Annotated in this window: 41 protein-coding genes and 3 pseudogenes (1 of these 44 running past the window's edge); 29 read left to right on the top strand and 15 right to left on the bottom strand. The window is 60.5% G+C overall.

Annotated elements, in window-relative coordinates; genetic code table 11:
* The 5 genes from HV796_RS27345 to HV796_RS27325 all read left to right on the top strand — a co-directional run.
* Window positions 1–2,564, top strand: partial view of an efflux RND transporter permease subunit gene (locus HV796_RS27345; protein ID WP_175229621.1) — the 3' portion only. 514 nt of this gene lie to the left of the window's left edge; only the last 2,564 of its 3,078 coding nucleotides appear in the window; the start codon falls outside the window, past its left edge; it ends in the stop codon at window positions 2,562–2,564.
* A 101-nt stretch (window positions 2,565–2,665) separates the two neighbouring features.
* Window positions 2,666–4,132, top strand: a complete 1,467-nt coding sequence (locus tag HV796_RS27340) for an efflux transporter outer membrane subunit (RefSeq protein ID WP_175229620.1) — start codon at window positions 2,666–2,668, stop codon at window positions 4,130–4,132.
* Between the two features lie 238 nt (window positions 4,133–4,370).
* Window positions 4,371–5,309, top strand: coding sequence for an aldo/keto reductase (locus HV796_RS27335; RefSeq protein ID WP_175229619.1), 939 nt, complete (start codon window positions 4,371–4,373; stop codon window positions 5,307–5,309).
* A 33-nt stretch (window positions 5,310–5,342) separates the two neighbouring features.
* Complete coding sequence (locus HV796_RS27330) at window positions 5,343–5,738, top strand: nuclear transport factor 2 family protein (RefSeq protein WP_175229618.1); 396 nt, start codon at window positions 5,343–5,345, stop codon at window positions 5,736–5,738.
* Window positions 5,739–6,039: 301 nt separating this feature from the next.
* Window positions 6,040–7,563, top strand: a complete 1,524-nt coding sequence (locus HV796_RS27325) for a CoA-acylating methylmalonate-semialdehyde dehydrogenase (protein ID WP_175229617.1) — start codon at window positions 6,040–6,042, stop codon at window positions 7,561–7,563.
* A gap of 211 nt (window positions 7,564–7,774) precedes the next feature.
* Here HV796_RS27325 and HV796_RS27320 read toward each other — a convergent pair whose 3' ends face one another.
* The 5 genes and pseudogenes from HV796_RS27320 to HV796_RS27300 all read right to left on the bottom strand — a co-directional run bounded on the left by HV796_RS27320 (window position 7,775) and on the right by HV796_RS27300 (window position 10,935).
* Window positions 7,775–8,632, bottom strand: coding sequence for an RHS repeat protein (locus tag HV796_RS27320; protein ID WP_175229616.1), 858 nt, complete (start codon window positions 8,630–8,632; stop codon window positions 7,775–7,777).
* A gap of 156 nt (window positions 8,633–8,788) precedes the next feature.
* The gene (locus HV796_RS27315) at window positions 8,789–9,388 is read right to left on the bottom strand and encodes an RHS repeat domain-containing protein (RefSeq protein WP_246356066.1); all 600 of its coding nucleotides are present in this window, start codon (window positions 9,386–9,388) and stop codon (window positions 8,789–8,791) included.
* The gene (locus HV796_RS27310) at window positions 9,318–9,812 is read right to left on the bottom strand and encodes a hypothetical protein (RefSeq protein ID WP_175229615.1); all 495 of its coding nucleotides are present in this window, start codon (window positions 9,810–9,812) and stop codon (window positions 9,318–9,320) included. Before HV796_RS27310 ends, HV796_RS27315 begins: the two co-directional genes overlap by 71 nt.
* 88 nt (window positions 9,813–9,900) lie before the next feature.
* Window positions 9,901–10,439: pseudogene (locus HV796_RS27305) on the bottom strand (transposase); the annotation flags it as partial.
* A 133-nt stretch (window positions 10,440–10,572) separates the two neighbouring features.
* Window positions 10,573–10,935, bottom strand: a complete 363-nt coding sequence (locus HV796_RS27300) for an RcnB family protein (RefSeq protein WP_246356065.1) — start codon at window positions 10,933–10,935, stop codon at window positions 10,573–10,575.
* 369 nt (window positions 10,936–11,304) lie between these two features.
* On the opposite strand from HV796_RS27300, the gene HV796_RS27295 reads away from it, so the two are divergent.
* The 11 genes from HV796_RS27295 to HV796_RS27245 all read left to right on the top strand — a co-directional run bounded on the left by HV796_RS27295 (window position 11,305) and on the right by HV796_RS27245 (window position 24,548).
* Window positions 11,305–12,465, top strand: coding sequence for an efflux RND transporter periplasmic adaptor subunit (locus HV796_RS27295; protein ID WP_246356064.1), 1,161 nt, complete (start codon window positions 11,305–11,307; stop codon window positions 12,463–12,465).
* An 11-nt stretch (window positions 12,466–12,476) separates the two neighbouring features.
* Complete coding sequence (locus tag HV796_RS27290) at window positions 12,477–15,665, top strand: multidrug efflux RND transporter permease subunit (protein WP_175229614.1); 3,189 nt, start codon at window positions 12,477–12,479, stop codon at window positions 15,663–15,665.
* Complete coding sequence (locus HV796_RS27285) at window positions 15,658–17,079, top strand: efflux transporter outer membrane subunit (protein WP_175229613.1); 1,422 nt, start codon at window positions 15,658–15,660, stop codon at window positions 17,077–17,079. Before HV796_RS27290 ends, HV796_RS27285 begins: the two co-directional genes overlap by 8 nt.
* Window positions 17,080–17,286: 207 nt before the next feature.
* Window positions 17,287–18,756 (top strand): Na+/H+ antiporter NhaC, encoded by a 1,470-nt coding sequence (nhaC, locus tag HV796_RS27280; protein WP_175229612.1) that lies wholly within the window; start codon window positions 17,287–17,289, stop codon window positions 18,754–18,756.
* Window positions 18,757–19,026: 270 nt separating this feature from the next.
* Window positions 19,027–19,554, top strand: a complete 528-nt coding sequence (locus HV796_RS27275; RefSeq protein WP_175229611.1) for a Na+/H+ antiporter subunit E — start codon at window positions 19,027–19,029, stop codon at window positions 19,552–19,554.
* Window positions 19,547–19,831 carry an MrpF/PhaF family protein gene (locus tag HV796_RS27270; protein WP_175229610.1) on the top strand — a complete coding sequence of 95 codons (285 nt, stop codon included), beginning with the start codon at window positions 19,547–19,549 and terminating at the stop codon, window positions 19,829–19,831. Before HV796_RS27275 ends, HV796_RS27270 begins: the two co-directional genes overlap by 8 nt.
* Window positions 19,828–20,121, top strand: a complete 294-nt coding sequence (mnhG, locus tag HV796_RS27265; protein ID WP_175229609.1) for a monovalent cation/H(+) antiporter subunit G — start codon at window positions 19,828–19,830, stop codon at window positions 20,119–20,121. The genes HV796_RS27270 and mnhG overlap by 4 nt, the downstream gene beginning before the upstream one ends.
* Entirely contained in the window at window positions 20,118–21,062 is a 945-nt protein-coding gene (locus HV796_RS27260) for a hydrogenase subunit MbhD domain-containing protein (RefSeq protein ID WP_175229608.1), read from the top strand. Before mnhG ends, HV796_RS27260 begins: the two co-directional genes overlap by 4 nt.
* Window positions 21,059–21,409 carry an NADH-quinone oxidoreductase subunit K gene (locus tag HV796_RS27255; protein ID WP_175229607.1) on the top strand — a complete coding sequence of 117 codons (351 nt, stop codon included), beginning with the start codon at window positions 21,059–21,061 and terminating at the stop codon, window positions 21,407–21,409. Before HV796_RS27260 ends, HV796_RS27255 begins: the two co-directional genes overlap by 4 nt.
* Window positions 21,406–22,917 (top strand): complex I subunit 5 family protein, encoded by a 1,512-nt coding sequence (locus HV796_RS27250; protein WP_217478013.1) that lies wholly within the window; start codon window positions 21,406–21,408, stop codon window positions 22,915–22,917. Before HV796_RS27255 ends, HV796_RS27250 begins: the two co-directional genes overlap by 4 nt.
* Window positions 22,914–24,548: a proton-conducting transporter transmembrane domain-containing protein gene (locus tag HV796_RS27245; RefSeq protein ID WP_175229606.1), complete on the top strand. Its 1,635-nt coding sequence runs from the start codon at window positions 22,914–22,916 to the stop codon at window positions 24,546–24,548. Before HV796_RS27250 ends, HV796_RS27245 begins: the two co-directional genes overlap by 4 nt.
* Before the next feature lie 2 nt (window positions 24,549–24,550).
* Here HV796_RS27245 and HV796_RS27240 read toward each other — a convergent pair whose 3' ends face one another.
* The 3 genes and pseudogenes from HV796_RS27240 to HV796_RS45675 all read right to left on the bottom strand — a co-directional run.
* A complete protein-coding gene (locus HV796_RS27240; protein ID WP_175229605.1) occupies window positions 24,551–25,177 on the bottom strand; it encodes a dihydrofolate reductase family protein in 627 nt (208 codons plus the stop codon).
* Between the two features lie 107 nt (window positions 25,178–25,284).
* Window positions 25,285–25,911, bottom strand: coding sequence for a cysteine hydrolase family protein (locus HV796_RS27235; protein WP_175229641.1), 627 nt, complete (start codon window positions 25,909–25,911; stop codon window positions 25,285–25,287).
* Window positions 25,912–25,965: 54 nt separating this feature from the next.
* Window positions 25,966–26,142: pseudogene (locus HV796_RS45675) on the bottom strand (GNAT family N-acetyltransferase); the annotation flags it as partial.
* 274 nt (window positions 26,143–26,416) lie between these two features.
* Here HV796_RS45675 and HV796_RS27230 point away from each other — a divergent pair.
* The 4 genes from HV796_RS27230 (at window position 26,417) to HV796_RS27215 (ending at window position 33,972) form a co-directional block, all read left to right on the top strand.
* A complete protein-coding gene (locus tag HV796_RS27230) occupies window positions 26,417–26,977 on the top strand; it encodes a GNAT family N-acetyltransferase (protein ID WP_175229604.1) in 561 nt (186 codons plus the stop codon).
* A gap of 547 nt (window positions 26,978–27,524) precedes the next feature.
* Window positions 27,525–28,136 (top strand): ATP phosphoribosyltransferase regulatory subunit, encoded by a 612-nt coding sequence (locus tag HV796_RS27225; protein ID WP_175229603.1) that lies wholly within the window; start codon window positions 27,525–27,527, stop codon window positions 28,134–28,136.
* Between the two features lie 481 nt (window positions 28,137–28,617).
* Window positions 28,618–31,563: a bifunctional YncE family protein/alkaline phosphatase family protein gene (locus HV796_RS27220; protein ID WP_175229602.1), complete on the top strand. Its 2,946-nt coding sequence runs from the start codon at window positions 28,618–28,620 to the stop codon at window positions 31,561–31,563.
* A 357-nt stretch (window positions 31,564–31,920) separates the two neighbouring features.
* On the top strand, window positions 31,921–33,972 hold the full coding sequence (locus HV796_RS27215; protein ID WP_175229601.1) for a TonB-dependent receptor: 2,052 nt from the start codon (window positions 31,921–31,923) through the stop codon (window positions 33,970–33,972).
* 224 nt (window positions 33,973–34,196) lie between these two features.
* Here the strand turns inward: HV796_RS27215 and HV796_RS27210 are convergent, their stop codons facing one another.
* From HV796_RS27210 to HV796_RS27195, 4 genes are all read right to left on the bottom strand, one after another.
* Window positions 34,197–34,655 carry a hypothetical protein gene (locus HV796_RS27210; RefSeq protein ID WP_175229600.1) on the bottom strand — a complete coding sequence of 153 codons (459 nt, stop codon included), beginning with the start codon at window positions 34,653–34,655 and terminating at the stop codon, window positions 34,197–34,199.
* Between the two features lie 678 nt (window positions 34,656–35,333).
* A complete protein-coding gene (locus HV796_RS27205; protein WP_175229599.1) occupies window positions 35,334–36,023 on the bottom strand; it encodes a metal ABC transporter permease in 690 nt (229 codons plus the stop codon).
* A gap of 64 nt (window positions 36,024–36,087) precedes the next feature.
* Window positions 36,088–37,671 (bottom strand): DHA2 family efflux MFS transporter permease subunit, encoded by a 1,584-nt coding sequence (locus tag HV796_RS27200; protein ID WP_175229598.1) that lies wholly within the window; start codon window positions 37,669–37,671, stop codon window positions 36,088–36,090.
* Between the two features lie 66 nt (window positions 37,672–37,737).
* Window positions 37,738–38,724, bottom strand: coding sequence for an aldo/keto reductase (locus HV796_RS27195; RefSeq protein ID WP_175229597.1), 987 nt, complete (start codon window positions 38,722–38,724; stop codon window positions 37,738–37,740).
* Between the two features lie 164 nt (window positions 38,725–38,888).
* On the opposite strand from HV796_RS27195, the gene HV796_RS27190 reads away from it, so the two are divergent.
* Window positions 38,889–39,479: a TetR/AcrR family transcriptional regulator gene (locus HV796_RS27190; RefSeq protein ID WP_217478012.1), complete on the top strand. Its 591-nt coding sequence runs from the start codon at window positions 38,889–38,891 to the stop codon at window positions 39,477–39,479.
* A 92-nt stretch (window positions 39,480–39,571) separates the two neighbouring features.
* Here the strand turns inward: HV796_RS27190 and HV796_RS27185 are convergent, their stop codons facing one another.
* Window positions 39,572–39,994: a winged helix-turn-helix transcriptional regulator gene (locus HV796_RS27185; RefSeq protein ID WP_175229596.1), complete on the bottom strand. Its 423-nt coding sequence runs from the start codon at window positions 39,992–39,994 to the stop codon at window positions 39,572–39,574.
* Window positions 39,995–40,212: 218 nt separating this feature from the next.
* Between HV796_RS27185 and HV796_RS27180 the strand changes: the two genes are divergently transcribed.
* Window positions 40,213–41,085, top strand: a complete 873-nt coding sequence (locus tag HV796_RS27180; RefSeq protein ID WP_175229595.1) for an NmrA family NAD(P)-binding protein — start codon at window positions 40,213–40,215, stop codon at window positions 41,083–41,085.
* Between the two features lie 40 nt (window positions 41,086–41,125).
* Window positions 41,126–41,539 carry a DoxX family protein gene (locus tag HV796_RS27175; RefSeq protein WP_175229594.1) on the top strand — a complete coding sequence of 138 codons (414 nt, stop codon included), beginning with the start codon at window positions 41,126–41,128 and terminating at the stop codon, window positions 41,537–41,539.
* Window positions 41,540–41,650: 111 nt separating this feature from the next.
* Here the strand turns inward: HV796_RS27175 and HV796_RS27170 are convergent, their stop codons facing one another.
* Entirely contained in the window at window positions 41,651–42,220 is a 570-nt protein-coding gene (locus HV796_RS27170) for an NADPH-dependent FMN reductase (RefSeq protein ID WP_246356063.1), read from the bottom strand.
* A gap of 311 nt (window positions 42,221–42,531) precedes the next feature.
* Between HV796_RS27170 and HV796_RS27165 the strand changes: the two are divergent.
* The 4 genes and pseudogenes from HV796_RS27165 to HV796_RS27150 form a co-directional block, all read left to right on the top strand.
* A pseudogene (locus tag HV796_RS27165) lies at window positions 42,532–42,735 on the top strand (transposase domain-containing protein); the annotation flags it as partial.
* Window positions 42,736–43,012: 277 nt separating this feature from the next.
* Window positions 43,013–43,453 (top strand): hypothetical protein, encoded by a 441-nt coding sequence (locus HV796_RS27160; RefSeq protein ID WP_175229592.1) that lies wholly within the window; start codon window positions 43,013–43,015, stop codon window positions 43,451–43,453.
* 826 nt (window positions 43,454–44,279) lie between these two features.
* Window positions 44,280–47,432 carry an amino acid adenylation domain-containing protein gene (locus HV796_RS27155; protein WP_175229591.1) on the top strand — a complete coding sequence of 1,051 codons (3,153 nt, stop codon included), beginning with the start codon at window positions 44,280–44,282 and terminating at the stop codon, window positions 47,430–47,432.
* Window positions 47,433–48,139: 707 nt separating this feature from the next.
* Window positions 48,140–51,010 carry an autotransporter family protein gene (locus HV796_RS27150; protein WP_175229590.1) on the top strand — a complete coding sequence of 957 codons (2,871 nt, stop codon included), beginning with the start codon at window positions 48,140–48,142 and terminating at the stop codon, window positions 51,008–51,010.
* Window positions 51,011–51,222: 212 nt separating this feature from the next.
* Here the strand turns inward: HV796_RS27150 and HV796_RS27145 are convergent, their stop codons facing one another.
* Entirely contained in the window at window positions 51,223–54,450 is a 3,228-nt protein-coding gene (locus HV796_RS27145; protein WP_175229589.1) for an autotransporter family protein, read from the bottom strand.
* 760 nt (window positions 54,451–55,210) lie between these two features.
* Here HV796_RS27145 and HV796_RS27140 point away from each other — a divergent pair.
* Complete coding sequence (locus tag HV796_RS27140; protein ID WP_175229588.1) at window positions 55,211–56,164, top strand: helix-turn-helix domain-containing protein; 954 nt, start codon at window positions 55,211–55,213, stop codon at window positions 56,162–56,164.
* A gap of 364 nt (window positions 56,165–56,528) precedes the next feature.
* Window positions 56,529–57,476 carry an AEC family transporter gene (locus HV796_RS27135; RefSeq protein WP_175229587.1) on the top strand — a complete coding sequence of 316 codons (948 nt, stop codon included), beginning with the start codon at window positions 56,529–56,531 and terminating at the stop codon, window positions 57,474–57,476.
* The last annotated feature ends 195 nt before the right edge of the window (window positions 57,477–57,671 follow it).

Below are 57,671 nucleotides of genomic sequence, written 5' to 3'. Positions count from 1 at the left end.
TGCCGGACGTCTCGAAGATCGACGTGCTGGGCGCGCAGGACGAACAGATCTACATCGAGTTCTCGACCAGCCGTCTGGCCGGCCTGCGTCTGGACTACCCGACCATCGTCGGTGCATTGCGGGCGCAAAACGTGATCATGCCGACCGGTGTTTTGCAAACCGGACAGGAGCGGGTGTTCTTCAGGGTGACCGGCGCCTTCGATTCCGAACGCGACATCGAGGATGTCAATCTGGTGTTGGGCGGGCGCATTATTCGCCTCGGCAATATCGCGACCGTGAGACGCGGTTTCGCCGACCCGCCGCAACCGATGTTCCGCGTCAATGGCAAGCCGGCGATCGGTCTGGCGATCGCGATGCGCGCTTCAGGCGATATCCTGGCGCTCGGCCGTAACCTGAAGGCCGAGATGGCCGATATCACCGCGAACCTGCCTGCCGGCATCGAGCCGATTCTGGTCGCCAATCAGGCGGATACAGTCGACGTCGCGATTAACGATTTCATGGCGTCCCTCTGGCAGGCCATCATTATCATCCTGGTGTGCAGCTTCGTGAGTCTGGGCATCCGGCCGGGGACGGTGGTCGCGCTATCGATTCCGGTGACGCTGGCGATCGTGTTTGCGATCATGGACCTTGTGCACATCGACCTGCACCGGGTGTCGCTGGGTGCGTTGATCATCGCGTTGACGCTGCTGGTTGACGACGCGATGACCACGGTCGACGCGATGATCAACCGCCTCGCCGCCGGTGACAGCAAGGACCAGGCGGCGACCTATGCTTACCGGACCCTGGCTGCGCCGATGCTGATCGGCACGCTGGTGTCGATTTCCAGTTTCGTGCCGATTGGTTTCGCAAAGAGTTCGGCCGGCGAGTACACGTTTTCGATCTTCGCCGTGGTCGCGATCGCCCTGCTTGTCTCGTGGTTCGGCGCGGTGATTTTCTCGCCGCTTGTCGGACGGGCGATCCTGAAGGCCCCCAAGGCAAGCAAGGAGCCGAAGAAGCCCGGCAAGATGCTGATGGGCTATGACCGCTTCCTGCGCGGCGCGCTGCGCTTGAGGTGGCTCACGATTGCGGTGACGCTGCTGGCATTCGTGGTGTCGATCTTGCTGGTCAGATTTGTGCCACGGCAGTTCTTCCCCGCGTCCGATCGGCCTGAATTGACGGTGGATCTGACGTTGCGCCAGAACGCTTCGATCCATGCCACCGAGTCTCAGGTCAAGCAGATCGAAGCCATTCTGAAAAGCGATGCCGATGTCGACCACATCAGCAGCTATGTGGGCCGAGGCGCGGTACGCTTTATTCTTACCTTGAATGTCCAGCTACCGAATCCATTTTTTGCCCAGATCATCGTGGTTGCCAAAAGTCTTGAGGCACGCGACCGATTGCAGTTGAAACTGGAGAAAATCCTGGCCGACCAGTTTCCGGGCATCGTTGCACGCGTGTCTCCACTGGAACTGGGGCCGCCGGTCGGTTGGCCGCTGCAATATCGCGTTTCGGGCTTTGATCCGGCACAAGTGCGCAGGATCGCACTCGATCTGGCCGGTATCGTGGGGGCGGACGAGCGGACCCGCCATGTGAACTTCGACTGGATGGAGCCCGCCCGGCAGATCCGGATTCATATCGACCAGGATGAAGCGCGCCAGCTCGGTGTCAGTTCCGCCGCGCTGGCGGGCATCATGAACACCATCATTACCGGCACGCCCATCACGCAGATCCGCGACGACATCTACCTGATCAACGTTATCGCGCGGGCCGCGGATGAGAAGGCGATGACAGTCCAGACGCTGAGTACGTTGCAGGTGCCTACACCGAGCGGTCGGATGGTTGCACTCAGTCAGTTCGCGACGTTTACGGAGGAACAGGAATCGCCATTGATCTGGCGACGCAACCGCATACCGACGCTCACGGTGCGCGCTGACGTGATGCATGGCGCGCTGCCTGACGAAGTCGTCGCAACCCTGGCGCCGAAGATCACCGCGTTCAACGCGAAGCTGCCCAAGGGCTATCACATCGCGACCGGCGGCATCTTCGAGGAAAGCGCGATTTCGCAGCAGTCGGTGTTTGCCGTCGTTCCCCTGATGATCGTGCTGATGCTGACGAGCATGATGGTGCTGCTGGTGAGTTTCAAACGGCTGGCGATGGTGGTGTCGGTGATGCCGTTGGGCCTGATAGGCGTTGTGCTGGCCTTGCTGGTGTTCAACCGGCCGCTTGGCTTCGTCGCCATTCTGGGCATTCTCGCGCTGATCGGCATGATCGCGAAGAACGGGCTGATCCTGATCGTGCAGATCGAGACCTTTCGCGACGAGGGCATGGGTGTGCTGGAGGCGGTGGTCGCGTCGGGGACCTCGCGCATACGGCCGATGATGTTGACGTCGATTTCGACCGTGCTCGGGCTGATCCCGATCGCGCCAACGGTGTTCTGGGGTGCGATGGCCTTCGCGATCATGGGAGGGCTGCTGGTGGCGACGCTGTTGACGCTGGTGTTTCTGCCCGCCCTCTACATGGTGGTGTTCGGCAAGGAAGAGCGGCGTGCGTTGCAGCCTTCGGGAACCGGCGGTGGCCCGCAGTAAGCCGCGGCCCGATTCCATCCGGCAGACGCTCACCGTGTTCGCGATCGCCGGGCTTTCGCTAGAGGAGGCGTGCACGGCCGTCGGAGAATCTGGAGTACGTGATGAGAACGCTGACGCTTGCTGCGATACTGGTCGCCACGACCGCTTGCGTGGCGGGCTGCATTGCCGTGGGACCCGATTACAGCCGCCCCGAGGTGCAGGTGCCCGCAACGTGGCGGATCGATTTGCCCCAGGCTGAAGAGGTCGCGAACACGACATGGTGGGAGCAGTTTGACGATCCCGTGTTAAACGACCTGATTCAAACCGGACTGCGCGACAATCTGGACGTGCGCGTCGCGGCCGCGCGCGTCGACCAGTTCATCGGCTTGCTGCGTTCCGCGCGCTCACAGGGCCTCCCGCAGATCAACTATGGCGCCAATGTGAGCCGCAACCGGACCAGCGAGGTCGGGATGCCACCGCTATCGCCCGCGCTCGATCCCGTATTCAATCTCTATCAGGGCGCGTTGTCCGCTTCGTGGCAGATCGATCTGTTCGGTCGGGTCAGGCGCCTGACTGAAGCGGCGCAGGCGCAGGTGTACGCCAGCGAGCAGGCCCAGCGAGGCGTCGTACTTTCCCTCGTGACGGGTGTCGCGACCAGCTATATCACGTTGCGCGGACTCGATCGGCAACTCGAAGTGTCTCAAGCCACCGCGCACAACTTCGGCGAAACACTGCGTATCTTCGAATTGCGCTACCGGAAAGGCCTCGTCTCCGAAACGGAGCTTTCGCAGGTGCGCTCGCAATACAAGCTCGCGCAATCGACCATTCCTGCCGTCGAGCAGCAGATTGCAGTTGTGGAAAACGGCATTTCCATCCTGCTTGGGCATAATCCCGGGCCGATTCCACGAGGAAAGTCGATCAGCGAACTGGTGGTTCCCGTGGTACCGGCCGATCTGCCTTCGACGTTACTGGAGCGGCGCCCCGATATCCTGCAGGCCGAACAGAATCTGATCGCGGCCAATGCGAATGTGGGCGCCACGCGCGCGCTTTACTATCCGACCATCTCGTTGACCGGCGCATTGGGCTCGGTCAGCACCGCCTTCGGCGATTTCCTCTCCGGACCGGCTGCGCTTTGGTCGATTGGGGCGGGTCTGAGCGGGCCGATCTTCACTTCAGGCGCCATTGGTGGCCAGGTCCAGTCGGCCGAGGCCCAAAAGCGCCAGGCACAACTGATTTATCAGCAAACCATCCTGGGCGCGTTCAACGATACCAACGACGCGCTGGTGGGCTCGCTTAAGACCACCGAGCAGACTGCCCGTCAGCAGGAGCGCGTCGATGCGTTGCGTGAATATGCGAGGCTCTCCAGCCTCAAATTCGAAGACGGCTTGATTGGCTATATCGACGTACTGGTATCCGAGAACGACCTGTTCTCCGTTGAACTTTCCCTCGCCAGTTTTCAGGCCGCACGCTTTAACCAGGTGATCAGCGTGTATCAGGCGATGGGCGGCGGTTGGGTGGATATTGCCGATTCGCTGACCCCGGTGTCTCTGAGTGAAGAGCACAAAGGAAATTCCGTGCAGGGCAAATGAAATCAGCAAGCAGCGCAGAGCGCGGCGCCTTCATGCTGGTACGCGCTTGAGTCGCTGGCGGAAGCAAAACGTAAGCTCGGGGCCTGGCGCGCGAGCTACGAAGCGGCGTGGTTCGACGTTGATAGCAGCGACCTAGCGGTAAATCAACACGAAGCAGTTTGACGAATACGACTTCCACACATACAACTCCAATGTTCGTCCTTCTTCGCAGGGCATGAACTCATGTGGAGGTGTCGTCATGACGGAGTCTGCCGATTTCCGGAGCAAAAAGTTAGTGCTCAATCACGGAGGCGGCCACATGCCCGCACTCGGATTTGGCACGCTGATTCCCGACGCAGAGACGACGAGCCGTGCGACCCGAGACGCACTGGCAGCCGGCTATCGTCATATCGATTGTGCTGAGCGTTACCGGAATGAACGTGAGGTGGGCGAGGCCATGCGGGCAGGGCTCGCGGCTGAAGGAATCGCGCGCGAAGACCTCTTTGTGACCACCAAAATGTGGAACAACAATCATCGGCCCGAGCGTGTCGAACGTGCTTTCGAGGCGAGTCGCGACAGGCTTGGGCTCGACTATCTGGACCTTTACCTTATCCACACGCCGTTTGCATTTGAGCCCGGGGATGAACAGGATCCGCACGATGAAGCGGGCAATGTCATCTACGATGAAGGCGTGACGCTACTCGACACATGGCGCGCGATGGAAGATCTCGTCGACCATGGCAGATGCCGTGCGATCGGACTCTCTGACATTCTCCTTGACGAGTTGCAGCCGCTCTACGAATCGGCACGAATCAAGCCCGCAGTGGTGCAGGTCGAAGCCCATCCGTATCTTCCAGAAGCGGAACTGCTGGAATTCTGCAAGAAGAATGAGATTGTATTTCTGGCCTACGCGCCGCTGGGTCACGGAATCAGGCCGGGGCCGCTTGAGGACCCCGTTATCTCGCGGATTGCCGTGCGAATTGGAAAAACGCCAGCCCAGGTACTGCTCGCGTGGGCGGTGCAACGCGGCGGCGCTTTGCTGACGACCCCAAAGAGCGCGGCCCGTGCGCGGGAGAACTTCGACATCGCTGCACTTCCCGTCGATGCGTTTGACGAGATTAACCGGATCGAGACGAGGCACAGGTTCAACCAGGTCGTCAACACCGGAAGCGGCGGCTTTCTCACGCAACGTGAGTGACATTCAAACGTGGGTCTTATCCGGAGGTAACCGATGCAAGACGAAACAATCCGTGAAGCCCTGAGCGCACACTGGCATGCATCGGCAACCGGCGATCTCGACGCGGAGCACGACATCTACGATGACGATGCCATCTGTGATTACCCTCAATCAGGTGAACGAATCCTCGGACGAAGCAACTTGCAGGCATTGCGGGGTCATCATCCGGATAAGCCATCCGGTTTTGATGTCAGGCGAATTCAAGGAGAAGGCAATCTGTGGGTGACGGAATACACGATTGCCTATCAAGGACGACCGACACGCGTGGTGAGCATCATGGAGTTTCGCAACGGCAAGGTCGTTCACGAGACGCAGTACTTTTCAGATTCGTTTGATGCACCCGATTGGCGGAAGCAATGGGTTCAGCCGATCACTGACGTCGGGCGATGAAAGCGGCCTGGTGGCCAGAAATATGCACGAGATGTCCCCGAACCGCCGCAGCTAGAGGCTCAGTGCAGAACCATAAAACCTAAACTGGTTCTCGTAAGCGGTGACAGGATTCACGATCCGCAGGGCAGTTTTCCTTAATCTGGCGCGGGTCCTCATGGACTACCTGAAGAGGACCGACGCGTGGCCAGTCACGTCGCGCTCGCCATCAAGTGGGCGTTGCGCACGCTCGCTTGACGATGCGTCGCGCGGTCGGCGACGGACGGCACTGCGGCAGCGCCCGCCTTTCCTCGAGGAGGAATGTATGAACGAAGCAAATCACGGCGCCGCGCGCGTGCGCGAGCTGAGTCATTTCATCGACGGTCAACATGCCGCGGGCACGAGCGGCCGGTTCAACGACGTATTCGACCCTGCGCAAGGCCAGGTCACGGCCCGTGTGCCGGTCGCGAACACAAGCGAAGTCGGCGTTGCTGTTGCCGCCGCAAAAACCGCGTTTGCGACGTGGAGCGAGACCCCGCCGCTCAAGCGAGCGCGTTTGATGTTCAAGTTCAAGGAACTGCTCGAGGCGCATTCGGACGAACTCGCGGAACTGATTACCCGTGATCACGGAAAACTGTTTTCGGACGCGAAGGGCGAGGTGGTGCGCGGCATCGAGATCGTCGAATTCGCATGCGGTATTCCGAACCTGCTCAAGACCGATTTCACCGATCAGACGAGCGGTGGCATGGACAGCTGGAATCTGCGTCAGCCGCTCGGCGTTGCCGCGGGCGTGACGCCTTTCAACTTCCCGATGGTGGTGCCGTGCTGGATGTTCGTGATGGCGGCCGCAACCGGCAACACGTTCATACTCAAGCCCTCGGAGCGCACGCCGTCGGCTTCGATCCGGCTTGCCGAACTGTTCATCGAAGCAGGTTTTCCCAAAGGAGTTTTCAATGTCGTGCACGGCGACAAGAGCACCGTCGATGCATTGATCGATCACCCCGATGTGGCCGCGATATCGGTGGTCGGTTCGACGCCGGTCGCGGAATACATCTATAGAGAAAGCGCGAAACGCGGCAAGCGCGTGCAGGCATTGGGCAGTGCGAAGAACCATCTGGTGGTCATGCCCGACGCGAATCTCAATCAGGCTGTCGATGCGCTGATCAACTCGGCGTACGGCTCGGCCGGCGAGCGCTGCATGGCGACCTCGGTCGCGGTGGCGGTGGGGCGCATCGCTGATGATTTGATAGAACGGCTAATGCCGCGCGTGCGTTCGCTCAGGATCGGTGGCGGAATGGAGCCCGATCTGGACATGGGACCGCTCATCAGCGCCGCGCATCGAGCCAAGGTGACCGGTTATATCGAAGCCGGGGTCGCGGCGGGCGCGAGGCTCGTCGTCGATGGTCGCGGCCATGCGGTGCGCGGCCATGAAGAGGGCTTCTTCCTCGGCGGCTCGCTCTTTGACGACGTGAAGCCCGATATGAGCATCTACCGTGAAGAGATTTTCGGGCCGGTGCTGTCGGTGGTTCGCGTACCGGATCTGGCAAGCGCGATCGCACTCGTCAACGCGCACGAACTGGGCAACTGTGTGTCGCTTTTCACTGCGGACGGCGGCACGGCGCGCACGTTTACGCGGCAGATTCAGGCGGGCATGGTGGGCATCAATGTGCCGAGTCCCGTGCCGGCGGCGTGGCATTCGTTTGGAGGATGGAAGCGATCTCTGTTCGGCGATCACCACGCGCACGGAGAGGAAGCGGTGCGGTTTTACACGCACTACAAGAGCGTGATGCAGCGTTGGCCGGACAGCGAAGACAAAGGGGCTGAGTTTGCGATGCCTCACGCGAGCTAACAGACTCGCCGGCCTCGTATTGTTTTTTCCTGCATTAAGGCCAGGCCCATCCGTGTTGCCTCGTCATCACGATCAAGGCGCGGAACGGGCGGTCCTGGCAACCGATTCTGGCAACCGCTTAGTCTGAGTGCCTGGCGGGATGAAGTCCCCGCCAGCGCAGTCAACAAGATGCATCAAGGCGATTTACGCCGACTCAGGCGGTCGCTTGTCGTTACCCTCCAGTATTCTCTTTCTCGTCGCTGCTGATTGACGACGGAGCTCCGCCATTCTTCGTGACAGTGCCGGTACGGGTCGCAACTTCGCCGTCGGGCGAATATCCATAGTTCACGGTCAGCGCACGGGCCAGGCCGCCAGTCGAAGGGCTAGCCTGTTCGTCATAAGTGAACTGCGCAAGGCGCCCCCTCGCGTCGTACACCATGCGCGTGCTGCGATAGTTGCCTGACTGCCACGTAACACGATGGGATGCATCCCGGTCCTGATTGCCGAACATCCATCGCGAGACATTGTTCTGTGCGGTATTAAGATTCCCGATGTGGTCGTAGAAGTAAAACCAGTCTTCGGTCAACGCTCCGTTGACATAGACCCTCGCCCGGGATACCCGGTTGAGCGAGTCATATGCAACGCCAGTGGTCCGTTGCTGCTGGCCGTCCCACAATGCGTCGAAGCCATGCTCTCCGGTCGGATCGGTCGTGTTGCGTTCGCTGTAGCCACTCAGATTGCCGTTCGCGTCGTACACGAACGCGCGCAACTTGCCCGGCGACGCGATCATCGCTGGACGCACACCGTCCGCATCGACGTAGCGCATCGAGATGACACGTGTCGCGGAAGGCCCCTTTATGACGACTCGGACAGGACGCCCCGTTCCGTCATAGCTGTACTCGCGCGTGCCGTCGCTCGCGGTGGTGTCCTTGAGCAGATTCCCTGAAGCGTCCCAGACCGACGCCGTGGTAGCGGTCGACGAACTGCTTCCGGTCGGTCGCAGCATGCCGCCAATCGACGAAAAGCTGAGCCGTGTGGTCTGGCGACTGTCAATGACATCCGTTGTGCCATTGCCATAGGCGAACTGCACATTGCGGGTCGTGTCCGGATGACTGACCGCCGTCGCGCGCCCCTCACTGTCATAACTCCAGGTCGCAATGCGTGAACCGGTTTCGTCAAACTCGCCGGTTATCGCATTCTTGAATCGTGCATCTTCATAGACATACCGCCTGGTATAGCCGTCAGGCTAACTGACAGAAACGAGATTGCTGTTAGCGTCATAGCCGTACTGCGTCAGACCACCTGTCGGGTCGGTCAATCGCGCAAGCCGGCCCTTGTCGTCATAGTCGAAGCGCAGTACCAGATCGAACTTCGCGAGCGCATCGTCACTGTGCTGCGTGATCGCCGTGAGCCGGCCCGCACCGTCATACGCGAGCGTTCGCGTGAAACCGGTCCCCGTGCGTTCCGACAGCAAAACACCTTGTGCGGAATAGGTCTCGGTGATCTCGGTGAAGAGGTCGGTCAGCGTCCAGCCTGAACCGCTCTGCACAAGTGAGAGCCCCGTGAACGCCGTTGTGCGCCAGGTGCCGGCCGACCCGTTGAACGTGACGGGCTCGCCGTTCTCACGAAAAGCGATGATCTTTGATGAACCACCACTATTCGCGCTTGCAAGGTCCACGCTGCGCTGCCAGTTATGTACCCACGCCGCACCTATCGCGATCGCGGAACTGCCCATTGACTTCGATCGGTAGGTCCGTGTGAACAGCAGGGGAATGTCATCGCCACTGACAAAATCCGTCTTGGTAAGCGTGACCGCGCCACTGCCCGGATAAACCGGGTCGGCCACCGGACAGCTCTGTTCCGGTTCCGATGCTTGCGCGTTGCCGCCACAATACGACTGTAATATCGACCCGCCGCACGCATAGGGAACCCATGCCGTAGATGCCGCCGTTGGCGGCGTTCCGGAGGCACAACGGTGCGCCCGGTACGGCCCCTGCCTTTGCAAAGAGCGTATGACAATACGCGACAAACTCGTCTAACGATTCAGCCTTTGCGGCGAACGCTACGAATAGCAGCATGAATGCGGCCAGCAGGCGAACCGCCATGCCTGCCAAACCGCCATAGGGTTTCCGGTGTGTCATTTCGCTCCTTTGATTGTTTGTCTTGCGGCAGCGCAAACTGTCAACCAGGGCGAAATAATGCGAAATATGAAAACTCTTAAATTTACGTGGACGTGTGATCGGATGCTCAGCACTGCCGGAGTAGTTCACCGACGTCGTAGGGGAGCGCACACGCACTGTCAGATATTCCTCTCGAAGCCGACATGAGATCGGGCGGTGACCTGACGCCGCACGGCCTTTAAGAAGCGCTACAAAATGAATTCTTCAGTGTTCGCCAGCAGATGATGCAGCAGGCGATTTTCATGCAGGCCTCATGGATGAACGCGAGACGTTCGAAGCGGATGCGCAGTCGTCGAAAGTTGTGAAGCCACGAGATGGTTCGCTCGACGACCCAGCGGGTTTTACCCAGCCCGCAGCTGTGAGGCTGGCCACGTCGGGCGATTTCAGTGGCGATGCCGGCCGCGCTTGCCGCCGATGGGCGGGATGGCGTCGACCAGGGCGTGTAACTGGGTGACGTCATGGCGATTCGCGCCCGTCAGGATCACCGCGAGCGGGATGCTCCGCGCTTCGGTGATGAGATGGTGCTTTGAACCAGGTCGCGCGCGGCCGGTGGGATTGGGTCCCGTTTTTGACCCGCGCCCACCGCACGAATTGAAGAGGAATCGACGAAAACTTGGGACCAGTCGATCTGGTCGGCTGCACGCAGGTGCGCAAGCAGAACTCGTGCAGCCGGTCCCACACGCGGGCGGCTTGCCAGTCGCGCAGGCGGCACCAGCAACGGTTCGATCAGTGCCTACAGTTCGCGTCCAGTATTGGTTTGGCCATGTCCCTTTTCGTCGTCGAAACGACGATCAGGTTAACAGCGTCCTTCGCAAGCAAACAGCCCCAAATGTCATTTTGTTAAAGCTTCTTAGTCGGTCGCTCCAACGACCTTGACCACTTTCCAGTTGTTCCGGTTGACGAGCACATAGTCGCCGTTGACGCCGAGCCATTGCTGGCCACGCGGGGGAGCGGTCAGCTTATGGTCCTTCCAGTTATCCAACATAAAATTGTGATCCCGGTATTCCCGCGGCACCTGCTGACCTTTGTGCCAGTCGCGATGCGGGATGGTTGGCATGACCTGCTGGCGGCCCATGCCCTGGCTTTGTTCGTCGTTGCCTTGCGCGAGCGCCGCGGACGTGACACCGACGAGGAGCGCTGCGATGACGGAAAGAATACGTTGGCTTTTCATAATCCAATCTCCCGAGGTAAGACGACGATTGATGTCGCTCATCAGCTGTGGTTCCTTCGGCGCTGGAACGGCCTGCAAGCCATGTTGGCCGACCAGGCAAACAGGCTTCCCATAGATAGGGAATCACTCAAGATAAAGAAATTTAAGCGTGTGCATTGTCAATCAATAGTATTAAATAGAATCCCAACTTCAAGAAGTTTTCGATCCACCGATCTGCGAAAGCGTCTAGTCATTCGCGGTGGATCGTTGTAAACGTTACCGGCTTGGTCACCGGAGGCGTTAAAGGAAAACGCATTGAGCGCGCTTCCAGTCGGGACCGCACGCCCCGAAGGAACGCCATCAAAGTTTGAGTGGATATCGCAATGCGCCGATCAGTCTCACGCGTGACGCGCCACCTCAGTGGAGCTTCAAGTGTCAAACTGCGAACTCAGACACTATCGTCCCTGCTTGCTCGTCGTCGCGATGTCGTTGTTGCTGACAGGCGTCGGATGCCACGACCGGCAAGCGCCGGGCACCGCCGCGCCGCCACCGCCGAGCGTGCTGGTCGAAACGGTTGCGGTGCAATCGATTCCAAGGGTGGTCGAACTGCCCGGGCGAATTGAAGCGATTCGGTCGGCGGAGGTCCGCGCACGCGTGGACGGCATCGTCGAGCGGCGCCTCTATGAAGAGGGCACCGACGTACGTGCCGGCGCGCCGCTCTTTCAGATCGATTCCCGTGACTACGAAGCTGCGCTGCAGCAAGCGCAGGCGGCGCTCGATCGCGCGCAGGCGGTGCAGGGCAATGCAGCTTCCGAAGTCGCGCGATTCAAGCCGCTGGTGGCCCGCCAGGTGGTCAGCGCGCAGGAATACGAGGCGGCAGTGGCGGCCCTGCAGCAGGCCCAGGCAAACGTCGCAGACGCGCGCGCCGCCGTCACGTTGGCCCGTTTGAGGCTTGACCGCTGCACGGTCCGCGCGCCCATCGCGGGGCGCGTGGGGCGCGCGCTCGTCACCGAGGGCGCGCTGGTCAGCGCAGGCGGCGCGACCTTGCTGACGCAGATCAATCAGTTGACGCCGGTGAACGCCGTCTTTACGCAATCGAACCTGTCATTGCTGGAACTGCGCAGGCAGATCAAGTCGGGTGCCATCGCGGCGAGCGCCGCGGACCGCGCGCAGGTATGGCTTACGCTTGCGAACGGGGACGAATACAAAGAACCGGGCGTGCTCGACTTCACCGATCTTGTCGTCGAACCCTCCACCGGTACGCAGATCCTGCGCGCGCGCTTTGACAATGCGTCGCGCGTGCTGCTGCCGGGGCAGTTCGTGCGCGGCCGGATCGTGATCGGCACGATACCGAACGGCCTCGTCGTGCCCGCGCGCGCTGTGCAGTTCGACAACAATGCGACCAGCCTCTCGATCGTCGCCGACGATGGCACCGTGGTCCGCCGCAATGTCGTACTGGGCCCGCAGCAAGCGGGGCAATGGGTCGTCAAGGACGGCCTGGAACCCGGTGAGCGCGTCATCGTCGATGGCTGGCAGAAAGTCCAGCCGGGGCAGCGTGTGGACGCCCATCCCGTTCCCGCCGGTCACTCCTGAGCGGCACGCTCATGAAGCAATTCTTCGTCTACAGGCCGGTATTCGCGTGGGTGGTCGCGCTCTTCATCACGCTGTTTGGCGCGATCGCGCTGATGCTGCTGCCGATCGAGCAGTACCCCGAGGTCGCGCCGCCGTCGCTGACGATATCGGCGGTCTACAGCGGCGCGGACGCGCAGACGCTGGACCGCACGGTCACGTCGGTCATCGAGGACGAGATGAACGGCGTCGAGAATTTTCTCTACATGTCGTCAACGAGCCGCTCGAACGGCACCGCGCAGATCACCGTCACGCTCAAGCCCGGCACCGACCTCGATGTCGCGCTCTCGCAGGTTCAGGATCGGGTGGGCCGCGTCGAGCCGCGGCTGCCGCTCGAGGTCCGGCAGGTGGGCGTGCGGGTCACGAAAGCCTCGTCGGGGTTTCTGATGCTCATCGCGTTGCAATCGGTCGACGGTTCGATCGCGGACGTCGAACTCGGCAACTTTGCCGCGAACAACATCATCAACGAACTGCGCCGCATTCCCGGCGTGGGTGACGCGCAGCTGTTCGGATCGTCGTACGCGATGCGCATCTGGATCGATCCGGAAAAGCTTGGCAGTTTCGGCCTCTCGGCTAACGAAGTGATGGCGGCCATCCAGGAACAGAACAGCCAGACTGCGGGCGGGGGACTGGGCGAACAGCCGATTGCGCCGGGTGCCGAGCTCAACGCGCAGATCGTCACACGGGGCCGCTTTTCAACGCCCGAGCAGTTCCGCGAGATCATCGTGCGCTCGAACCCGGACGGTTCCACGGTGCGCCTGGGCGACGTCGCGCGGGTCGAGCTGGGCAACGACAGCTATGGCTTCCGCTTTCGTGTGAACGGCAAGGACTCCGCAGGGATTGCCATTCAGCTCGCTAGCGGGGCCAATGCGCTGGCCGTTGCAAACGCCGTGCGCGAGCGTCTCGCGCAATTGCAGCCGACCTTTCCGAAGGGCGTGGTATGGGTCGTGCCGTTCGATACGACGCCGTTTATCACGACCTCGCTGCATGGCGTGCTGCGTACCATGGTCGAAGCGCTGCTGCTGGTCACGGTCGTCGTGTTCCTGTTTCTTCAGAAGTGGCAGGCGACGCTGATTCCCACGCTGGTTGTGCCGATTGCCCTGGTCGGCACCTGTGTCGGCATCTATTTGTTCGGACTCTCAATCAATCTGCTGTCGTTGTTCGGCATGGTGGTCGCGATCGGCATACTGAACGACGATGCGATCGTGGTGGTGGAAAGTGTCGAGAGCGTGATCCAGAACGAGGGCCTCAGCGCCCGTCGCGCGACCGTGAAGGCGATCGGGCAGATCGCGGGGGCGATTATCGCGAGCACGCTGGTACTCGTTGCCGTGTTCGTTCCGATGGCCTTCTTTCCTGGTTCGACGGGCGCGATCTATCGGCAGTTCTCGGTCACGCTGACCATCTCGATCTTTCTCTCCACGGTGCTCGCGCTGACGCTGGGCGTGGCGATGTCGGCGACGTTACTGGGCATCAAGGCGAAGAAGGATAGTGGCGCGGGAAAGCGCACCGTCGCGCGTTGGCCGGCCCGCACGCTGCAGCGCATTTTCGACGCGTTCAACCGGGGGATGGAGTTCGCAACGGAGCGCTATGTGCGGGCCGTGCAGGTCATGCTGCGCACGCCGGTACGATGGCTGGTCCTATTTCTGGTCGTCTGCATCGCGACCGGACTGTTCTTCAACCGTTTGCCGCGCGGTTTCATTCCGAACGAAGACCAGGGATATTTCTTCGTCGCGTATACCGCGGCGCCCGGCGCGACGTCGCAACGCACGCAACAGGTCGTCGATCAGGCCGAGGCCTTTCTCCGGCAGCAGCCCCAGGTGCGCAATATCGCATCGATCACGGGGTTCAGCTTTTTCGGTCAGGGGCAGTCGGCCGCGATGTCGTTCGTCGATCTGAAGCCGTGGGCGCAGCGGCCGGGCGCTTCGAATTCCGCGGAGGCATTGGTCGCGCGCGCGAACGCGGCACTGCGGAATATCCCCCAGGCGCTCGTGTTCGCGCTCAATCCGCCGGCGATTCCGTCGCTCGGCAATGCGAGCGGCTTCACGATGAAGATACTGGACCGCAGCGGCGTGGGCGGCGCGGCGTTGCAGCAGGCGAGCGGACGCATCCTTGCGGAAGCGTCGCGCAGTCCGTTGCTGGTGGGCGTGCGTCCTGAGGGCTTGCCGGCTGCGCCGCAGCTGTATGTCGATATCGATCGCGTGAAGGCGCGCGCGCTGGGGCTGCAGATCGGACAGGTGAACAGCGCGCTCGCGCTAGCGTTCGGCTCGAACTACGTGAACGATTTCATCTACGAGGGGAACGTGCTGCGCGTGCTGATGCAGGCCGATGCCGATCAGCGCATGCGCCCCGAGGACATCGGTGTGATCCGGCTGCGCAACAACGTCGGCGAGATGGTGCCGTTTTCGGCGTTCTCGACCGTGCACTGGACTTCCGGCCCGCAGCAGGTCGAGCGCTACAACGGATTTCCGGCGGCTACGATCTCCGGGCAGGCAGCGCCAGGCCGCTCGAGCGGCGCGGCGCTCGCGGAAATGGAACGCATCGCGGGCAACGTCCTTTCCGGCAGCCTGACTTATGAATGGACGGGCACGGCCTTCGAGGAGCAGCAGGCAGCCGGGCAGATCGGGGCGTTGCTGGTGCTTTCCTTCGTGGTGGTTTTTCTGCTGCTTGCCGCGCTTTACGAGAGTTGGGCGATACCCGTTGCGGTTTTGCTGATCATTCCGCTGGGCGTGCTGGGCGCGGTTCTGCTGACGATGGCCCGCGGCTTCTCCGCCGATGTCTACTTCAATATCGGCCTCGTGACGATTATCGGCCTCGCCGCGAAGAACGCCATCCTGATCGTCGAATTCGCGATCAAGGAAGAGGCCGCGGGTAGCGATACGGTGAGCGCGGCCGTGAACGGCGCTCGCCAGCGCCTGCGGCCGATCCTGATGACGAGCGTGACCTTCGTGCTCGGCATGCTGCCGCTTGTACTCGCAACAGGCGCGGGCGCGGCGGGGCGGCAGGCGGTGGGCACCGGGATCATGGGCAGCATGCTCACCGCCACGCTGTTTGGCATTTTCTTCACACCGCTGTTCTATGTCGTTGCGCGTAGATGGCTGAGCCGCAAGCGGGCGCATGACGAGGACGAAGACGAAGCGCCGCTCGCAGGAGAGCGCGATGCGTAAGGTTAGGGTGGCGATTGCGCTCATCACGTGCCTTGCATTGGCGTCGTGCAATTTCGCGCCGCGCTACCAGCAGCCCGATCTACCGATAGCGGGCAGCTACGAGAGTGCGGATATTGTCACGGCGGGCGGCGACCGGCTCGCGTCCGAAGTCACATGGGAAATGTTCTTTCGCGATCCGACGCTCAGGCAACTGATTGCGACGGCGCTGGAGCGCAATCGCGATCTGGCCGCTTCCGTCGCGCGTATCGATCAGGCTCAGGCACTCTATCGCGTGCAGCGCTCCGCACAGTTTCCGCAAGTGGTCGCCGGCGCGGATGCGACGCGCACCAAGACGCCGCTTAACGTGATCGAACCCGAGGATCCGAACACCAACACGTCGGTTCACTTCAACCAGTACAACGTGCAGGTGGCCGTTACGTCGTTCGAGCTGGACTTCTGGGGGCGTGTCGCCAATATGGCGGAGTCCGCGCGCCGGAACTATCTGGCGACCGTCGAGGCGACTCAAGCGTTTCGTCTTTCGCTGATCAGCAATGTCGCGGCGACCTACTACGCGATCCTTTCGGGCAATGAGGGCATCGCCCTTGCCGAACATACGCTTGCGACGCGCCAATACGCGCTGGAGGTCGCGACACTGCGCCTCGAGGCCGGCGCGACGTCGCTCGTCGATTACGAGCACGCGAAAATCCTGGTCACTCAGGCGCAGACGCAACTGGCCGAGCTGCAAAGAACGACCGGACAGCAGCGCGATCAGTTGGTGGTCCTGATTGGCGGACCGCTGCCCGTCGACATTTCTGAGCGGCATGAGATGCAGGACGCCGATCAGTTCGGCAATCTCGATGCGGGCCTGCCTTCTTCGCTCCTCACGTTGCGTCCGGATGTTCGGGCGGCCGAGCAGTCGTTGCGGGCGGCCGACGCGGATATCGGCGCGGCGCGTGCCGACTATTTTCCGCGTATTTCGCTCACGGGCAATTTTGGCTATGTGTCTCCCGAGCTGAACGACCTGTTCGTGCCAGGCAAGCAGGCATGGCTGATATCCGGATTCGTCACGCTTCCGATATTCGACGCGGGCCGCCGCAGCGCGCAACTCGGCTTGTCGCAAGCACGTCGTAGCGAACTCGTCGCGAACTATCAGAAGACGGTTCAGGTAGCCTTCCGCGAGGTATCCGACGCCCTTATCGCGCGCCAGCGGCTGCAGGAGCAGATCGCCGCTCAGGAACGCGCGGTGGCCTCCGAAGAGCGCCTGGCGGAGGCGGCCGAACTTCGATACCAGAACGGCATTTCCATCTATCTCGAAGTGGTCGATGCGAAGCGCAACCTGTTTGCCGCGCAACAGCAATTGATCCAGTTGCGCGCGGCCGCGCTGCAAAATGGCGCCTCGCTTTATGTCGCGCTAGGGGGAGGGCAGGGTGGTTGAGCCGCTCGGTCCGCCCGGGTAGCGCTGAACCGGAGGCCGACGCGCATTCACGCGCCAATAATCTTTCCTATGCTTGAAGTAACGGCGGTGATATCGGTACGGAATTCGTCGCGCAGGATGGGGGCTTGCATCATTCGTTGACAGGTTGGTGAACCGGGCGGTCCGGATCGCAAGGCCGAGCGCCGACAACGCAGAGGGAGCATCGTCATGAAGAAGCACGAGTCACCCCAGCCGGTCACGATGTTCGAAGCGCTGATTCCAGTCGCTGCCCTTGTGCTGCTGGTTGGTCTGTCCTACTACCTGTTTGGCGACGGCGGCTCGAACGGGCCGAACCAGGTGGCGCTTGTCGTGGCGACGATGATCGCTGTATTCATCGGTTGGCGGCGCGGGCATTCGCTTAAGTCGCTGGGGGAGGCCGCGAGCGCAAGTGTCAGCTCCGGCATTGGTGCGATTTTCATCCTGTTCGCGGTCGGCGCGCTGATCGGCACGTGGGCGATGTGCGGCACGATCGTGGCGATGGTCTATTACGGCCTGAGGTTGCTGAGCCCTGACTATTTCTACGTTACCGCGGCCGCGATCTGCGCGTTGATCTCATTCAGCATCGGCACGTCATGGACTGTCGCGGGCACGGTCGGCATCGGGTTGATGGGCATTTCCCAGAGCATGGATCTGAACCCTGCCATCACAGCCGGAGCCGTGATTTCCGGCGCTTATTTCGGCGACAAGTCCTCGCCGCTCTCGGACTCCGCGAATCTTGCCGCTGCGGCGGCGGGCGTCGATCTCTATCATCATGTGCGCGAGACGCTGCTGACCTCGCTGGTCGCGATCGTCATCGCGCTGGCCGTGTTCTATCTGTTCGGCCGGCCCGGCGATTTCGATGCGAGCGACGAACTGGCGGCGATGCAGAACGCATTCCATATATCGCCGGTGCTATTCGCGCCGCTTGTTCTGGTCGTCGCGCTGACGCTGTTCCGGATGCCGCCGTTCACCACGATCTTTCTTGGCGCGTTGGCGGGTGGCCTGGTCGCCGTGTTCGTCGAACCGGCGCGCGTCATCACGTTTGCCGCGGCGCGCGAGGGCGTGCCCACCGGAATTGCGTTGCTCAAAGGCGTATGGCTCGCGTTGGTGAGCGGGTACAAGGCTGCCACAGGGAATCCCGCGCTTGACACGCTGCTGACTCGCGGTGGCATGGACAGCATGTTGAATACGATCTGGCTGATCATCACGGCACTGGCATTCGGGGGCGTGGTCGAGAAATGCGGCGTGATAGAGCGCATCATCGCCCCGGTCGTCCAATGGGCAAAGAGCGGCGGCGCGCTGGTGGGGTCACTGGTGGTGGCGACCATCGCAACGAACATCGTCACGGCGGACCAGTTCATCGCGGTCGTGCTGCCGGCGCGGATGTTCAAGAACGCATTCGCGGCACGCGGCTACGCGCCCGTCGTGCTATCGCGCTCGGTGGGTGACTCAGCCACGACGACCGGCGCACTGATTCCGTGGAACAGTTGCGGCGCCTACATGGCGGCGACGCTTGGCGTGTCCACGCTCAGCTATGCACCCTTTGCGGTGTTTTGCATCGCGAGTCCGCTGCTGACGGTGGCGATTGCGTACGCCGGTATCCGCATGCCTCGCGTTTCGCAAGCGCCTTCAGTGGCCTCAACGGGCGACGAGCCGTGAACGCCGGACTACTGAGTTGCCGGAACACACCGCGGAATGCCTGCTGTCGCAATGGATAGTTCGACGACGTCGTCTCCTGGAACTATGATAGGAACTCGATATGTTCAGCGGACAGAAAAGGCCGCAGCCAAAGAACAGTCGATTTCCTCACGCAACCCACGCAAAGCGTACGCGATGCTTTGCATTGGTTTCACGCTAGAAAGCGAAGTTTTCAACCCGTTTCGCAGGTCGCGATTGCCGGGCTTTCGGTAGAGGAGGCGTGCATCTTTTATGAACACCGCATCGCTTCATGCTTTCCTGCTCGATATGCGTGCGCATTGGCGCGCCGCGCTGGCGCGCGCGCTGTGTTTTCTGGCGCTCTGGATCATTCTGATGTCGAGCGTGAAGCCGGCCGATCTGATTTTCGGCCTGGTCGCGACCCTCGTCGCGACGCAGATGAGCCTGCTTCTGCTGCCTCCCGCCGCAAGACAACTGCGCATCGGCGCTTTACTGCTATTTGCACCGCATTTCCTCGCGCAATCGCTGCTGGCCGGAATCGACGTGGCGCGCCGTGCATTGCACCCGCGCTTGCCGTTGCAACCGGGCATCGTGGTCTATCGTGTCGGTTTTCCGCCGGGCATGGCGCGCAATGATTTCGCGATCGTCACCAGCCTCCTGCCGGGTTCGCTTCCGATTGACGACACCGAAGACGGGCTCGTTTACCACTGCCTCGACGTTTCGCAGCCGATTGCCGAACAGTTGGCAGACGAAGAGCGGCGTCTTGCCGGCGTATTCACCCGTGGGGAACGAGATGACTGACGTGCTCATTACCGTCTCCGGACTGGTGCTGTTCATGGTTGCGGTCGGCTTGTTGAGCGTGCTGCGCGGTCCCACGCGGGCCGACCGCATGATGGCGGCTCAACTGTTCGGTACGGGGGGGATTGCGGCGTTGCTGCTGGTCGGCACGGCAAGCGGCGTGGAGGCGGTAGTCGATGTCGCGTTGACGCTCGCGGTGCTCGCGGCGTTCGCGTCGGTCGCCTTTGTCAAAGCCGACCGGCAGACAGAAGGCGAGGCCGGCAAAGAGGATCGGACATGAAAATCGCAGCCGACGTCTTCACCATCATCGCGATGCTGGCCGGCATTTTCTTTTTTGTGGCCGGTACGGTCGGGCTATTGCGATTTCCGGATACGTACACGCGGCTGCACGCGCTGACCAAGGCCGATAACCTCGGTCTGGGCATGGTCGTGCTGGGGTTGCTGCCACAGGCCGGTCATGTCATGGTGGCCCTCAAGCTGGTTGTGGTCTGGCTACTGGTGCTGCTGACCTCGTCCGATGTGTCGCAACTCATTGCGCGCGCGGCACGCCGGCAGGAGCAACGCCCGTGATCTTCGCTATCTCGGTCGGCATAGCGATCCTGTTATTGGCGCTTGCGCTCTGGACCGTTGTGGTACGCGACACGTTCGCCGCGGTAGCCGGGTTTATTCCTTATGGGTTGTTGCTGACGCTGGCGTGGCTCGTGCTTGCCGCAGTCGACGTCGCGTTGACCGAAGCGGCCATTGGCGCGGGCTTGACCGGCGCACTGCTGATCCGTGCAGCTTCCCGCTTGCATGCGACCGAAGCCGCGGCCCAGGCCGAACAGCCTGGCCTCGCGCTACGCGCCGCGGCAGCCACGGCTGCAACGGCTGTCGCCGTCGTCATCGCCGCGTGCCTGCTGCGCTTGCCGGACCCCGCCCCCACGCTGGCGCCCGACGTGGCGCGGCACATCCAGTCGACCGGCGTCGGCAACCCGATTACCGCCGTGCTGCTGTCGTTCCGTGCGATCGACACGCTGCTGGAAGCGATCGCGTTGCTGTTCGGCGTGGTCGGTGTCTGGTCACTGGCGCCCGACCACTGCTGGGGCGGCAGGCCGGGACTGGCGCAGGTGGTGAGTCCCAACGACATCCTGGTGTATCTGGCGCGCGTGTTGCCGCCGATAGGCGTGGTGATCGGCCTCTACATTTTCTGGGCCGGCGCCGATCATCCGGGCGGCAAGTTCCAGGGCGCCACAGTGATTGCTGCGATGTGGCTGCTCGTGATGATGTCCGGTCTGCGCGATGCGCCTGCGGTGAGCCGGCGCTGGTTGCGTGTCGTGTTGATCCTCGGCCCGGCAATCTTTATCGCGCTAGGGGTGCTCGGCGCCGTCGTGGCGGGTGCGTTTCTGGCGTACCCCGATGGTTGGGCAAAGCTGTGGATCATCATCATCGAACTTGCGCTGCTGCCTTCGCTTGCGGTAACCCTGGTACTCCTGCTGGTCGGGCCGCCGCAGCGGCCGGAGGTGAGCACATGAACGTATCGCAGCTGTTCGGCCTGACTGCCGCCGCGCTCGTGGGCCTCGGCCTGTACGGCCTGATCGTCAACCCGCAGCCCTTGCGCAAGGTTCTGGCGTTCAACCTGACAGGCAACGGCGTGTTTCTGGCTTGTGCGGTGATCGCGCATCGAGGCGCGGCTGCCGGCATGACCGGCGATCCGGTGCCGCAGGCGCTGTTGATCACGGCGATTGTCGTGTCGTTCGCCGCGTCCGCACTGGCGGTCGGGCTCATGCTGCGCAGATTTGCGGAAACCGGCACGAATTCCCTTGTGGCCGAGGGTGACGCTCTGCCCGGGCAAGGGCCAGCCAATGTGGAGTTGAAGTGAGAACGCTGGCGCTCGCTGGGCAGGCGACTCCGGGTGGCCTGCTGCTGGTGCTCGCCGTGTTGTTGCCTTTTGCCGGCATGCTGGCTGGCCTCGCGCTCGGCGGTCGTCGTGCGCAACGCGTGGCGTGGGTGACGATTGTCTGCGGTATCGGCATCGTGCTGGCGATTGCGCGCGGGCTGCTGAGCTCGGGCGACGCATTGCGCTATGCGCTCGGCGGCTGGCCGCCGCCGCTGGGTGTCATGCTTCGCGCAGATGGGCTGTCGGTCTGCATGATGCTGGTGGTTGCGTTGGTGACCGGCGCGGTGGCGGTCTACGCCAACGGCGATTTCGGCACGCCAGCCGGCACGCGCGAGGCGCGTGCGCCGCTGGCTTTCTGGCTGCTGCTGCTGGCAGTCTGGGGCGCGCTCAATCTGGTGTTTGTGAGCGGAGACATTTTTACGCTGTACGTCGCGCTCGAATTGCTGACCTTTGCCGGTGTTCCGCTGGTGTCGCTCGATGGCCGGGCCGAAACGCTGCAGGCCGCGTTGCGCTATCTGCTGTTCGCGCTGATCGGTTCGATGCTCTATCTGCTGGGTGTTTTTCTGCTTTATGGGGCCTATGGCACGCTGGATATCGCGCTGCTCGCCGAGCGGATCAGCGCACAGCCGCTTGCCTGGACTGCCGTGGCGTTGATGACGGCCGGCATGCTGGCCAAAACCGCGCTGTTCCCGCTGCATCTGTGGTTGCCGCCTGCGCATGCCGGCGCGCCCGCGGCTGCGAGCGCGCTGCTTTCGGCACTCGTTATCAAGGGATCATGGTTCGTGGTGGTGCGGTTGTGGGTCGATGTCTTCGCTGGCGTCGTGAGCGGCTCGTTCGCACAACTGCTCGCCGGCCTGGGTGCGCTGGCGATCATCTTTGGCAATGTGGCGGCGCTGCGCCAGGCGCGCCTGAAGCTGCTGATCGCATACTCGACAGTGGCCCAGATCGGCTATCTGTTTCTGCTGTTTCCGCTGGTCGCGCACGATAGCGCGCGAGCTGTCACGGGCGGCTTGCTGCAGGCGATGTCGCATGCGAGCGCGAAGTCGGCGATGTTCCTCGCGGCGGGGCTGATCTACGCCACGCTGGGCCATGACCGTCTGGCCGATCTGCGTGGCGCGGCGCAAACCTTGCCGATGACGGTGACCGCTTTCGCGCTCGCCGGCGCCACGTTGATCGGCTTGCCGCCGTCCGGAGGGTTTCTCGCCAAGTGGTTGCTGCTGTCGGCGGCGCTCGCGACCGGGCAATGGTGGTGGGCGCTGGTGATGTTGGTCGGCGGCTTGCTCACGAGCATCTATGTATTCATGGTGGTCATGCGCGCGATGCAGCCCGCCGCGCCCGACTGGTCGCCGAAACGGCGGGTGCCCCGCTATCAGCAGATCGCGGTGCTAGGCCTCGCCATGTGTTCCTTCCTGCTTGGCCTGGCCGTGCTGCTGCCGGTCGACGTGACGCAGATTGGCCGCACCGCGATGTCGTCGACGGGGGCGCCATGACGATGCGCGAAGCGCTGATGGCCGCCGCCGTCGGTTTGCCGTTGCTGATGCTGCTGCTTTGCGCGTCCGCGCCTCTGCGCAGGCGGTTGCCTGCGTGGTTCGCGATCGCTCCGCTGCCGGCGTTGGCGGCGGCGGTCTGCGCCAGCCCGAGCGAAATGCTGAGGTTCGGCAACAGCCGTTTCGCGTTGCGTTTCGCACTCGATACGTCGGGCGCGTTGTTGCTCGGCACGGCCGCATTGTTGTGGCTGTTCGCCGGAATCTTTGCCACCCGTGTTCTGCGCGATCGTGAGCGCATCGACGGGTTCGTCGTCTGCTGGTTCATGGCGATGACCGGCTGCGTGGGCGTGTTTCTGGCGGCCGATCTGATCGGGTTCTATCTGATGCTGGCGGTGTTGAGCGTCGGCGCCAGCGGGTTGGTGCTCCAGGGCGATGGGCCCGATGCGCGCTATGCTGGGGCGCTCTATCTTGGCATTGCGTTGCTGGCGGAGGCGTTTCTGCTTGGTGGGCTGATCCTGCTGGCACAGGCTACGCCCGGAGGCAGCCTGCTGATTCGCGACGCCGCGGCGGCGTTGCCGGACTCGCCGTGGCGCGATACGACGTTGCTCTTGCTGCTGATCGGTCTCGCCATCAAGGCCGGCCTGGTGCCGCTGCATTTCTGGATGCCCTATGCCTATGGGGCCGCGCCGACGCCGGCGGCCGCGGTGCTGAGCGGCGCGGTGGTCAAGGCCAGCGTGATCGCGTTGGTCCGCTTTCTGCCGTTCGGCAACGCATGGCCGCACTTCGGCATACCGCTGGCGACGCTGGGTATGTTCGGCGCGTTCTACGGCGTGGCGATTGGCATCACACAGTCTCAGCCGAAGATCGTTCTTGCGTATTCAAGCGTCAGCCAGATGGGGTTTCTGGTGGCGGTGATCGGCATGGGGCTCGCCGCTGGCGATCCCGCTACCGTGGTGGCGGCGGCTTACTATGCCGCGCACCATCTGCTGGTAAAAGGCACGCTGTTTCTGGCCGTGGGCGTGGTCGCGCTGACGGGGGCAGGAAAGTTGCGGTGGGTACAGGTGCCCACGGCTGTTATCGCGCTTGGACTGGGCGGATTGCCGCTCACCGGCGGCGCACTGGCCAAATACGCGGCCAAGGACTTGCTCGGCGGTGATCTCGCCGGTTCGCTGGCGGTGGCGTCTTCAGTGGCGACCACATTGCTGATGCTTCATTTCCTGCGCTGTCTGGGCGCAATCGCAGTCGCGCATTCCGATGCTCGCGCGCCCGCGCCGCTGACCGGTGCGTGGCTGGCGATGGTGCTGGCCTCGCTGATCGTGCCGTGGGTGCTGTATCTGAATATCCCTATCGGCACGCTACCTGAGGCGCTGATGCCCGCAGCGCTGTGGTCGGCATTCTGGCCTGTGCTGGCTGGTGCGGTGCTGGCGATCGGCTGGACGCGATGGAGCAGGGCGATGCCGTCCGTGCCAGCAGGAGATGTGGGTCACCTCCTGCACGGACTGCAACGCGGAGGCGTGACGGTAGCGCGGATCGCTGTGTGCGGGGATGCGTTCGTGCGTCGATGGTCCGTGTCCTGTCTGACTCTGCTGCTGGCAGCGCTGTTGTTTGGCGCTCTGCTGGCGGTGGTGGGCTGACGTTATCCTGCGCCTTCGAACGCTCCGGTGCGCACCGCGCCGCTGCGCAGGTAGCGGGTAATCAGCACGCCGCCAGGCGTGCTCGCCGAGTGGGCCAATGTGAAGGCGGATGCTAGAGCGTCGTCGCCGAACAGGCGCTTGCCGTGCCCAAGCATCACGGGGTAAATCAGCAGCCGAAGCTCGTCCACCAGGCCGGCTGCGAGCAGTTGGCGCACCATGTCGCCGCTGCCAAAACTCAATAGATTGGCGCCGTCCTGACGTGCGAGCGTACGTATCGCGTCGGCAAGGTCGCCTTTCAGCGCATGACTGTTCTGCCAGTCGAGGGCATCGGATCGATGCGTGGCCACGTGCTTGGGGACGCTGTTGAACAGGTCAGCGATCGCGCGGCTATTTGAATCGGCCGGTACGTGCGGCCAATACGCCGCGAAAATGTCGTAGGTGCAACGCCCCAGCAGTAACTCGAACGGCTGGGACAGCAGGTCCTGCAAGTTTTGGCGGATGGCTGGATCGGCATAGGGAACGATCCAGCCCCCGAGGTGGAATGTGCCGCCGGTATCTTCCTTGGGGCCGCCAGGGGATTGCGTGACGCCATCCAGACTGATGAAAGTGGAAACAATGAGCTTGCGCATCGTGTTCTCCAGGTCGACGGACCGATCGGTCCGTGAATACGACGAACGACTTGCGTCTGGATCGACAATCCGCGCCAGCGGCGCGCACGCGCCTGTCCGGCAGCTTGCTAGGCGAGTAATGCCAAGGCTTCGGCGAGAGAGAGCACCATGGTGCGCGAATCGAACGCCGTTGAAAAGAGATGGTCGTGCACGATCTGATCCGGGTCGTAGCAGCAATCCTTGACCGTAAGCAGGCGAAAGTCCGCGTCGCTTGCATATGCAACCGACGACAGCACGACACCGGTCGATGCGATGCCCACCATGATCAGTGTATCGATACCCTGCGCGCGGAGCCGCGCCTTCAGATCGGTGCCGAAGAACACACTCGCGCGATGCGCGATGATGAGCGGTTCGTCGGCCTGCTTGCCGAGTTCCGGCGAGATCGCGTCATCGACGAAAAGACCCAGTTGCTTGATCCCCTGGCCATTCCTGTTCAACGGGCTGACTTCCGGATAGCCAGGGCTGAACTGAATCTTGGCGAAATAAACGCTGACACCTTTGTTCCGGGCAGCGTCACACAGCTTGCGCGTATTGGCGAGCAAAGTGGGCGCAACCGCTGGAAATAGCGCGATGATGTCAGTCTGATAATGCATGACCACCAGGGCGGTGTGCGCCGGCACGATTGCTGGGACCTGCGTGTTGCCCGATTGCCGGGTTGCCGGGCCGGCTGGTGCGGATTCAATGCGTGGCGACATAAGGGGTGTGGGATTGAGTTCTTGCCCGCTAGAGGAGGTCATCAATTTGCGCGTGACCCGATCCTTTGCCTGATCCAGACGCGTCACTGCCGGAAATGGAAAATAGCGCATCGCTTCAGTATCCGACCAGATTGCGAAAAGCGCTTGCATGTCGTCATCGCGAAGCGGCCGGATGACAAATCGCGGGGTGGTAAGGACAAAGGGCTCAAATAACTTCACGATTGCTCTCATCCGGTTGGTTAGTCATTCTGCATGAACCATCCATTCGCTGGCCGATTTTATTGAACTCTGTTATAAGCTCTTCGCTCGCAGGCAGTTCTTCCGCTGCCAGGGTAACAGATAAGCAACGGAACGCGTTCGGCATTCACAATCAGATAAGCGCAACCATGTCCCACTCAGTGAATTGGCTTCGCCTCGGTGATGAAGCAACGCGCTCATGTTGTATAGGGTGCCATCGATGAGCCGGAACGTGCGGTCTCTAACGCAATCTGATGCGCGCCCTGACGTGTCAAAGATCGTTGCCGTTGTACCAGAGGATTTCAGGCTTTGGGCTGAACATATCGATCGCCTGTTCGCCGAGTCCGGTCGCGACGGACAACCGCTATTCTCGCCATTCGAGCAAGCGCCCAACGTTTCTTCGCCCGAACGACGTACCCGGTTTGAGCGTAGCCTTGCTTTGCCAGTCCGGCATCCCGGGTGGATGCGTGCCTGGTCTGTACGTGACCAGGACCAGCGGATTATCGGCCACCTCGACTTGTTCGGGTCGAACATTCCCTCAGAAAACCATAGGATGACGCTCGGCATTGGATGCGAGCTGTCATTTCGGCGCCGGGGAATGGGAACCGTGCTGATGCGTCATGCGATAGATTTCGCGTTGGAAAATGCGATTGAATGGATCGATCTGTTTGTATTCAGCGATAACGCGGCGGCCGTCGCCTTGTACAGGCGGTTTGGCTTTGTCGACACCGGCCGTAGGTCCGATCGATTTCGGCTAATGGGGCGTACCGTAGACGACGTGATGATGACCTTGCATGTACCGCTTTCTGCTGAACCTGTTAGAAATTAAACGTGAGTGCCAGGTGACTTACGCCACGGATGTCACCCTCCGGACGAGGATGGCATAGCGTCATTGGACGACTTACGCAGCGCTCATTTGTCGCCGTCGTCCCGGCAAAGCGGTCGGCCTGGGATCAGACTTGATGGTAGCGGCCGAAGCGGAAGCCGCGAGGCGCCGCACGCAACCATCAGCGCCACTTATTGCTCAAGTCCTTAACGCGCTCGTCCGACGAACAAGGCTAACGGCACCGTTCGGCCGACGGAGGTTGCCCGGCGTGTCGACCTGAATCAGCCAGCCGGCGTGTAGTAATGGTTATACAAGCATCAGTTTGTGTGTCAATATTGGCACCATGAAACTGCGTAACGTCCCGAGCAAGACTCACCCCCATCACGGTCACCATCTGATGCGCCGTGGTCCGTTACGTCCATAGCAGGAAATCCGGGATCGCATTTTTCCGTTTCCATGCACAAGCGACCAAGGCGCCTCAGGCGCCTTTTTTTATTTTCAAACCAAAGGAGAATTCTGATGACCATGGTTCGAGGAACACGTTTCATCGTTGGCGAGGAAGCTACGCAAATTCGCGCTCTGGAAACTCGATACCGGAGCTATCTTCATTAACGTCGGAGCAGAGGAGGCCATCGTCCCTGCGTTGTGGTCACAGGACACGTTCATCCAGAAGGCTGGTGGCAGCGAAATCATCGGCCAAATGTGGGCTTTCCCCGACAAGAAAGGACGGGCTTGCTGCCTGATCCCGGAGGCGACAGCGCTCTTTCAGGAACGATGTCGTGAGTTGCTTGGTCGCCGATCCGAGCGGAGGCTATTTTATATCGCTCGATGCTATCGCTATGAACGACCGCAGGCCGGCCGTTACCGTGAATTCTCTCAATTTGGATTCGAATATCTGTGCGCCGATCCAGAGTTGGCGGTCAAGCGCAGTCAGGCGATAGTGACGGGCTTTTTTGATTCACTGGGACTTCGCTATGAAATTGACGGCTCAGCCCGCAGAGGCCTCAGCTACTATCTGAACGGGCGAGGCTTCGAGATGCGCTGCACCGAACTCGGAGCGCAACAGCAAGTGGTAGGCGGTGGTGCATATCGAGAAGGCGCCGGCTTTGGCATCGGCGCTGAGCGGCTACTGTTGGCGATGACCGCGCAAGGTCTCATATAGTGATATCCGACGCTAGAAAAGCACGCGCATCGACTGGCATGCAGACTATATCGTAGTCCTTTATAAACGATAGAGCGGCAACAGCGACCGGCGATATCGCGTGCTGTTGCGAGGACTTTTCGCGCAACTCATTCTGACCGGAGATTTCAGTCACTGCACAAGCACATGGCCGAGCCGGCGGACTTGGCTGTTATGCGACGCAATGACAGAACACGGCCAATGCAGTGATCTTCACAAACCTCAATCAGGTAATTTAAGGATGAGTGACGTAAAACTTACGTTTTTTTTCATTACACATGTCATTGCGTTGACATTGGGCACTGACTAAATGGTGCCGGCTGGCAGAACAAAGCAGCATAACCCCCACCCGGCCGATTTACTCCGCCAGCGCATCTTGTTAAATCAAGGTCAAAAACCTAACAAAAAGATTAAGGCCGAACTCAAATTTGGTATTCCGCTTTTAATAGTCTGGAGGCTCACAATGAATCGCAGCATCATTCACGCCGGCCTTGCCGCCAGCGTGATTACGAGTAGTCTGGGTCTGGCAATGGCAGATCAGCAAAGCAACATGGAGCTTTTGCCGACTGGCCAATTCATCTCCCCTATGGCCATCCCTGGTGCCGTCGCACAGCTGCTGAACCCGCAACTGTCGGCCAAGCCGACACAGGTAGTGAGTGGCGCCATCAAGTCGCAGTTGAGCCCGGACGGCAACACGCTGGCCGTGATCACCGCTGGCTACAACACGGTCTACACCGGCTCCGATAACGCCACGCTGGATAATGCCGATTCGACCCAGTACATCTTCATCTACGATGTGTCGGGTGCGAACAAGGCCTACCCGAAGCTTGTGCAGGCTATTCATCAAAACAACGCGTTCGATGGTCTCGTCTGGAACGGTAACCGGGCGCTGTACGGCACGGGCGGCGCTGACGACAAGGTCTATGTGTACAACCGCGCTTCAGCTGCTCCATCGGCCCAATGGACGCAGACCGCGTCCATTGCGCTGAACCATACCAAGGGTATCGGTTCGGGCGTGAAGCCGAATGCTGGCGGCCTGGCGCTCTCCGCCGACGGCCGGATGCTCGTCGTTGCCAACAACTACAACGATTCGATTTCCATCATCGATACGAGCTCGAACACGCTCATGTCGGAATACGATCTGCGTCCGTTCAACACGTCGGGCCAGCAAGGTGTCGCGGGTGGCGAGTACCCGTGGGCCGTTTCGCTGAAGGCCGACGGCACGGCGTTCATCTCGTCGGTACGTGATCGGGAAGTCGTGGCGTTGAACCTGTCGAACCCCGCCGCGCCGCGGTTCATCACACGCATCCCGGTGCAGGGCAATGCCTACGGCATGTCCTTTTCGCCCGACGAGTCGAAGCTCTACGTAGCGGTCTCGAATGCTGACCAGATCGCCGTCATCGATACGGCCCGCCACAGGGTTGAGAAGACGATCGACCTGCCGATTGATTCCGGGCATGGCAACGGGAACGGGAACGGCCATGGTAATGGCAACGGGAACGGCAACGGCAACGGCAACGGCCGAGGCAACGATGCAAAGTACAGCGGACGTGACACCGTCAACGTGACCGTTTCCAGGGACGGCAGGACCCTGTACGCCGTCAACAACGGCGACAATTCGATTGCTGTGATTTCGCACGATGGCAACAACGGTTACCACGTCGAAGGTTTCATGCCGACGGCCTATGCGCCAAAGGACGTTACGCTGAGCGCCGATGGTTCGCGGATGTACATCATCAACGGCAAGTCGGTCACCGGCCCGAACCCGCTCTACAAGTCGGGCACGCAGGCCCAGTACCAGTTGGGTCTTGAGCAGAGCGCGCTCGTGAGCGCGCCGGTTCCGCGGGACGATGAACTTGACCGGCTGACCAGCCAGGTGGACGAAAATAACCATTACTCGGTGAAGGAGTCGGAAAACGATCTCAAGACGATGCAGTTCATGCGCGATCACATCAGGCATGTGATCTACGTCGTGAAGGAGAATCGCACCTTCGACCAGGTCCTCGGCGACCTCGGCAATGGCGCGAACGGCGATCCGACGTTGACGATGTACGGCAAGGCCACGACGCCGAACTTCCACGATATCTCGGAGCACTTCGTCACGATCGACAACTTCATGGATCCGGGCGACGGCTCGATGGATGGCTGGTCATGGATACAGCACGCGCACGTCACGCCGACCGAGGAAGTTTCGCAGCAGGAAAACTACGCTCGCGTCAGCCGCGGCATGGCGTATGAATCGGAAGGTGACAACCGCGGCCTGCCTGTGGGCCTGCCCACGACCGCCATGCGCGACGCTGCCACGAACGGCGCCGTCACGAACGCCACGTCATCGCTGCCGGGCGGCACGGCCAACGCGCTACCGGGCATCGCTGATATCTCGGTGCCCGATGCGCCGTTCGGCTATCAGAGAGCCAATATCTATGATGCGGTGCTGGCTGCCGGCGGTACGGTGCGCAACTATGGCGGAATGGTCAACAATGTGGGCTCGATCGGCACGATCGCCAACCCGCTGCTCAACCCGTCCGCAGCCGGCATCGTCCAGGCTCATCCGCTCAAGCCGACGCTCGTCAATCGCACGGACGAGTACTACCGTGGTTTCGATCAGGCGTATCCGGACACGTTCCGCGAACTCGAGTGGAACCGCGAGTTCCAGCAGTACGTCGCAAACGGCGGACTACCGTCATTTGAGCTCGTTCGCATGGGCTCGGACCACACGGGCAGCTTTACGCAGAACGTCGGCCAGATGGGTTCCGCTGAGCAGGAAGAAGCGGATAACGACTTCGCGGTTGGCAAGCTGGTCGAGACCGTCGCGAACAGCCCGTACGCACGGGACACGTTGATCGTGGTGGTCGAGGACGACTCGCAAGACGGTTCCGACCACGTCGATTCGCACCGCTCGACCGCGTACGTCGTCGGCGCGTACGTGAAAAAGCACGCGGTCGTCAGCACCAACTATACGCAGGTCAACGCGATCCGTACGATGGAAGACGTGCTTGGCACCCAGCACATTGACCTGAACACGGCGTATGCCAGGCCGATGGCCGACCTCTTCGACACGAAGGGGAACGGGGCGTGGACGTACACCGCCGTCGCGTCGACGATCCTGAAGGGCACGAACGTTGGCAATGTGGCCACGGGCTCGGCGAAGAACGGCAACGACGGTAATCAATTTGCTCAGGGTCCGGACATTCATCCGCTACATGACGCGACGTACTGGGCGAACGCAACGAAGGACTTCGACTTCTCGAGAGAGGATCGTGTTCCGCCAGAGCTGTTTAATCACGTCCTATGGAAGGGCGTGATGGGTAACAGGCCCTATCCGGAACCGCACTCGATCTACACGAAGGTTGGTATTGACGGGTCGAAGGTGGTCGCCACGGCGGATGATGATGGCGACGGCGATTAAGCCGCTGTAGCGTTGGTTCGGTCGCGCCCATCAGGTAAAACCGCATTGCCCTGACGCGCGCGCAAGATCCGAAGTAGCCGGTCGCGGCGGGTGGCTGCTCATACACGCAGCCACCCATGTAAATGCCATGACTAGATATGTAGATCATTCATTTATTTCGTACTACATATAATAATTTGATGAACGAATATGGAATTAACGAGAGCCTATCCGTCGACCATCGTCATGGTCGTATCCGCTGTCTTTGCGGCTATTTTGTTCGGAAAAACGGCACAAGCCCAACAGAATCAACCGTTAGACGCTAAGCCAACTCAAGCGCCTGTGGAATTGAAGGCTATCGTTGTCAATGCACCGAAAATGACGGCGGCCCCGGACAACGTCAACAATCCCGATCAGACCGTAAACGCAAGCAAAACCGGCACCCCGCTCGGTGATCTCCCGATGAGCGTGCAGGAAGTTCCGCGTGGGATTCTCGATGAGCAAGGTGCCACGTCGTTGCAGGAAGCGATCCGTAACGGCAACTTCTCCGGTGTAAATTATGGCGGCACCGATTCAAAAGGCTTTACCGACCACTTCATGATCCGTGGTCTGCAGGCGCAGACCTTTGACGACGGCTTCTCGGACGGCGATCAGGTCAATGGCCCGACGCATTCGCTGCTGGGCGTCGAGCGCATCGAAGTGCTTGAAGGACCAGGCTCGGCGCTGCTCGGCAGCGGCCCGCCGGGCGGCTCGATCAATCTGATTCACTACACGCCGTCGGCGCAGCTTCACTGGGGCGGCAGTATTCAGGCCGGCTCGTTCGGCACCGTCAACGGCACTGCCTACGTCACGGGCCCAACGGGCATCGACGGACTGAACTATCGTGTGGACGTCGGAGGCGGTCGCTCCGACGGCTACCGCGATCTGGCATCGTGGAACAAGGAAATCCGTCCCGATCTGCAATGGACAATCGGCGACCACAAGATCGAATTCTCGATCGACGCGCAAGACTACATGGCAACGCCTGATTCATACGGGTTGATCTACTACAAGGGGGCGCCTATCTCGAACGTTCCGTTCGACGCCAAATATTCGACACCATTCGCCAACGCCCACGGCAACTACGTGCGCGCGACACTTTCGGATGAATGGCGCATCAGCGACTACCTGACGGTCAACAATCGCCTGTCGTACCTGCACCACACGCTGGACTTTTACAGCAACGGTGACAGCACGCACGCAAAAATCAAAGGCAACACGTTTACCGGCCGCCAGCTACGCGATCAGGATGATTCTCTGAACACGCTCGACTATCAGTTAGAGCCGGTCTGGAAATTCTCGACGGGTGGCATTCACCATACGCTGCTGACGGGCTTCGAATATCTGGACCAGGATCTCAACAGCGCAAAGACGACTGCGGATCTTCCGGACATCGACAATATCTTTGCGCCGGCGCCGCCGGAAACCTCCGTTGCAGACCTCAACTTTCAGTGCTCACCGTCCCACTCGTGCCAGAACGACCATGTGCGCGCGAACTTTTATAGCCTCTACGCGACCGATCAGGTGGATGTGACAGACCAATTGAAGGTCCGTGCGGGCGTGCGCAAGGACTGGTTCGGCACCTCACTGACCCTGAACCCGGTTCCGGGCGAACCGAACCGTACGGCCAACGACGGCATCACCCTGGTTCAGGGCAATACGTATACGCGCAACGATGCTCCGACCAGCTGGAACGCAGGGGTGCTGTACAAGGTCACGCCGTGGATGACGCCGTATTTCGGTGTGTCGCGCAGCTACCTCGCGAATTTCAACTCCGAAAACACGGCGTTTTCCATCGGGCCGCCTGAATCGGCGCTGCAGTACGAGTTAGGCGTCAAATGGGCATTTGACGATGGGCGTTACGTGCTGAACACCGCGCTGTTCGACGTGAAGCGGGACCACGTAGCGACGCCATTCGGCGACGACCAGATCGCGTTCGATTCGCAACGCACGCGTGGAGCAGAGGCTTCGTTCGACGCCGATCTGACGCCGAACTGGCATGTTTACGCGAATTTCACTGCGGAGCATGCGCGTATCACCGACAGTCCGGACACCCCAGGCGCGGTCGGTACGGTTCCGCAAGGGGTGCCCGCCTATATGGCGAACCTGTGGACGACATATCGCTTCAGCCTCTTCGGCACAGCGGGCTTCCATGCGGGGGCTGGCATCAATTACATCAGCCGGATGACGAACGGTTTCGCAAACGGCTACGATTGGGCACCCGCCTCTCTGATCGAGAACGTGCAGTTCGGTTATGCGGAGCGCCACTGGGGAATCGATCTGAACATCAACAACGTCACCGACCAGCGCTACTTCATCGCCACCAACGTGGTCGGCGCGTACCTTGGGCCGCCGTTGGCCGCCTACGTTACCCTGCACGAGGACTTTTGACAAAGCGGGAGCGGTGGGGAATCGACGCGCTGCGCGCGGTGACGGGTCTTAAAGCGTAGAGGCAATCGCCCGGATGTTCCCGACGGGGAAACCAGCGCGTGATTCATACGGATGTGTTGATCGTTGGAAGCGACTGCGGATTCAACCGGTCGATCCAACGACGGCTTCACGCGGATGGCAGGCCGCGTTTCCATGCGGTCGGGTGCAGTTCGCCCGGCTGCCAGTCAAGGCTGCGCGGACGGCGGCGCGAGGCTCGCGCGTACCCGATACAGCAGCGAAGGATCCTGGCCGACGATTTGCCAGCTGACCCATTGACCCGCGGGCACGACCAGTCCCGGATGATTCGCGTGCACCTGGCTCGGCTGCGGTGGCAGCTTGCAGCCTCCCCGGGTGATGGGCGTGGTATCGCCTTCGATCGTTTCCTGCGCGTCGATTGCGAGAACCGACCCGGTCGGGTCCGCACGCAGCGGCGAGACCGTGATGGTGCGCTGCAAGTCGATACTGCCTGCGGGTTGGTCCTTGCAGCCGACGTTGTGCGTGACGACCTTGTGATGCCTGTTAGGCTGAGTCTGGCCGACCGTGGTCGTTCCTTCAAATGAGTCGATCTGCTGGCCGTCGCGGATGACCTGCAGCGTCCAGTTGACGGCGGGCTGCACCGTGGGTTGCGCGTAGGGCTGGGGCACGGGTTGTGCGTGGGGTTGTGGCGCTGGCGTTGGTTGTGGCGCCGGCTGTGCATAGGGCTGAGGGGTTGGCGCCGGTTGTGCATACGGCTGAAGTACTGGCGCTGGCTGCTCAGCTGGCTGCGACATCGGCGCCGGGAGCAAAGGGGGGGCTGGCTGCACGGTGCGCTGCGGTGTGGCCTTATGAGTGGGCTCATGGATCCGCTTATGTGCGGGCTTATGAGCCGGCTTTTCAGCAGTTTTTTCCGTTGATTTTTCAGCAGGTTTTTCAACTGGTGCTTCAACAGGCTTTTGAGTGGACTGTGGAGCGGATGCGGGAGGGTGCAGAGGAACGGCATGCACCACCGGTTGCGAGGCCGGAGCCGCGGGCTGCACCACGCCCTGCACCTGCGTCTGCGCGCTCGCGGACACGAACGCGGCGGCAGCGGCGGACAGGCCAGCGGCGAGGCAGTTCTTCCACAACATCATGTCGGCAGGCTCCGTGCACGCGTACTGTTGCAAAGGCGATGCACGACGCGTGCCCGGACGTTTTGCTATCTCGTAGCAGGAACCGTAAACAATGAAGTCCTAAGTATTTCGTTGCCTTGTCGGCCGATTTTGATTCTTCTGAATATATCGTGCGATTCGTGCGTCGGTTATATCCGGCCTTTGATTGATGTAAGAGTTGCGGACACGCTGCCCTCACATCGGAGGCGTGACGCCGTTGCCTATGGTGACAAGCCCCGCCCGGTTGCCGGGGATAGTTTTGATGAAGACCGTGGACCCGATGAAGGCCGCCGACCGGTCGGTCAGCACGTAGCGCACGATCGGTGCGTTGGGCGGCACGGTGATATGAAGGCGCTTGCTACCTCCGTCATAGGTGACCGTGAGCGTGCGACCGGCTGCGTTGGCCTGCTCGGCCGAGACGATGCCGTTGGTCATGTTGGTGTTGGTTAGCTTGGGCGCTGTCGGCAAGACGTTCGATACCCGGCCGTTCGTTATGCCGGTCACGTTAGCGCGGGTCGCTTGCACGGCGGTTGGATCGGGCAGCGGATCCCACCCGTAGTAACCAATTCGCCCAGCGCGCATGCTGTCGGGGATGATCGCGAGCTCGACCGCGACCAGTGAGTTTGGTGGCCCTTTGACAGCGGAGCCGACGAAGTCGTTGACCTTGATCTCGGCGAGGCTCGATGGAATGACGTCGGCGTACGTCGTGTACTGTCCGGTCTTTAGCGTGACGGTGCGACCGTCCTTCTCCTTGACCGTGATGCCGCCGTCATTGATAGCGGTGAGGGTGCCGCGCACCCGGGCGGGCGCCGCTTCGCCGAACGCGGGTGCAACCGCGAGCACGACAGCGGTTGCGGTGACAACGAAGAAGCGGGAAGAAAACATGTAGGGTCCTCTAAGATTCAGCCGTAGAAGATCGGCTTCTAACGGTATGGGCTGGTGACTGCAATCAATGCGCGTCGGGCGGAGGCGCGGCGTCGCCAACCGGACGCGTAAAGAATGCGCTGACCAGCCCGACAAGAAAGCACAGCGCAACGGCAAGAAACGCGTCTGCAAATGTCAACGTGAGTGCCTCGCGCATCAGGAGCGAATGCAACAGGCTCAACCCGCCGTTTGCGGCATTCAACGTATCGCCCGCCACTTCAGAGAGTCTTGTCGCCTGCACACGCAGAAATCCTTGAACGACCGGCCGCCCAACGCTTACGTGCTCTGCGAGTGTTTCATAGTGAAAGTTCAGGCGATCGTTGAGCATCGTGCTTACGACCGCGATGCCTATCGCACCACCGAGATTACGCATCAGATTGAATAGCCCGCTTGCCGATCTAAGACGTGAAGGCGGTAAAGAGCCCAGTGCCATGATCACGATGGGAGGAATCGCTAACTGCTGGCCAAAGCCGCGCAGCGCCTGGGGAAGCAACAACTGCTCCCAACCCCAGTCACTGGTCAACGGCCCATAGAGATAGCAGCCGATACCGAACATCGCCAGGCCTAGAATCATCAGATAGCGCATGCTGATGAATCGGGCCAGCTTCGAATAGACCACCATCCCGAGCGCCTGAAAGCATCCTACCGACAGGAGTGCGACGCCAATCTGCAGCGAGTCGAAGCCGCGCACCCGTGCGAGAAACACGGGTGTCAGATAAACCGTGCAGAAGATGCCAATACCGATGATGAACGACAGCAGACTGCAGATTCCGAAGTTACGGACCGCCAGCGCCCGCAGGTCAATAATCGGTTCCTCCGCGGTGAACGCATGGACCAGGAACAGAAGGCCGCATATGGCGGCGATCCACGTACACGTGAGAATCACATCGTCGCCGAGCCAGTTCTTGCGCGGACCTTCTTCCAGCGCATACTCGAGGCAACCGAGAAGTCCGGACATCAGCAATATGCCGACATAGTCGCCCTTCTTCAGCAGGGAAAGGTTGGCGTGATCGAAGTTCACGTACCGCGGCACGAACAAGGTTACGACCATGCCCGGAACGACGTTCAAGTAAAACAGCCAATGCCACGACCATTCGGACGTGACCCAGCCGCCGATGACCGGCCCTATCGTCGGCGCGAGCGTCGAGAGTGCACCGATCGTGGTCGATGCAATGAGTCGCTGCTTGGGCGGGAAGATCACGAATATGGTGGTGTACACCGTCGGTATCATTGCGGCACCGAGCGCCCCCTGCAGACCACGAAAGAGAATCATCGAGTCGATGTCCCAGGCGAGTCCACAAAGCATGCTGGTGATCGTAAAGCCGAGTGCCGAAAAGGCGAACACCCAGCGCGTAGAGAAGACCCGGGTCAGCCAGCCGGACATTGGAATGACGATGATTTCTGCAATCAGGTAAGACGTCTGTACCCACGATAGTTCGTCCTGGCTCGCCGAGAGCCCGCCGCCGATGTCGCGGAGTGACGACGCGACGATCTGAATGTCGAGCGTGGCCATGAAGAAACCGAGGCACATGATGCCGAACGCGACAAGCTTCGTGCGCGTCGGCAGATCCATTGGATCGGGCAGTGAAGCGACAGTAGAGGTATTCATGCTTGCTCGTATAGCTATAGCTAGCCGTCTTGAACCGGCGTTCAAGTGCACGTAAGGAAACGCCGGTTACTTACCTGCGTCGCCTCTACGATATTCGATACTGACTTCATCCAGCTGCGCCTTCACCTCGCAGTCAAGGCAGTACTCCGCAGCGGCCAACGTATCGGTAAGGTGTGCGATACGACTGGCGCCGAGGATGACCGAGGTAATCGCGGGATTGGCCAGCACCCACGCAATGGATAAGGTCGACATCGGTGTTCGTTGCCGTTCCGCGATCTGCCGGACTTTGCCGACAGTCTCAAACTCGCGCTCGTGCCAATACCGCGCGTGATACATCGCCCCGAACCCACCGAGCTCCGACGAAAAACGACCTTTCTCAGGCGTGTCGCCGTGCCTGTATCTGCCGCTCAGCAGTCCTCCGGCGAGCGGATTGAATGGAATGACTGCGAGCCGGTCTTCCTCCGCCAAGGGCAAAAGCTCGCGCTCGACCTCGCGAAACAGGAGGTTGTAGCGCGGTTGCGCGGAAACAAAACGTGTCAGCTTGAGCGTGTCCTGTCGTCCCAGCGCTCTTGCCAGACGGTAAGCGAGAAAGTTTGAGACACCGATATAGCGCGCCTTGCCCGCTCGCACGATCGCATCCATCGCCTCTGCCACCTCGTCGAGCGGCGTGGCGGGGTCGTCCATATGCAGTTGGTAAAGGTCGACGTAGTCCGTGTTCAGGCGACGCAATGACGCGTCGATCGCATCGAGCAGGCGCTTTCGCGAGTTGCCCGCATCCCAGGCCGCAGGCCCCATCCGACCGCCGCCCTTGGTGCCGAGGATGAAACTTCCGCGCTTGTTGCTCAGCCAGCGCCCTGTAATGATCTCTGCCCCGCCGACCTCCGCACCCGGCGGATAGATATCCGCGACATCAATGAAGTTCACCCCGTCTTCGGCCGCTTTATCGAGGATTTTATGGGCTTCTGTTTCGTCCGTCTGCTTTCCGAATGTTCCTGTGCCGATGCACAGGCGCGACACCGTTAAACCGGTCCGGCCGAACTGTCTGAACTGCATGTTGGCTCCGTCGTCGAGAGAGAGGGTTGCGCCGATGTCGAGACCTCGGTTCGTCCGAACTGAGCCCCGCAATTAAAATATATTGATCACTACATTAGCACATCGAGGAGGTGCGGGAAAGAAATATAGTGAATGCTATAATGTCTTACAGTTGTTAAGGAGGCATGCGGCTGATGGCGCGAACGAGGGTGTTCGAAATTGACCCGGCGATCGAGATTGCGACCGACCTGTTCTGGCGGAACGGGTATGAGCGCACGTCGCTGGCCGACCTCACCAGTGCGATGGGAATTACGCCGCCGAGCTTCTACTTTGCGTTCGGCAGCAAGGAGAAGCTCTTCAGACGCGTGCTGGAACAGTACATACGCAATCGGTTGGGCTATGCCGAAGATGCGATCAATCAGCCGACCTCGCGGGGCGTAGCGGAACAGACGCTACTTCGGCTTGCGGATCTTTATACCGATCCCAAGCGTCCGCCTGGCTGCCTCGCGGTGAACTGCTCGTTTCCGAGCAACGATGCTGATACGCCTTTTCGGCACGAACTTGCCCGCCTGCGGGACGCGCGGCGAAAAAGATTGCGCGACCGCTTCAAGCGCGGCCAGGCCGAAGGCGATCTGCCTGCTGACGCCGATCCAGACCAACTGGCGTTACTCATTCTTGTGGTCGGCTGGGGACTGGCTCTCGCTGCTCAATCAGGCGCAACGCGCAAGGACCTCTATCGCACGGTGGAGGCGGCCCTCAACGCGTGGCCGAATTGACGACACATCCGTCCGCATCATCTGCGAAGCCTTGGCCTATGAACTGCCCGCTTCAGGCTTTCGCGACCACACCACCACATCGGACGGAGCATCTAGCGCGGGACATCGCCGTGAGCGCCGTCAAAGCGGACGCGCGCGGCATGGATGTCGGAATAACGGCGATCGGCCCAATCGATAAGGGCCGCCATCGGGTCTAACAGGGATTGGCCCAACGGGGCCAGACGATATTCGACGCTCGGCGGCTTGGTGGGAAAAACATGGCGCGTGACGAGTCCGTCGCGCTCCAGATCGCGGAGCGTCTGAGTCAGCATGCGCTTGGAAATGTCAGGGATGGCTCGGTGAAGCGCGCTGAAGCGCTGCGATCGCGTCGCAAGCTCCATGATCATGAGCATGCTCCATTTGTCACCGATGCGGTCGAGCACGTCGCGAACCGCGCAGTGGGCGGACTGGGCGTCGCCGACTAACTGGCGTTGATATCGGCTGAATCTCTCGATCGCATTCTGTGCGGTGCTCATGCGGGTTCCCTTTAACTCTTCAGGTAACAAAAACCTGCCTCCTTACGGCACGAGGCATAGGTCTCTATGATAGACCTGCCCCTCGAACAAAGACCCGTCCTCAAGGCGTTCTCATGTCAGACCTTATTCGCGCGCGCCTTTTCTACCCAGGCTCTGGCGGGCATCTGGCCGGATCGCGGGTTGGAGTTTAAATGCAGTACTCATATCAGGAGAAACGCATGTTTTTGGTAATGGGGATTACGGGACACGTGGGCGGCGCAACAGCCCAACATCTGTTGGCGCAAGCGAGGGAAGTGCGCGCAATGGTCCGCAATCGCGAGAAGGCGACGAAATGGGCGGATCAAGGTGTGGAACTGGTCGACGGCGACTGGAATGATGCGGCCGCTGTCGAGCGGGCACTCGAAGGAATCGACGGTGCATTTGTCATGCTGCCTTCTGTCTGGGCACCGTCGCCTGATTTCAAAGAAGCCAGGAGCGTGATTGCGAACTATGTCGAGGCGCTGAACCAGGCAGCGCCGCCGCGGGTAGTGGTGCTCTCGTCGATGGGTGCGCACAGAACGAACGGGCTGGGGATGATCACGGCCCTGTCGCTTCTGGAGCAGGAATTTCGCCACCTGACATTGCCGATCGCCTATGTGCGCGCCGGCGGATTTTTCGAAAACTTCCTTTATGGCCTGCACGTTGCCCAGGGCGGCACGCTACCCGTGTACTACAACCCGACTAGTCGGAAATCGACCATGGTCGCGACCGACGATATCGGCGCCGAGGTGGCGACACTGCTGACCGGGCCGGCGTGGTCCGGGCATCGCGTTGTCGAGCTTGGCTCGATGGTCAGCGCGGATGAAGTCGCGGCCCAACTGGGTGAAGTCATGCAGCGCGACGTCAAGGCGTTTGCCATCCCGCGGGTCGGGTGGCCGGCAGCATTCGAACAGTTCGGCATCCCGAAGGGCCAGACCGGACCGGCCGAAGCGATGTTCGAGGCCGTCAACGCCGGCTGGATGGACCTCGGCGTCGAAGGTACGGAGCACGTGGCGGGCACGACGTCCCCTCGCGACGTCTTTGCGGCGGCCCACAAGGCTGCTACGCGATGAACTGCGGCATTCCACGCCTGGAAAGATCGAGGTCTGACACATGAAGGTTTTTATTTTGGATGCAACGGGCGGCACCGGACGGCTCTCCAGGATTTCCTGGCGCGAAGTATTGCCTTGGGTTCTCGCCGCTTTTTTCGTCGTGGGATCGCTCAGCAACATCGTCGGCCCGCGATCCATCATTGAGGAGTACGTGAAGTGGGGATATCCGCACTGGTTCCATTGCGTGACCGGTTCGTTGGAACTCGTGACCGCCGTCCTGCTGGCGCGGTCACGGACGCGGCTATCGGGCTCGGTGCTCGGCTGCGCCGTGATGTTGAGTGCGCTCGCGACCGTCGCATTCCACGGCGAATACGGACATGGGGTGGCGCCACTTGTCGTGGCGACACTATCGATTGTTGTCGGCTGGATTGCTTGGCGCAAGCGACTCGCGGCCGGTTCGATGGCACGGGCCTAAACTTTTTGCGGCCCTCAGAACACCGCTCTCATTGATAACCATGAGAGCGGTGTCTAGTCATGTACCCGGCAGCCAGACGACACTTAGGGCTTTGTCGTCAGAGTCAGAACTTCAGTTAGCTTTGTCACGTGCTTCTTTCAGAGCAGCTGTCCACCAAAGGAGATTGCCGACTATTGCAGACGCGACATCGTCGAGCTTTGCCAGTTCCGTGGCGACATCGCCGCCTTGATAGTGGGCCATCAACGTGGAAAACGGAATTTGCACATCCCTCTGCATTGAAGCCATTCCAAGGGTCGCCACCACATCCCTGAGGTGAACGACGCTTCGTGCCCCCGCCACTTCTCCATAAGCCACGAAGGCCACTGGCTTGCGATTCCATTCGCCGTAGACCCAGTCGAGCGCATTTTTCAACACGGGCGGATAGCCATGGTTGTATTCGGGCGTCACAATCACGAAACCGTCGGATGCGGCGATCTCGGCTGCCCAGCGACCGACCACCTCGTTTGTGTACGGCGGCCGACCCGGGTACGCCGGCGGGAAGCGCTCATCGAACATCGGCAGCGCATAGTCGGCCAGATCGAGAACGCAGGTATTGACCGCTGAGTGCTTTCGCAGATGCGCGGCTATCCAGTTCGCTGGCTTTTCGGCAAAGCGTTGCGGACGTACGCTGCCGATGATCACAGAAATTCTAGTCACGATTGCATTCCTAAAGTAAGGGCACGAAGAACCCAGCAAGTTGCTAACGTGCGCGTACATTGTTGACCTGTCCGACACAGCGACACGTTTACTGGGTAACCACTCAAGAACGCCGCTTAAATGGCTTTATTCCCGACTGATTGATTTCCTGTTGTAAGCCCTCGATGAGAGCAGTAAGCGCAGCGAGCTGGCATTGGGCCGCTGATGCGACTTTCACGTGAGATGTGCAAACGCGGAGCTACACACGCAGTTTTGGGCCGGGCGTCGCCGCGTTTCTCGCTCCGCACGAAGCCAGATTGTTCGGGGGTTCTACGGGTTACCTATTGCGAGCAGGACAGCGTGCCGCTGCGATCACGAACCTGATCCGCTCCGCGCAACTCAATGGCCACGACCCGCACGCATATCTCAAGGACATCCTCGCGCGTTTGCGGACACACAGGGCCAATGACATTGCCGCGTTGTTGCCACATCGCTGGCAGCCCGCAGACGCCGTCGTCTAACCGCACACGTCAAGACGGGATCACCGGCCGCTCACCGTTCATCGCAGCGAGGTAGGCATTGCACATTTGTTCAGGGTTCGTTTGCTTCAACCTGGGTATTGGGAAAGAAAATGCTCTGTGGCCGTGATGACCATGGATGGCGGATCGCCATCGCGAAGGACATGAAGGCTTGCACGGGCGGTTGTACCTTCGGTTTCTGAACTAGTCGACGAAAGTCTATCGGGGCTGCTTCACATCCGCGTTGTTGATGAGAACGGTTACCACACGAGTTTCCTCCATGAGCGTAAGGCTGACCTCGTTTGGAATGATTTCCAGATTCACTGACAGGTTTACGCCTGCCAGGTTTTCCATATCAGGGACCGCTCCCGCCATTCCCGAGGAGGAACGTCAGGCGCATTGCACGGCGGGACTTGATTTTGTGCGAGCACGCAACAAGGTCGTGGGTTACAAGCATCAGCATTGTGAGGAGTTTGTGGGTGTTTATGTCGCCGCTCGCGAAGCCGAAGGTGCCGTTACGTCGCTACACCCGATAAACGAGCCCGAAAGAACAGAAATAGCGGTGCAGTTAAAACCGGGAGAACTCCTCATCTTTCGTGATCGCGATTTCATGCGCGATGCCACGCCACTTCTTCCCAGATACGACGGGGACCGACCTGACCGCGACGCAATCGTTGCGCTGATTCACTACGCCACATACTTTTCGAATCCGGGGCAGTAGCGCAAATCGGGACGCAATCATACGCTGTCGTTTCGCTTCGCGTAATCACCGAACCTATTGCACGATGTATGCGCCGAACACGCTAAGGCGATGGACGTCGCTTTAAAGCCGGGGCTGCTCGAACGCAGCATCGCATTCCGGAAATATGCGTTGTGTCGATTTTACCCAATACTCAGGACAAAAATATGAAGGGGCCGATAAAAAGCAGTCACATTTTTCTGGACAAAAATCCTGTTCTTCATAGCATTTGTTGTATCGCCATCAATGGATCTTAACGGCGTGTTGATTATGTCCGAAGTTAACCGAAATAAAGTCAAGGAAGTGTTTAAAAAAAGAAACAATCGCGAAAAGAGAATTCTTGTTATTTCTTTAATTAATTGGTGTGCCGTTCAGGGAACCCGGTGAGCCGCTGGGCGCAGCGGATGAATCCGACTGGTGTTTAGTCCGTTTCAAGCGAAACACGGGCTAGATGCCTGTGATGATCGACGATTCCGCAGATTCCAGGCTCCGTCTGACATTACGCGATTGCCAGAACTCCGCTTTGCGCGGGGTGAAGTCGCCAACGGCATTGTTTCTGTCAGCAACGCAGAAAGCTGACTCTTTAATCGCCTATCAGGTATCTCGAAGACCTGAAAACTAAACGTCTTCATGTATCGCGCATGATTTTGCGAGATTTCGTCGCGCAATGGCGCGACGCCGCGTCCGTCAAATATGAAAAATCGTTCTTTAGATTAACAAACGTTCAGAGGTCTGAATGAATTCGATAAACGCTTTGCATACCGATTCTAACTTTGGCCCTGTTTCAGATCATGTCGATCATATTGGTTTGGACAGCATTTTTCGACAGCAGGCTGATCGACGTCCAGCTGCAATCGCGGCGGTTTACGGCGCACAGGAGATCTCGTACCTCGAACTCGATCGACGTGCGGATCGGCTCGCGGCTTACCTGAGTCAACACGGCATTCAACTCGAAGAACCAATCGGCATTCTGCTCGAACCGGGGTTGGATCAGGTCGTTTGTCAGCTTGGCATACTACGGGCGGGTGGCAGTTGCATGCCGCTCGACCCGGGCGCCCCCGGCGAGCGGCTCGAATTCATGGTCGACGATCTCGATGTCCGGATGGCGCTGACGACCGCCGCGTTGGCGCCTCGCGTAGCAGTCCCGGAGTGCGTATTGATCGAAGACCAGGATGCGTGGCCGCCGTTCGGCACGTGGGATGGTATAGCGCGCGGCAATCCGGTTGGCACGGGGCACCGGACTCACATCCTGTTCACCTCGGGAACGACCGGTCGACCGAAGGCTGTCGAGATCCTCGCCCGCGGCGTTATCCGGCTCGCTGTCGATCCGCATTACATTTCCCTTGGCGCGGATGACCGGATCGCCGCGATAGCAAATCCAACCTTCGATGCGTCGCTGTTCGAGATTTGGGGCGCCCTTCTCAACGGCGGTACCGTGGTCATGCTGCCCAAGCAGACCTTCATTGATCCCCATGCGTTCCGTCACAGTCTGCACGTGCAACGCATCACGTCGATGTTTATCACGGCGACGCTATTCAACCAGACCGTGCACGCGTGTCCGGATGCCTTCCGCGGGCTGCGCCAGCTTCTGGTCGGCGGGGAGGCGCTCAATCCTCGAACATTGCGTGCCGTACTGGATACCGCGCCTCCCAGGCGGCTGGTCAACGGATATGGCCCAACGGAATGCACGACTTTCTCGCTGTGCCACGACATTACTCGAGATGATGTGGAGGGTGATGCCGTACCGATCGGCAAACCAATTGACAACACCTACGTGTTCGTCCTCGACAACGCCCTGCGACCCACGCCGCAGGGCGAGATCGGTGAGATCCATATCGGCGGAGACGGCTTGGCACGCGGGTATTGGAATCGTCCCGAGCTGACTGCGGAGCGTTTTATCGAAGTGCGCGGACTGGTCGACGGGCAAGCACTTCGCCTATACAAGACCGGCGATCTTGGCAGCTGGCAGGCGGGCGGTACGCTCCACTTCCATGGCCGCAATGACAACCAGGTGAAAATTCGCGGCCACCGCATTGAGATCGAAGAAATCGAGCTGGTGTTGCTCGCCAGCGGCCTCGTGCGAGATGCGGTCGTCACGGTCCAGCAAACCGAACTTGGCGACAGATACCTCATGGCGTTTGTCGTGCCTCAACATGCACGGACGGCACAGGATCCTTCCGCTGCGCAAACCCCACCGATGCAAACGCATGCGAGTCATGCCAATAATCAGCTGGTGCGCTACATCGAGAGTCGACTTCCGGTATACATGCGGCCGCGCATCACTCTCGTGAAGATGCTGCCGATGAACGCGAACGGCAAGGTCGATCGGCGCGCTCTTGTCGAGCGCCATCGCAAGCAGGCTGGTGCGAACGAACCGGCATGGCGTGGCCCTCCTGAAAGTCAGGGAGATCGACTCCAGCCAGGCGACACGCTCGCGGTCCTGAGGGCAATCTGGTGCCGCACGCTTGACGTCGAAGCGGCCAACGCAAACGATAATTTCTTTTCCTTTGGCGGCGACTCGCTACAAGCGGCCAGCCTCGTGCTGCAGATAAGCAGGCAATTCAACTATCCGCTTCCCGTGCGAGTTTTGTACGACTACCCGACGCCGTCCAGCCTCGCGCAGTATCTGGACAGCCGGACAGAACGAATCGGAAGTTTTACGACCGTTGACGAAACCACGACGTGGCTTGCCGATACCGTCCTGCCAGACGATATTCGTCCGCTGCCGGGACCGCTGGTCCCGTGGCGCTCGGCCGGCCGCGGCCGCGTTTTCATGACAGGCGTCACCGGCTTTCTAGGCGCGTTTGTGCTGCGAGATTTGTGCAAACTGCCTGGAGTCAGTCACATTGCCTGTCTCGTGCGGGCGACGAGTGATGGTGACGCATTGGTCCGTATTCGCGACAACATGACGCTGTATGGCGTGTGGGAGGAGGCATTCGCCGACCGGCTGCAGCCGGTTGCGGGCGATCTCGCTCAGGCTGATCTCGGCTTGGGGTCCGTGCGTTTCGACGACCTGGCGAATCAGATCGATGTGGTGTTTCACCTGGCCGCGCATGTGAACTACATCCAGCCCTATTCGGCGCACAAGGCGGCCAATATCACCGGCACAACCAACATCTTGCGATTCACCACCTCGGGGCAGTCAAAGCCGCTTCACTATGTATCGACGATCGCCGTGTTTGGGCCTGCCGGGCTGCTCGAACCCACGCCCATCGTCTATGAGGACGAGGACCTGGGGGACTATCTGACCGGCCTCAAGTTCGACCTGGGCTATTCGCAAAGCAAATGGGTCACGGAGCAACGGGTCAAGGAAGCGCAGCGACGCGGCATTCCTGTGGCCGTATACCGTCCGGGCTTTATCATGGGCGACAGCAAAACAGGCGCGGGCAACCCGGACGATTTTGTCGCCCGTCTTATCAAAGGCTGCATCGCGATCGGCAGCTATCCGACGCTGCAACGGCAGGGCAAGGAGTTTATTCCGGTCGACTTTGTCAGCGAGAGCTTGCTGCGTATCGCGAGCGACGATGCCAATCTCGGGTACGTCTATCACCTGGTGCCGCAGCATGCGGAGCGGGTGGTCGATCTGATGGGGTTCTTCGAGATTCTGAAGCAGTGTGGCCATTCGCTCGAGGCGCTTCCCTATCAGCAGTGGGTTCGACGCCTGATCGATGATCGCGATCTGGCGAAGAACGCGCTGATGCCGCTCGTGCCAATGCTGGCGGAGCCCGTGTACGGTCAGTTGACACGCTGGGAGGTTTACGAGGGCATGCCCGTTTATGACACGCGCAATACCGGACGCGCGCTAGCGGCGTCGGGTGGCACGATGGTCGCACCTCTCGACCGGGCGCTGCTCCAACGGTATCTTGACTACTGGATCCGGATTGGCTTTCTCGACCCGATAGCGCCCGGTGCGGGCGGCACCCGAAGCGAGGTGCGTCAACCGGAACGGGAGCAGTACTAAAGGTTAACGCATCGCTCCGGCAAGATTCACGCTGGACCCGCAACAGGATCGACGCCTGATCGAGTTGTTCGGCCGGAGCGTCACGTACCGGATGTTAAGACAACGCTCCCGACTGCGAAGCTATGGTGACGGGCGTTACCTGTTCCAATATTTTGGATTCCTGAGCCGTGTAATTCTCGGATCACTATCGTAACCCCGATTTCCGGCAGTCCGCCCGCGCGTATTCTTTCATCAGACGAAGTCTCAAGCTATTTCTGCTTTGCGAAAGCGAAGAGCGCAGTCATGCGTCCCTAAGCGCGTGCCGGGCCACCGCGATAACCGGCATTGTCGCGGCCTGCCGCCCGATGCGTTCGCTGTCCAACCGATTTTCTTGCGCCCCTTCGCATGCTTGTCGGGCACGTACCGGTGATGCAGCAACGGTTCACAATTGTTCAGAATCTGTCGAAGCATTTCTGCTAACGTCCCCCGCGATACCGGGACGGCAGAGAACCAGAATGAACAATCGCGCGCAGTGGCTTGCTTGCAGGAACCTTGAGGAAGTCGTATCCGTTGACGAAACCGCTTCAGGAAAGGGCGTTCGCAGAACACGCAAGACCTCAACCGGAGCGCCAGACCGACGCGCGGGGAGAGGTGCATTTTTCACCCTCTCGTGTCTGGCGCTCGCCGTTGCCGGCACGCTGTCACGGCCGGTATGCGCCCAGGCCGTAGTGAACAGCTCGACCGACCTGGCTAACGCGATCAGAGCGGCCAACACTTCCGGTGTTGCCACTGTCATCGAACTAGGCAGCAGTTTCTCCGCAGGAACGGTGCTGCCGGCACCGACCGGTTCCGTCACGATCGATACCGGAGGCTTCACGCTGACTGGCGACGTGACCAGTGGCGCGCCTATTACGGTGCTGGGCAATGCCTCCTTTGGATTGCTGACCCTTGATGGAACGATTGTCGGGGGCGCTACGGCGGCTGGAGCTGCATCGCAGGGTTTGAGACTCCAGGGCCCGACAAGCTTCGTCATCAACAACGCTTCGATCACGGGTGGCGAAAGTGCAAGTGCAGCGGGAGTGGGTGTCACTGTGCAGAGCGCCGGGACGTTCACGAACAACGGCACGATCAAAGGCGGGACGCCGACGGTCGCCGGGTCCGGAGCAGACGGTGTCGATGCGTCGGGAGCTACCACGCTGACCAATACCGGAACGATCCTGGGTGGGAACAACAACGGGGGCACGTCAAGCGGCATTGGCGTCAGCATGACCAACACCGGAGCGGCGTTGATCAACAGCGGTACGATCAGCGGTGGTTCGGACCCGACCGGCGCTGCGGTCGGCGGCGTGGGCGTCCTCACGTCGGGCGGCACGCAGCCGATCGTCAACACCGGGACGATCCTCGGTGGCAATGGGGCCGTCGCGGTGGTGGGTATCAACGGAAACGTCAGCCTGATCAATAGCGGCAAGATCGAAGCCGGCAGCGGCCAGGCCAATGCGATCCAGTTCACCTCGCCATCAACCGCGACAATGACGCTCGAACTTGATGCGGGGTCGGTGATCAATGGGAATGTCGTTGCAAACGCCGGGGTAACCAACACACTGATTCTTGGCGGCGCCGCGAACGATGTCTTCGACGTCGCATTGATCGGCAACACCGCGCAGTACCAGAACTTCAATGTCTTCGAAAAGACCGGCACGAGCACCTGGGCGCTGACCGGCACCGGCACGACCGCCACGCCGTGGACGATTGGGCAGGGCACCTTGCAGATCGGCAACGGTGGCACGAGCGGCAGCATTCTCGGCAACGTTACCGATGACGCTACGCTCGCCTTTAACCGCAGCGACGTGTTCACTTTCGATAACGTGATCAGTGGGACCGGCGGTGTCAATCAGATCGGCACGGGAACGACAATCCTGACTGCCGCCAACAGCTATTCCGGCGGCACGAACGTGATGGCCGGCACGCTCGCAGTCGGCGACGCGGCACATACGAACGCGACGATCGGTTCGGGCCTGACGACCGTCTCTGCCGGCGCGACGCTCGGTGGCTACGGCACGGTACTCGGTTCAGTGAACAACAACGGCACGATTGCCGCAGCGAACGCATTATCGGCGTTCGCATCGGGCAACGCCGGCACGTTCAACATCGGCGGCAATCTGAACAACGCGGGTGTCGTTAACCTGGCCGCCGCGTCCGGCAGGATCGGCAATGTGCTGAACGTCACCGGTAACTACACCGGCGCAAATGGTCAGGTCGTGCTGAACACGCTGCTTAACCAGGGCGGCGCCGCGTCGCAGACCGACAGGCTGGTGGTGGGCGGCAATGTCAGCGGCACGACGGCGATCAAACTCAATCAGTCGGGTTCAGGCGCGCGGACTGTCGGCGACGGTATTCAGCTCGTGCAGGTCAACGGCACATCGGCCGCAAACAGTTTTCATCTTGCGGGACCGGTTCAGGCGGGCGCGTTCCAGTACATGCTGTTCCAGGGCGGCGCGACGGACGCAAACGACTGGTATCTGCGCTCGCAGCTCGCGGCACAGACAACCCCTACTGATACCGGCGGCGGTACGACTGCGCCGGCCACCTCTGCGGCTGCATCGGGGCCGGTTGCCTTTCGTCCGGCGGTGGTCGGCTACTCGATGACACCGCTTCTGAACGCCGATTACGGCTTTACCATCCTCGGCCGCCTGCACGAGCGGGTTGGCGATGTGGCAAGCGTCGAGTCGGCTCAAGCGGGACAAACCGGGCAAGCGGCGAATAGCAACGGCGTATGGGGCCGCCTCGGTGGCCAGAACCTCGATGCCGACACCAGCGATCGCTTCTCGGCCGATGAGCGCACTTTCTTCGCGCAGTTCGGCAAGGACTGGACGCTTTCGCGCGGCGCGAACGGCGGCAGCACGCATGCCGGCGCGACCGTGACGATCGGCTCGAGCTCGGCGGACTTCGACGACAGCGCGCGCAGCATCGCCGGGCTGCCAACCTCAACGGGCAGCGTCGAAACGCAGGCACAGTCGATCGGTGGCTACTGGACGAAGTATCTGCCGGACGGCAGCTATTTCGACGGCGTCGGGCAGCTTACGCACTATCGCAACAAGTACGGCGACGTCTTCGGCGACAGTGGCACGCAGAACGGCTTTGGCGCCGGCGTTTCCGGAGAAGTCGGCAAACCGTTCGCACTCGGATCGACCGCCATCGCCATCGAGCCTCAGGCGCAGTTGCTCTACCAGTACCTGCACCTGAACCGCTTCGATGACGGCATCTCGGAGATCAGCTCGAATACAACGAACGGGCTGCGCGGCCGTTTGGGCTTCCGGCTCTTCAGGGCCAATCTGAGCAACGATTCAAAGACCTCAAGCGTCACGCCTTACTTCACCGCGGACGTGCTGCACGACTTTTTCTCGCCGGGGCAGACCACGATCGGAGGGACGTCGCTCGACAACGAACTGGGCAAGACCTGGTACGAACTCGGCGTCGGCGTCACGGGCAACTCCAGCAAAAGTTCAGAGCTGTATGCGAACGTGAAATACGCGCATGACTTCAGCGGCGACTATCGGCGCAATGTCTTTGCTCAGGTGGGATACCGGTTCAACTGGTGACGTTCGCAGCCAGTGCCGGGCCGTTACTGGAAACCGTGGGCGACCGTTCCGGTTGAGACACGGTGAACAGGACCGATATCGTGACGCACACGTAATCATCCAGCTTGCGGATGACGTGAAAGCAGTCAATGGGCTTCGCTCGATCCGTCCCACGATCAATCGATATTCATCTTCGCTGGTTTGCCCGGCGACGCTCTTGCGGCCTCGACAGTTCAGAATACGTATCGTAGTCCTGCATTCGCTGCCCATCCGTTGGATCCATACGAAACCAATGTGTGCTGATATACCGCATCAGCGAAGACGGAGAAGCGCGACGTGAATTGACCCGTGACGCCTCCGCCCACTTCCATCGCGGAACCTTGCTTGCCGGTTCCGAACGGAACACTACCAATGGTGACGCTGCCGTCGCCCTTAAGGGGCTGCAGGAAGTTGAACTTGAAGTAGGGCGTAATGGGGTATTTGTCGAATTCCAGCGGCTGCGCCAACCTGAATCCAATGCGCAGCAGCACGTCATCCTGGCCCCCGAGATCGGTATCGATTCCGTCTGTGTCCGTTTCGCGATTGAACGACAGGTGCTGCCAAACGAGCTGTGCCTGCGGCTCGAAAAACAGCCCTCCGCTTGTCAACTGAAACGGATAGCCCGCTTCGAACGACAGGCCTACCGTAGTGCCGCCCAGATCGGAGACCTTGCCCTGCGCATCGGTGGAGACATGGCCATCGAAGAGTCCGCCGAAAATGATTCCGTCTGCGTACCACCCGGCGTTGGATTGAAATGTGGCCGTCCCGTAGAACGTGTACCGGTTCGCATCGCCTTTGCTATTGCCGTCAACGGCGGAAGGTGTCCACCAGACGTGCCCAAATGCGGCCGCGAGCCCATAGCGCCACACACCGTAGTCATCTTGTCGCCGCAACACGGTTCCACCGAATTGCACGGCCGCAGTATCTATCGACGTGTTAAATCCAAACTCATCGAAACTGCGGTTGGTTGTGTATCGGTACTGTCCGCCGTATGCGCGAACGAACGCTTCCGCTGGGGAAAGCGAAAATGCGCCTGAGGCAGGGGCGCTCGGTACGGACGGGTTGCCGTAGCGAATTTCGCCCAACCTCTGGTGTAACGTGCTGATGTCGACCATGCCAGCCTGAAACAACGCGAGGGGGGCCGTGAGATAGGCGGACACCTGCGGCGCGACGGCTGGACGGATATCGGGATCGGTGGGGTCAGCGGGCTGGTCAGGCGGCAGGTCTATCGGCCCATCGGGGGTGGTGTACGTCGATTGCAGACGGAAGTCCCATGTGTTGCCTCCGCCTCGCGGGTCGGCCTGCGAAGCCGCCGATGGTCCATGTTCCGCCGATGGCCCGTAGGCCGTCAGATGGTAGACAAATGGGTCGTTGCCCGCGACGTCGGCGTTACCGAGCACAAATGCCCCGGAGGTCGATGAGCCGCCCACCTGAACCACGGAGATGCCTGAAGTGGAAGTCGGGGCGCCGGTCAGGCCTATTGCCGGTCCTCCTTGCCCCTGAGGATTCACAATGACCGTGGTCGTGCCAGTTGCGTTTCCGGATATCAGGAGCCGGTCGGTTTGCTGGTTAGAAAGCGGACCACCTTCGTTGAGCACGGTACGAACGATGACGGTCGCGTTGGCAGCGTCCGCGTAGTTGCCGCGCACGAGTAGGGCGTTTCCCGGCGTGCCACCGTCGAGATTGACGACGCCTGAATTGGAGAGGTTTCCCAGCAGGGTGAGCGACCCTCCTCCATTGCCCTGAAAATTCGGCAGCGCGTTCGCAACGGCGATCGTACCGGCGTTCATGACGTTGCCTGCCACCGTGCCGTAGCCGCCGAGGGTCGCACCTTGTTGAACCGTGAGCTGACTGGTGCCCGACAATGCCGCGCTGCTGTTTGGCGCGTTGCCGACGGCCAGTGTGCCGCCTGATATCGTGGTGGCTCCGGTGTAGGGACTGGCTGCGGTAAGGGTCAACACGCCCGCGCCAGTCTTATTGAGGGCGCCGCCACCCGCCAGCACGCCTGTCCATGTTGCGCCGAGGCCGTTGGTGTCAATGGTCGATGTGCCTCCGGAGAGGGTTGCATTCACGTCGGTCGTGAGCGGGGTGCCGAGCACCTGAATCGTGCCGCCGCCGAGGTTGAACGCATAGGTGCCGCCGGCACTGCCTTCGGCCGGGTAGTTGTGCGTGAGCGAATTACCGCCGATCTGCAGAACGCCTCCCGACAGGTTGTAGATACCGTTGCCCGTGCCAGAGAGGTACAGCCTCGCGTTGTTCGCAATCGTCAGTGTGCCGCCGGTCTGATTGACCGTGCCGGTACCAGTAGCGGAGTTATCGCCGATGATAAAGTTCGTGCTACCGCCGCTTCCTCCATTGACCGACATCTGCCCGCCGCTGATGTTCAGCGTGCCGGTGCCCGACATGCGGCCAAGAATGACGAAGCCGGGCCCATTGAACGTCAAGGCGCCACCGGAGAGCGTGTAAGTGCCGGTGCCGCTCTGGTTGCCGATGGTAAGCGCGGCGCAATGAGTAACATCACCGCAACCAGCCTCGACCACCACCGTGCCGTTCGTTTGCGTCACTGTGCCAATACCGGAGAAAGAACCCACGGTCAGGCTCGTATCCAGGGTAAGCGTACCCCCGCTCACTGCGAGATTCCCGGTATTTCCGAAGCCCGGTACGGGAACACCGACTGTCAGTGCGCTGATGCGCGTATTACCGCTGGTCTGCGCGAGTGTGCCTCCCGCGACCACGACTTCGCCGCCCGTGCCAACGGTGCCGTTAGTCACAGCACCGGCGATCGTGGCGCCGTCGATCGTGAGTGTACCGTCGCCGACTTTGACCAACGTCCCGTGCGGGCTGGTGTTGGGGTCCCACGAGTTTCCGGCGTTGACAATCGTTCCTGAAAAAATCTGGTTACTGTTGTCGACTCCCACCACCAGCGCTTTGTTGCCGCTATTTATTGTGCCGGCGCCGGACAGATTCAGCAGGCCGACGCCAGGCACAGTGGTAGTGGGAATAGTGCCGGCGCCGGACAGATCGAACGTACTTCCCGCACGAACATCCAGTCCGAAGCTGAAGACGCCACCGCCATTCGTGATCGTCAGCGTGCCAGTCCCGCCATTACCGAGTTCAATCGTCGGATTCGTACCGACGCCAGTCAGCAGGACGTTGCTCCCGGTGACAATAAGGATGCCACTTCCTGAACTTCCCACCGTTACCTGGTTATACGAAGCGTTTGAACTTAGGGTCTGGGTGCCGTTGTTGACGATCAGTTGTTGGGCCGAAACGGGCAATGCAGCCAGCATTTCGACGCCAAAAAGCGTCGCGACGGCAATGCTTACATGTCGGCGTGGGCGGTGAGGAGAGTGAGACAGTTTTACGCGGATATCCTTGGCGCAAGCCTTCACGCACGCGTGGGCAGGCTTTTTCTTGGACATACCTTCCTCCGTTGTTCAAGGAGTCGGAATTGCCTCAAAAATGAATTGCAGATTGCGAGATGTCGGCGCGGCGGGATTCGATGGGACACACTCGTCGGGTGAGCCCGTTCTGGCCGTAACGATCATTACCGCCGCCGACGACAATGCCCGTGCGCGTGTATGTTTGCGAACACGTTGATGACCGGCAGGAGCGTCACGCTCTCTCCGGAACGCATGCCTTTGCGGAAAGGAACATTACGAAAAGATGATATGAAAAGACGATAGTCAATCAAACGCCATTGGACAAGTGTGGCAGGCACTTTAAACCTCCACTGGGATTCACCTTGGTGCGCAGTAGCTGTTGCGTACTGGAAGCTGCCGCCGGGGATGCCTTGGGTCGAACGACGGCAGCGGGTCGAACTCGGACCAGCGTGCCTCCCGGATCCGTTTCCCTGAGCGCGGACCACTGAGAAACAACATTTCGGCCGCCTTTCTCTTCACGGTGCGTGCTCAGACCTGTTCGTCTGAATGTTTTCATAACTTTCAATCATGTTGGAATCCTTACCATGCCGTCAGGCGATTGTCTTCGACGAATTCTTATTATTGATTAATTGGTTTGTATTTTTATAGCGTGATAATTGACGTGGCAGTGCGGTGATCGTTAGGACACTAAACACACTTGAAGGCAACGCGCGGCGTCAGTTAATCATTACCCAACTACGATCGAAGTCACCGAATTGGGTGAGCGCACTAAAATCCATTTCTAAAAGGAAATGTCGCTGTGAGTGACCGGTTTTGCGAGAACATCTGGAATGGCGTGGCGATGTGCCGTGACGCATGGATCGAGGCGATGTCAAGGCAAGGCTTGAGGTGCAGGTTCGATCGATCCTGCTTTGGACCGTCGACGAAGTACACTGCGCGCGCGGGCAGGACCGGCATCGCGAACCTCGATGTCGCGTGGCAGTCGGTCTCGCCGTTCACGCGTGGGAGCACCTGGAACGATGAGCATCTTTATGTGCAAATCGTGAAAAGCGGCACGATGTCGATCGAGCAAGCCGGGCAAGTGATGAAGTTCGGGCCCGGGGACATTGCCGTGGTCGATCCGCTGACCCGGTACGACGAGTCAATTCGCGAATCGGCGCGCCTGTCCGCACTCTATGTTCCGAGATCCGCATTGCGTGAGCGTGGATTGCGCCACCGTTTTCCGATGGTCTGCCGTCCGGATGTGAACTCGTGCGATGTCGATGCAGTACGGGGGTTCATGCTTTATCTGACCTCGCAGGCCGGTAACGCGAGCGATGCGCTGCTCGCGCGGTTTGGTGACCAGTGCCTCGATTTGATGGACGCGCTGCTCGACGAACGCACCACGTCTGCGTCGAGTCGATCATTTGCAGTTACCGTGCTGCGCGCGAAACAACTGATCGCGCGCAGCATTGGCGACCCCGACCTGAGTGTCCCAAGCATCGCCGCCGAGCTGAACATGTCGGCCCGAAGCCTCACGCGCGCGTTGCAAGCCAATGGACTGGCGGTGATGCGCTATGTGTGGTCAGTGCGCCTCCAGCATGCCGCGCAACTACTCGCCGGCGCACCGCAAGACGCAATTCAGGAAATTGCGTATCGGTGCGGCTTTGTGAGCCCGGCCCACTTCAGCCGCGTATTCAAGAAACGCTACGGCATGACGCCGCGTGACTATGCGGCAAGCCGCAAGGCGGCGCCGGGCGAGGCACGTGAATAGACACCCGCGCGCGGCGCCGGTGAGAAGCGCTTCACTTTTTGGCTACCTTCGCTCGTTACGGGTTTCGTCGCACGAACGCTTCGCTTAAGAATTTGCGAACGAATACAAACTGAAAGAAGCGCGGGCAAACGATTTTCAGGCTTAAGCGTTGGACAACAGGGCTTCAGGATATTTGTGCAGCGCAAACGGATTGACCGGTATAGCGACCGACTGTTGTTGGCTCAACGATCGTTTGGTAGCAGCTAGACGTTTGTATAGGCCGTTGGATGGATAAATATAGGATGCGCAACGAGTAGAGCATCCTATGCTGTCGATGGAGTCTTATTGCGATTGGCCACCAGTTTCTCGTCTCCCATGGAAAACTATGACCCAGACCATCCTTGCCGCATTGCTTCCGGTTGTTTTTGTCGTCGCCCTCGGGTTGCTTGCCGCCAAATACAATATCGTCCCTAAAACGTCTGCCCCTGTATTCGCCGACTTCGTTGTGCGGTTCGCGTTGCCGCTCGCGTTGCTGAATGGGGTACTGAAAACGTCGCCGTCCGCAATCGAGAACGTTCCCTATCTGATCTCGATGCTCGTTGGACTGATGATTCCGTACGCGATCGGCTTTGCGATCATGCGCTGGCTGTTTCACCGTAGCCTGGCCGAAAGTGCTCTGGCAGCACTTATTTGCGCCTTCCCCAGCATGGCTTATTCAGGCTTGCCTGTACTTGAAGCGGTCGTCGGACAGCAAGGCATCCTCGCGGTCATCGTCGGCAATCTGGTCACCAGCATCGTGATGATTCCGCTCACGCTGGTTCTGGTGCAGATCGGACAGCGCGGCAACAACACGGGGGAAGGCACCGGCGCACTTATTGCGAAGAGCCTGCTCGACGCGGTGAAGCAACCTTTGGTATGGCTGCCGGTTATCGGCGCGATCGTTGCCCTCTGCGGCGTTCATACGCCGTCGTTGCTCGAGCTCTCGTTCAATCTGATCGGGCAAGCGGCAGCGGGAGTCGCGCTCTTCACTCTCGGCTTATTGCTCTACGGTCAGCGCCTGCGCATCGATCGGGATATCACCGTCAACGTATTGCTGAAAGATGTCGGGCAGCCGGCGGCGATGTTTGTCCTGGTCACGCTGTTCGGATTGCACGGCGCTCCGGGACGCGAATTGTTCCTGACCGGAGCGATCCCCACCGCGACCGCCGTTTCCATGCTTGCACTGCGCTATCGCGTGTACGCCGACGAGGCGGCCGCTTCGACGCTTGTCGGCACGTTGCTTTCCGTGGCTACGATCACGGTCGCAATTGTCCTGTCCGCACGGATTATCTGATTGAGAAGGTTCGGGGATCATATCCCGACGCATTTTCATTTGGGCTTCAGATGTTAACGCCTGGTCACCTGTTAAAGGAGGAATGGCAATGAGTAACGTTCGCACCGAGACTGACAGCATGGGTGAAGTCGAGGTCCCCGCCGACAAGCTATGGGGCGCGCAAACGCAGCGCTCGCTCGAGCATTTCCGCATCGG

This window comes from Paraburkholderia humisilvae (genome assembly GCF_902859855.1).
GTDB classification, from domain to species: Bacteria; Pseudomonadota; Gammaproteobacteria; order Burkholderiales; family Burkholderiaceae; genus Paraburkholderia; species Paraburkholderia humisilvae.
This window is presented reverse-complemented; position numbering and strand designations above follow the sequence as displayed.

What these genes read in the sequence shown, in the direction of transcription:
- HV796_RS27235 (WP_175229641.1), bottom strand. Translation starts at nt 25,911, where the DNA reads ATGTCGCCACGCATTGAATCCGCACCAGCCGGCCCGGCAACCCGGCAA.
- HV796_RS27195 (WP_175229597.1), bottom strand. Translation starts at nt 38,724, where the DNA reads ATGCAGTTCAGACAGTTCGGCCGGACCGGTTTAACGGTGTCGCGCCTG.
- HV796_RS27180 (WP_175229595.1), top strand. Translation starts at nt 40,213, where the DNA reads ATGTTTTTGGTAATGGGGATTACGGGACACGTGGGCGGCGCAACAGCC.
- HV796_RS27330 (WP_175229618.1), top strand. Translation starts at nt 5,343, where the DNA reads ATGCAAGACGAAACAATCCGTGAAGCCCTGAGCGCACACTGGCATGCA.
- HV796_RS27335 (WP_175229619.1), top strand. Translation starts at nt 4,371, where the DNA reads ATGACGGAGTCTGCCGATTTCCGGAGCAAAAAGTTAGTGCTCAATCAC.
- HV796_RS27135 (WP_175229587.1), top strand. Translation starts at nt 56,529, where the DNA reads ATGACCCAGACCATCCTTGCCGCATTGCTTCCGGTTGTTTTTGTCGTC.
- HV796_RS27215 (WP_175229601.1), top strand. Translation starts at nt 31,921, where the DNA reads ATGACGGCGGCCCCGGACAACGTCAACAATCCCGATCAGACCGTAAAC.
- HV796_RS27275 (WP_175229611.1), top strand. Translation starts at nt 19,027, where the DNA reads ATGAACACCGCATCGCTTCATGCTTTCCTGCTCGATATGCGTGCGCAT.
- HV796_RS27175 (WP_175229594.1), top strand. Translation starts at nt 41,126, where the DNA reads ATGAAGGTTTTTATTTTGGATGCAACGGGCGGCACCGGACGGCTCTCC.
- HV796_RS27220 (WP_175229602.1), top strand. Translation starts at nt 28,618, where the DNA reads ATGAATCGCAGCATCATTCACGCCGGCCTTGCCGCCAGCGTGATTACG.
- HV796_RS27300 (WP_246356065.1), bottom strand. Translation starts at nt 10,935, where the DNA reads ATGAGCGACATCAATCGTCGTCTTACCTCGGGAGATTGGATTATGAAA.
- HV796_RS27200 (WP_175229598.1), bottom strand. Translation starts at nt 37,671, where the DNA reads ATGAATACCTCTACTGTCGCTTCACTGCCCGATCCAATGGATCTGCCG.
- HV796_RS27185 (WP_175229596.1), bottom strand. Translation starts at nt 39,994, where the DNA reads ATGAGCACCGCACAGAATGCGATCGAGAGATTCAGCCGATATCAACGC.
- HV796_RS27255 (WP_175229607.1), top strand. Translation starts at nt 21,059, where the DNA reads ATGAACGTATCGCAGCTGTTCGGCCTGACTGCCGCCGCGCTCGTGGGC.
- mnhG (WP_175229609.1), top strand. Translation starts at nt 19,828, where the DNA reads ATGAAAATCGCAGCCGACGTCTTCACCATCATCGCGATGCTGGCCGGC.
- HV796_RS27190 (WP_217478012.1), top strand. Translation starts at nt 38,889, where the DNA reads ATGCGGCTGATGGCGCGAACGAGGGTGTTCGAAATTGACCCGGCGATC.
- nhaC (WP_175229612.1), top strand. Translation starts at nt 17,287, where the DNA reads ATGAAGAAGCACGAGTCACCCCAGCCGGTCACGATGTTCGAAGCGCTG.
- HV796_RS27160 (WP_175229592.1), top strand. Translation starts at nt 43,013, where the DNA reads ATGAGCGTAAGGCTGACCTCGTTTGGAATGATTTCCAGATTCACTGAC.
- HV796_RS27270 (WP_175229610.1), top strand. Translation starts at nt 19,547, where the DNA reads ATGACTGACGTGCTCATTACCGTCTCCGGACTGGTGCTGTTCATGGTT.
- HV796_RS27285 (WP_175229613.1), top strand. Translation starts at nt 15,658, where the DNA reads ATGCGTAAGGTTAGGGTGGCGATTGCGCTCATCACGTGCCTTGCATTG.
- HV796_RS27245 (WP_175229606.1), top strand. Translation starts at nt 22,914, where the DNA reads ATGACGATGCGCGAAGCGCTGATGGCCGCCGCCGTCGGTTTGCCGTTG.
- HV796_RS27145 (WP_175229589.1), bottom strand. Translation starts at nt 54,450, where the DNA reads ATGTCCAAGAAAAAGCCTGCCCACGCGTGCGTGAAGGCTTGCGCCAAG.
- HV796_RS27290 (WP_175229614.1), top strand. Translation starts at nt 12,477, where the DNA reads ATGAAGCAATTCTTCGTCTACAGGCCGGTATTCGCGTGGGTGGTCGCG.
- HV796_RS27205 (WP_175229599.1), bottom strand. Translation starts at nt 36,023, where the DNA reads ATGTTTTCTTCCCGCTTCTTCGTTGTCACCGCAACCGCTGTCGTGCTC.
- HV796_RS27325 (WP_175229617.1), top strand. Translation starts at nt 6,040, where the DNA reads ATGAACGAAGCAAATCACGGCGCCGCGCGCGTGCGCGAGCTGAGTCAT.
- HV796_RS27240 (WP_175229605.1), bottom strand. Translation starts at nt 25,177, where the DNA reads ATGCGCAAGCTCATTGTTTCCACTTTCATCAGTCTGGATGGCGTCACG.
- HV796_RS27340 (WP_175229620.1), top strand. Translation starts at nt 2,666, where the DNA reads ATGAGAACGCTGACGCTTGCTGCGATACTGGTCGCCACGACCGCTTGC.